The sequence below is a fragment of the Staphylococcus chromogenes genome, from assembly GCF_029024625.1.
Classification (GTDB): domain Bacteria; phylum Bacillota; class Bacilli; order Staphylococcales; family Staphylococcaceae; genus Staphylococcus; species Staphylococcus chromogenes.
Genome location: NZ_CP118953.1, coordinates 1,268,774 through 1,326,444 on the forward strand (window position 1 = coordinate 1,268,774; position 57,671 = coordinate 1,326,444).

Consider the following 57,671-nt stretch of genomic DNA (forward strand, 5'->3'; position numbering starts at 1 on the left):
GATATTCACATTGCTATACTATAACTGTATTTTTGAAGCGAGATTATTTTTAGAAGATATTAACTTTTAAAGAGGAGGGATCACATGCCAAACTCACTTTTAGATCTCAATGAACAAATTTTTCATCGTTTCAACTTGGCAAAAGAAGGGCGAGTTTTTGATTTTCACGATGAAATTGAACCTTTTGTTCATCATGTAGATGAGATGATCCTTTATTTACATGACAAACAATCTCAAATTTGTGCACTCCCTTATTTTAATGACCACAAATTACAACAATTAATTAAACTCATAGAAGAAGTTTCAGTTGAATGCCACTATCTGTCTACAAGCAAAAAATTATTTCTTGAAAAAATGAAAGTCATTCATCACGATTTAACATACATTCAACAAAAGGGTGGACTTCCCCATGTATAAAACAATGTATATTACAGGGTATAAATCCTATGAACTTAATATTTTTAAAGAAGACGTAAAGGAAGTCACTTATCTAAAAAAATTCATCACAAATAAACTTATCAGTTATATCGAAGAAGGGTTAGAGTGGGTGTTAGTCCAAGGTCAATTGGGTATTGAATTATGGGCTGCAGAGTGTGTGATTGAACTAAAATCAAGTTATCCAAATTTAAAACTTGGCGTGATAACGCCTTTTGAAAATCATACTGAAAGATGGAATGAATTAAACCAACTTCGTTATCAAAAAATGGTCAGTGCCGCTGATTACGTCAACAGCGTATACAACAGACCTTACGAAGGACCCCATCAATTTCAAGCTGCGGATCAATTTATGTTAGATCATACCGATTTAACTGTTTTAATCTATGACGAAGAACAGGAGGCGAGCCCTAAGTTTTTCAAACATAAGTTAGTTGATTTTACAGAAAAAACAAACTATACTTGTGATATTGTGACGTTTGACGAAATTACAAGCTTTATCAATGATTTACAATGGACTGAAGAAAATTGAATCTAATGAGGTGGAGAAATCATGTCAGATGTTTCTTTAAAGCTATCTGCGAAAGATATTTATGAAAAAGATTTTGAAAAGACGATGGTGCGTGGGTATCGTCCTGAAGAGGTTGATGCATTTTTAGACGATATTATCGCGGATTATCAAAAAATGGCTGATTTAAACAGCGAAGTTATTAAGTTATCAGAACAAAATAACAAATTAAAAAAAGAAATTGAAGATTTACGGATTCGTGTGGCATCTGGTCGTTCACATGATAACAAAAGCTTTGCAAGTCAAAGTTCAAACCAAAACAGTAACGTAGATATTTTAAAACGTATTTCTAACCTTGAAAAAGCAGTATTTGGCAAATAACAATTGCATTTACAAAACAAAATGATATAATTTTTTGAGTGATATTTTGCGTAATCGCTATAGATAATATAGAGGAAAGTCCATGCTCACACAATCTGAGATGATTGTAGTGTTCGTGCTTGATGAAACCATAAGTCAAGGCAATAGTAATATTGACGGCAATGACCTAACCTAAGTCGTAAGATAAGGTTACAATAGTTTGAAAGTGCCACAGTGACGTAGCTTCTGTTAGAAATAACGAAGGTGGAACGCGGTAAACCCCTCGAGTGAGCAATCCAAATTTGGTAGGAGCACTTGTCTAGCGGAAATGAACGCATAGATGAGAAAAGGTGAAATACACTTTTTAGACAGATGATTACGACCGGCGTACCAGTGTAACTAGTGCACACGATGAGTACAATGGCACAGAACATGGCTTATAGAAATATCACAACTAGTCAGGGGCTGGGACAATTCTTGTTCCAGCCCCATCATTTTTGTGCCATACTTAATAGGAGTAGACACAAATCATTATTAATATAAAATTTCATTTTCCGCTTCTATAGAAAATGATATCTATCATGCTTTACTTCGCCATCAACAATTTAACTGATATTAAAAGCAATTATGAGGAGGTTCAATATGTACCAATTATTAGCAGTCTGTCCTATGGGATTAGAAGGGATTGTTGCAAAAGAAATCCAAGAACTAGGTTATGATACGAGAACAGAAAATGGGCGGATTTATTTCGAAGGGGATGAAAGTGCGATTGTGAAAGCCAACTTATGGCTAAGAACGGCAGACCGTGTCAAAATCGTTGTTGGTCAATTCGAAGCCTATACGTTCGATGAATTATTTGAAAAAACGAAAGCACTTCCGTGGGAAACATTAATTAGTGAGGATGGTAAATTCCCGGTACAAGGGCGGAGTTTAAAATCAAAATTATTTAGCGTCCCGGATGTCCAAGCGATTACTAAAAAAGCCATCGTTGAACGATTAAAAAAAGCCTATCATGTTCCAGGCTGGCTAGAAGAATCCGGCGCCACTTATCCTATCGAAGTCAATATTTTAAAAGATCAAGTTTTACTCACAATTGATACCTCAGGTTCGGGCTTAAACAAACGCGGTTATCGTTTGAAACAAGGCGAAGCACCTATTAAAGAAACATTAGCAGCAGCACTTGTTAAACTTGCAAATTGGACAGGCGATACACCTTTAATTGATCCATTTTGCGGTTCAGGGACTATCGCAATAGAAGCTTGTATGATTGCTCAAAATATCGCCCCAGGATTTAATCGTAGTTTCGTTTCGGAATCATGGGAGTTTATGCCTGATGATTTATACGATACTTTAAGAGCTGAAGCTGATGAAGCCGCAAACTACGATAAAGAAATTGAAATTTATGCTTCAGACATAGATGCCAACATGGTGGAGATCGCTAAAGCCAACGCAGATGAGGTAGGGATGGGGGACATTATTCAATTTAGTGTTAAAGATGTGAATACTTTGACGCTCTCTCATGAAGGGCCTATCGGAATTATTGGCAACCCACCTTATGGAGAACGTATTGGAGATCGTGATGAGGTAGAAGAAATGTACAAATATCTAGGTACTTTATTGCATAAACATCCACAACTCTCATTATATATTATGACGAGTCATAAAGAATTTGAATATCTCGTAAACCGGAAAGCGACAAAACGTCGTAAACTTTTTAACGGTTATATTGAGACAACTTATTATCAATATTGGGCCCCAAAAAATTAAGTTCAGTTTCACACGTCATATAAATATTATTTGAAAGGGCGGTTACTGCTTATGCAAGAAACAAACTTTAAAAAGGGGATTTTATTTGCGTTTTCAGCCTATTTCATGTGGGGAATTTTGCCTCTCTACTGGGCGCTCATTAAAGGCATTGATGCGACAGAAACGCTCATGTTTAGAATCATTCTTTCACTTGTTTTTATGATGATATTATTGCCCTTAATGAAAAAATGGTCTGTATTTAAGAGTGATTTACAGCAACTTGTATCTTCTCCTAAAAAACTATGGATAATTATTATTGCTGGTTATGTGGTGACTTTAAACTGGGGGACGTTTATTTATGCGATAGAAGCAGGGTATGTGTTACAAACGAGCTTAGGTTATTATATCAATCCTCTCATTAGTATTTTACTCGCCATGATCTTCTTTAAGGAACGATTTAACCCCTTAGAGTGGGTAGCTATCCTTTTAGCAGCCATAGGTGTGTTGTATATGACTTTAAAAATAGGAGAATTTCCTTTTGTTTCATTATTACTCGCGTTTTCATTCGGGATTTACGGACTTTTGAAAAAACTCGTGCCTCTTAATGCGATGAGTAGTATTGCGATTGAAACCATTGTCACAGCGCCTATGGCCATTTTATATTTCATCTTTATGTTAACGCAACATAGCTTAAGCATTGGCTTTAACTGGTCATCATTTTGGTTACTTTTCTCAGGCATCGTGACTGCTGTTCCTTTGTTAGCATTTTCTGCTGGGGCCGTTCGTATTCCTCTATCACTCATAGGTTTTATTCAATACATAGGACCCACTTTAATTTTTTTATTAGGGATTTTTATTTTCAAAGAACCTTTTAATACAGACCAATTCATTACTTTTAGCTTTATTTGGTTAGGAATATTGGTTTATATCATTTCTCAAATTATAAAAATAAAGAGACGTCCAAAACCCTTAAAATATCAAGAATAGTGACGTTTCTGATGACGGGACGGCAGTAAGATGTGCCACCCCGTTTTTTTAATTTTTGAGCGTTATTTTTATTGCGTAAGGGAGTTTTTGTTTTTACTTTGTCGGACTTATATTACAATAATATAGAACCATTCAAACAAGGGGAGTCAATCATGCATAATCAAGCACAATTGGATATTCTATATAAACTTAAAAAAGAGGTAGAAAAATCAGACCATGCCTCCTTCGTACATACCATTAATCAAATGATTAAAAAGGTCTATTTAGAACATTATACGATGACATTTGTAGGGCATTTTTCTGCTGGAAAGTCTACTGTGATAAATCGTTTAATCGGTCAAGATATTTTACCAAGTTCTCCCGTACCTACAACAAGTAATACTGCCCTGGTCACGGTTTCTGACGATACAGGTATTACAGCCAATATCGAAGGACAAAAGTATACGCATCTTGAAACCTACGATGAAGTTAAACAGATGAACCAAGAAAATTATCATGTCGAATCGATTGATATTCGTTTTAAGTCTAACGATTATCGTAAAGGGTTTACTTTTCAAGATACTCCAGGTGTAGATTCTAATGTGCAATCTCATAGTATGAGTACAGAAAGCTTTTTATATACGAGTAATATCGTTTTTTATACAGTGGACTACAATCACGTACAATCAGCGTTGAATTTTCAGTTTATGAAACGTCTCAATCATGCAAATATTCCTGTCGTTTTTGTAGTGAATCAAATAGATAAGCATCAAGAGTCTGAAATTACGTTTGAAACGTTTAAGTCCCGCGTTGAAAAATCTATTTCAGAATGGGATATCAACCTTGTCGACACCTTTTACATTACTAAATATGAGCACCCAGAAAATCAGTTCGATGCTTTAAAAGCTTTTATCCATCATCAAGATATGCATCGTGAACCGATTGAAAATTATGTCAGTCGGATGACGCAGTATATCACTGAAACTCAAGCAGCGTATTTAGAACAGCAAATGGAGGACTGTCTCGAACGTTTAGAGGTTGAAGCGGCATCATTTGACACTGCTTATGAAACATACTTGCAAAATGAATCAGTAAACCAAGAATCTCAACTTCTAAGTCACCCTGAAGAACTCAAATCAGATTTATCAACGAAGCGAAAAAATATTATTGATAACGCTTATGTCATGACGCACGATACACGAGAACATATCCGAGATTATTTGGAAAGTATGACCAAAGATTTCAAAGTGGGCGGCTTTTTTCAAAAGCAGAAAAAAATCGACGAAGCCCGTGCCGCACGTCTTCATGCTTTAATGAGTGTCTTACAAACTAAAGTGACTCAAGAAATCGCTAAACCTATGCGAGAAGATATGTCCTATTTAACGCGTTTTATCACAAATGAAGAATTAAATAAACGGATTGTCAATCAAGACTTCCAACTTTCTGAAACAATAGTGACAGATCTTTATCAAGAACAAATACAGATTACTAACCAATACGTGCTTACCTTTGCTGATGATTTATTAAAACGTATACGGCAGTACATCCTTCAATCTTCTGAACCACTTGATCAAGAGATTGTCGCTTCTGTTGAAGTTCCTGAGTCGTCACACACAGCGTTGCCTGAACGTACGGATTATGAGACGTATATCAAGTTACGAGATTTAAAACATTCTTTAGATACAAAAAATTATCGACATTATTATATTCATATTGACGATTCCTTAGATAAACTCATTGACAGAACGCGGATTGAATACACACCTAATCAAAGTGAAACACCTCAGAACAACAAGCAGCTGGAAGCTTCAACAGTCACAACTTCAACGACGTCACGAACGCAAAAGTTTGAAACCGCTCTAAGTGTACTTGAAGATGTGCCTTTATTCCAATCAACCCTTCAAAATATTCGTCGTACATTAGATCGAATGGACCATCAAATCATCAAAATTGGGGTGTTTGGTACATTTAGTGCCGGTAAGAGTAGTCTCATTAATGCATTACTTGGAGGACCGTATTTAGTGAGTTCTCCTAATCCAACGACAGCTGCAACAACAGAGATTTCTTACGGGAATAAGAATACCATTACCTTTAAAACGAAAGAAGCCCTTTTAGAAGAGATTAACCATGTGACAGAACTTGTGGGTTTTCAATTTGATTCTATGAGTTCCTTTTTAGAAGCAGACAAGCAGAAACTTAAAGCCCAAATAGATAAAAATCGTTTAGCGTTTATTCAAGCAGTTGAAAATAACTACGCTTTATATGAATCCTTAACACAACATAGCTATACGATGGAAATTGCTAAAGAAGAGATTAAAAAATGGAGTGCCGAAGATCAATTTGCAACTTTTGTAAATACTGTGCATATTCAGTTACCGTTAGCGTGGCTTAAAGATAAAATTATTGTCGATTCCCTTGGATTACATTCCAATAATCAGCGTCATACTAATGAAACTGAAAAAATATTAACAACGTCAGATTTAATTCTATACGTGAGCTACTTCAATCATTCCTTCACAGACAATGATAAAGCTTTCATACAACATATGAAGGACATGAATCAACTTATGGAAAATCAATCCTTCAAAATGATCGTTAACGCCACTGATTTAGCAGAAAATGAAGCGGATAAAAAAGCAGTACTTGATTATGTGACGCATGCCTTGAACGACGTAGGAATGACGCCAGAAATTTTTGGCGTTTCAAGTCGAAATGCATTATTAGACGGGGATGAAGGCGTTGAGTTATTGAAGAAATCCATCCAACAGTTTAGTGAAGTCGAGTCCAAATCCGTATTAGCATCTAATATCGAACGTCAATTCTATTACATGTATCAGTCTTTCATGACGACAATTCATGACTTTGAAAGCAATGCTTCACGTATTGAAAAACAACATCAACAGTTAAAAGCGCTTTCTACACCTCACGTTTTTGAAGAGAAAGTGATCACCACGACGTCTCAAAAAACTCATAATGAAATCGAAGACCAAATGTACCATTTAGAGCAACGTTTGAATATACAATTGTTGGATGATGTTAAATCTGTATTTAATGGTCATATGACGAACACGGATGATTTTAAAAAAGAAAAAGTCACTGCTTCAAAAATATATTTAGATCAAATTCAACAAAAACTGTATTTGGAACAAACATTACTTGTTGAACGCATAAAAAAATTCTATACGGAGCAATTGAACCACCAACTTGTTCCAACTTTAAAGACACTTCAAGAACATCATGTTCTGATTCAAGATGAGGCATCATTTCAACTTGATCAACTTGAAACAGCCTTTCTTAAAATAGACTTGGAGTCTTTTGTCAACGCTTTACCTAAGCAGTTAACTAAAAAAAGAATTATCCAAATACAATCACAAAAAGAAATTCAAGAGGCAATAAAGGATCAGACGATAGAACAATTGCAACAGCCATTAAACGCTTTAAATACAGCGTTAATGGGATTAATTGAAACATTAAATACACAAGCTAACAACTATATCGCCCATCTTGAAGAATTAGCACAAAAAGAAATTCAAGAAGTTTTATCATTCAAAATTGATAATGCTCTAGTACAACAATTAAAAGTTACTACTCCTAAATTAAAGACCATTTTAGAAATCGAGGAAGACACTTTATGAACAAAAAAATCTTATTAATTGATGGCATGGCACTTTTATTCAGACATTTTTACGCCACAAGTGTGCACAAACAGTATATGAGAAATTCTGAAGGAACACCTACAAATGGGACACAAGGATTTGTACGCCATGTTTATACAGCGATTCAATTAGCACAACCTACACATATCGCAATTTGTTGGGATATGGGGAAATCTACGTTCCGCAATGAACTTTTTGAGGATTATAAAAACAATCGTCCGGAGCCTCCAGAGGAACTTAAACCTCAATTCGATCATGTTAAACAAATTTCAGAAGCACTCGAATTCCACAATATTGGCATTTTGAATTTTGAAGCAGATGATGTCATGGGAACAATGGCTCGTCATTATACGCAAGAAGACGACGCAAAAGTTATTATCATTACAGGTGATCGAGATTTACTTCAATGTGTTTCAGACCAAGTTGAAGTATGGTTGATTAAGAAAGGCTTTACAGAGTACCTCAAATACACGCATGATGTATTTTACAATCAATATCAACTTCAACCCCATCAACTTGTAGACATCAAAGCGTTTATGGGAGATACAGCAGATGGCTACCCAGGGGTAAAAGGCATAGGGGAGAAAACAGCCATTAAATTAATTCAACAGTATGGTTCAGTCGAGCATGTTCTCGAAAATCTATCAGAACTGACACCGGGCCAACAAAAGAAAATTTCTAGTCATATCGAGGATTTAAAACTTTCTAAACAATTGGCCAGAATTGAAGTGAATGTTCCTCTCGATTATGATGAACTTGAACAACATACCCGTTATCATCATGACATTGAAAAAGCGTTACAAATTTGCGCGGCACATGAACTGAAAGTTTCTTACAAATATATAAAATCTTTATATCAATAAAACAACGTTTCACATGAACTTGCCTAATTCATGTGAAACGTTTCTTCTTTTGGATTTTATTTTGTTTTGAATATTGATGTAATTTTGTTTGAGCAAGCATATTAGCTTCTTTATTTTGCTCCCTTGGGACCCATTTTACAAAGCATAGCTCAAATTGTTGAGATATTTCGAGATATTGGTTTAAGTAGTTTTTATATTTTATATTTTTTACAAATTTACGTTGTACCGCATCTTCTATGAGTTTTGAGTCTGTATAAATTAATGCATTCGTTATATTCAGACGAGCCGCTTGGTTTAATGCGACCAATAGGGCTTCCCATTCTGCCTCATGATTTTCTTTTTCGCCAATCACATCGGAATACTGAAATCTTTGCTGTTCGTCAACGATGACTACGCCATATGTACTCATCCCTGGATTTCCTTTTGTCGCAGCATCAAAATAAATTTTGGCCATTTTAAACACCTCTTTGTTATTATAACATGTGATTAAAAATAGCCATTAACATTTATCGGCAAATCAATGTTAATGGCTTTCTAATTTAAAGTGTACGTTATGTCTCAATCTTAATCTACAAAAAAGTTAGCGTGATACTCCATAATTTAATTTATAATATATTAAATTCAAACATATCTTCTTCTGAAATTATCGAGTGTCTTCTTGTAGTATTGATTTAATTTTGCCTTTTCTATAAAGATGTTTTGCCCAATATCCAAAAGGGACATTAAAAATCGTAGAGATTAATTTTAGTACATACGTCGTTACAAAAATTTCAAATACGACATCATTAGGTAAGGGACCCCCAAAAAATGCAATCATCACAAACAGACCTGTATCAATAATCGAACTTAACATTGTGCTCCCATAGGCACGAATGAAAAACGTTTTATCAGAACTGAAAATCCGCTTTATACAGCTAAAAATAAATACGTCTACATATTGACCGATAATATAGGCGATGATAGAGGCTAGCGCAATTCTTGGGACTAAACCAAAAATTGTATCTAAAGCGTGTTGTGAGATATCCGCTTCACTCGGTTGGAATGTTAAAGAAATCTGCATCAAAATGATCATCACTATTGTTGAGAAGAAGCCCATCCATACAGCCCGTTTCGCTATTTTGCGTCCATAAATATCATTTAAGATATCGGTCGCTAAATAAATAGATGCAAACATAACATTTCCTAATGTAGCTGAAATGGACAATAAATCGACTGTTTTTAAAACTTGAATATTCGCAATAATGGTACCAATCGCTACCCAGACTATTAATCCTTGAGGGCCAAATACCCGAAACATTAAGACCATAAGTAAAAAAGTTGTTAAAAATGCGATAAGGCCTAACCATTCGTTAAACATTTCCTACCTCCTAAATTTTGATAAAGCGGGTGTTTAGAAACCGCTTTTTAGATTTTGAATGTCGCTATGTGTGACATGTCAACTTATTTATATTAAGGAAAAATCGTCAAAATTTCAATAGTGTTTGACGTAAATCATAGGTTTATATATGAAAAAGACGTTCTTAAAACCTTTGACTTCATAGAATTGAAATTACATGTTAGGATAATGTTTATTGTATTGCGCTATATTTTTAAAGGAGCGGTGGGTGTGATTACGGAATCCAAAAAAAGAGCCATTTCACAGATTGATCAACTGATGAATCAATATTGTGAGCATTGTATGATTAAAACGCATATTCGTAAATCTCAAAATAAGACCCAAGCACATCATTTCTGTATTAGTGAATGTTCTGTTGGCAAACAAATACAACAATTAGGGAACGAATTACAATAGGAGGCGTATCATGGAAATTGTTAAAGTAGAACCAACACCAAGTCCGAATACAATGAAAATTGTTTTATCGCAAAAACGTGAAGATCAAAAATCTAAAACATATACAGAGGTAAAAGAGGGCCAACCTGCATTTATAAATCAAATTTTAGAAATTGATGAGGTTAAATCAGTTTTTCATGTTCTAGATTTTATTGCTGTTGATAAAATGCCTAAAGCAGATTGGGAAAAAATTTTGCCAAAAGTCACTGAAGTCATTAACGGTGAAAATTCAGAGACATCTACAACACCTGAACCTGATATTCATTTTGGTGAAATTAAAGTAGAATTACTCAAATTTAAAAATATTCCTTATCAAATCAAATTGACCTCAGGACAACAAGAATTACGGCAACAGCTCCCTGATAACTTTATTCAAGCGATGAATACAGCCCAAAAACCAGAGGATAATGTTGTATTTTTGCGTAAATGGGACGCACTCGGAATTCGTTACGGAAACATGGAAGAGGTTATGAAAGAAGTTGAATCAGAAGTTCTCGCTTTATACCCAGATGATGTTTTAGATGAATATGTAAAAGCTGCACAAGCAACAGAAACATTCGTACCTCAAAAAGAATATAAACATGTTACACTAGAGACGTATCAACATACTACAGACTGGAAATCACGGTTACGTATGTTGAAATCATTTCCTACACCTACTCAGGAAGACTATCCACTATTACAAGCGGCATTACACGAAGAAAAGGTACCTTTGAGACGTGAAGCTGTTGTTTTATTAAGTATGATAGAAGATAAAAATACGCTACCTTATCTCTATGAAGGTTTAAATGATAAAAGTCCGGCAGTAAGACGAACTGCAGGAGATGGTCTTAGTGATTTAGGTTTTAAAGAGGCTTTACCTGAGATGGAAAAAGCACTCTCCGATTCACAAAAGATTGTACGTTGGCGTGCTGCGATGTTTATTTTCGATGAAGGTGGCGTTGAACAATTACCAAGTTTAAAAGCACATCAAAATGATGAAGCCTACGAGGTAAAGCTCCAAATTGAAATGGCTATTGCAAGAATCGAGAATGGTGAGGAAGCACTCGGAAGTGTGTGGAAACAAATTGCTAATCGCAATAATAAATAAATTGGGAGATGTTATTTTATGAATGCTTATGATGCATATATGAAAGAACTTGCGACACAAATGCGCTCAGAATTAACAGATAATGGGTTTAAAAGTCTTGAATCCGATCAAGCCGTGGAGGACTATATGAACACTGTCAATGAAGATGAAACGACATTCGTTGTCATTAATTCTACATGTGGCTGTGCTGCTGGTCTTGCTCGCCCTGCGGCTGTTGCCGTTGCGGAACAAAACGAGAAAAAGCCTACGCACAAAGTCACTGTATTTGCAGGCCAAGACAAAGAAGCGACAGCTAAGATGCGTGACTATATTCAACAAGTCCCTTCTAGCCCATCATATGCCTTATTTAAAGGCAACCAATTAGTCCATTTTATCCCTCGTGAACATATCGAAGGCAGAGATATCAATGACATTGCCATGGATATCAAAGATGCGTTTGATACGCATTGTGATGCTTAAGCGCAGATAGCTATTAAAAAAGCACACAAGACACAAAATTGAGTACTTAGATGTGTGCTCAATCAAAATTTCATTGGTTTTACTCTTATAAAGTTTTACTATTTATCAAGAAAAGTGAGTGACGGCATCAAAATCCAAGCCTTATCTCACTTTTTAATTTATAATAAGAACTAAATAATTTATGATTGTTTATAAATGAAAGAGGTGACGACGATGAATCCATTCGATCAAGCATATCATTCTTTATGTGAAGATATTTTAAATGCGGGTCTATCTAAAGATGATCGTACAAAGACTGGCACACTTTCAAAATTTGGGCACCAGTTACGATTTAATTTAAAAGAAGGATTCCCGTTATTAACAACTAAGAAAGTTTCATTCAAATTAATAGCAACTGAATTAATATGGTTTATACGAGGAGATACTAATTTACGCTATTTGCTTCAGTATAACAACAATATTTGGAATGAGTGGGCCTTTGAAAAATATGTACAATCCGAGGACTATACTGGTCCTGATATGACAGATTTCGGACACCGTGCACTAAAAGATTCTAATTTCAACGAAGTCTATCAAGTAGAAATGTCCGAGTTTAAACAAAAAATCTTAAATGACGATGACTTTATGCAAAAATACGGAGATTTAGGGAATGTATATGGTAAGCAATGGAGAAATTGGATTGGCCCCAACGGTCAACGTATTGATCAATTGAAAAATCTTATTGAGGGGATTAAAACAAATCCTAATTCTCGACGACACATTGTAAGTGCATGGAATCCCGCCGAAATTGATTCAATGGCATTACCCCCATGTCACACACTTTTTCAATTTTATGTCCAAGATAATACGTTAAGTTGTCAACTTTACCAAAGAAGTGCAGACATATTTCTAGGTGTTCCTTTTAATATCGCAAGCTATAGCTTACTTACACACTTAATTGCTAAAGAATGTGGCTTAGAGGTTGGGGAATTCATTCATACATTTGGAGATGCACATATTTACAGTAATCATATTAATGCAGTAAAAACGCAATTATCACGTACGAGCTATCAACCGCCAACGTTAAAAATAAACACAGATAAGTCTATATTTGACATTGAATACGAGGATTTAGAAATCATTAATTATCAAAGTCATCCCATGATAAAAGCACCTATTGCTGTATAATCATAATGTAAAAACAAGTTTATTTTAATTAATAAGGAAATAAAGTATAGGAGTGAGGCGTATGACTTTATCAATCCTAGTTGCTCATGATAAACAAAGAGGGATTGGATTTAATAATCAACTCCCATGGCATCTACCTAATGATTTAAAATTTGTTAAAAAACTATCTACTGGCAATACATTAGTGATGGGACGGTCAACTTATGAATCTATCGGAAAACCATTGCCTAATCGCAGAAATGTAGTCCTTACACGAAACAAAGATTTCAAAGCAGAAGGCGTTGATGTCATTCATGACGTAAATGACATTGAAAAATTAGAAGGCCATGTGTTCATTTTTGGTGGTCAATCTTTATTTGAGATGTTTATAGATAAAGTAGATGACATGTACATTACTGTCATTGATGAAACTTTCCAAGCCGACACCTTCTTTCCACCTTATTCATTTGAAGATTGGGAAGTCGAATCTGCTGTCGAAGGCGAAATCGATGAAAAAAATAAATATCCGCATACATTTTTACATTTAATTCGGAAGTAATCTTGGAGGTCACACACATGCAACGTATTATAGTAACTGATTCAACATCAGATTTAGATCAAACATACTTGGCAGAGAATAATATTCATATTGTTCCGCTAAGTGTCACAGTGAATGGAAAATCCTATATCGATCAAGAGGAAATTTCCTCAGAAGAATTTATTCAATTTTTAGATAATGACGAGAATGATTTAAAAACAAGTCAACCCCCATTAGGACAATTTGTTGAAACGTATGAAACGTTGACTAAAGATGGCGCTGAAGTCATTAGTATCCATTTATCTTCTGGACTAAGTGGAACGTACCAAACTGCCGTTCAAGCTAGCGAAATGGTAGACGGCAAAGTGACTGTTATTGACTCAAAATCAATTGCCTATGGCTTAGGCTATCAAATCCAACATATCGTCGAATGGCTAAATGAAGGATTATCGACTGAAGTTATTTTGGATAAAATTCAACAATTGCAAAAGAATATTATGCTTTATGTTGTGATAGGCAAGTTAGATCGTCTTATCAAAGGTGGACGAATTAGCAAAACAAAAGGGATGCTCGGCAATCTCATGAAAATCAAACCAATTGGCGTTTTAAACGATGGTAATTTAGAATTGGTTCACAGTTCGAGAACTCAAGGCGCTTGTGCTAAATATATCGCTAAAGATTTAGCATCCTTTTTAGGAAATGATAAAATAAAATCTGTTGCTATTTCTCATGCGAATGCTGTGGATTTTTTAGACAAAGTTAAAGAAAAATTAGATGAGACTTTTAGTTTTTCGAATTTCCATACAAGTTTCACAACACCTGTGATTTCAACGCATACAGGCACAGGTGCCATTGGACTTGTTGTTTTAAAGGAACAAAATTAATTAAAGCGAGGTAATGTTATGGCAATTGCAACATTCGCTGGAGGATGTTTTTGGTGTCTAGTTAAGCCTTTTGATACTTACGACGGGGTCCACTCTGTGGTTTCAGGGTATAGCGGGGGACATGTTGAAAACCCGACTTATGAACAAGTTTGTTCAGATACAACTGGTCATGTAGAAGCCGTACAAATCGACTTTGACCCTGAAATCATAAGTTATAAAGACTTATTGGATGTTTACTTTAAAACATTTGATCCAACTGACAATGGAGGTCAATTTTTTGATAGAGGTGAACATTACCGTCCGGTTATTTTTTACCATGATGAAGCACAAAAATCTCAAGCGCTTGATAAGATTAAAGCTTTAAATGAAGCCAAAATATTTAATCAACCGGTCATTACACCTGTTGAACCTTATCAAAACTTTTATCCAGCAGAAGAATATCATCAAAATTACTACCGTAAAAACCCAATGCATTATGCACAGTATCAGCTTGGTTCTGGGCGAAAAGCTTTTATAGATCGACATTGGAGTGATCAAAATGATTAAAAAAGATAAAAAAGATTTAACAGATTTAGAATATTTAGTAACCCAACAAGATGGAACCGAACCTCCATTTGAAAATGAATATTGGAATCATTATGATAAGGGTATCTATGTTGATAAAATCTCAGGTAAACCTCTATTTACATCAGAGGATAAATTCGAATCGAATTGCGGATGGCCTAGCTTTTCAAAAGCAATTGATGACGAAGATATTATTGAACTTGTTGATAAATCGTTTGGAATGATTCGTACAGAAGTGCGTTCAGAAACAAGTAATAGTCATCTTGGTCATGTCTTTAATGATGGACCCCGTGAACGTGGGGGATTACGCTATTGTATTAATTCAGCGGCCATCCAATTTATCCCATATGACAAACTTGAAGAACTTGGTTACGGAGATTTAATTCAGCATTTTGAACAATAAAGGAGCGATGAAGGATGTTTAAGAAATTATTTGGAAAAGGTAATGAAGCGAGTAAAGAAGTTGAAGTGTTTACACCGATAAGTGGAGATTACGTCAAAATTGAAGATATTCCCGATCCTGTATTTGCACAAAAGATGATGGGCGAAGGATTCGGTGTAAAACCATCTGAGGGAATTGTTGTTTCACCTATTTCAGGTGTTGTAGACAATGTTTTCCCAACAAAACATGCGATTGGTCTTAAAGCAGACAATGGCATCGAAGTTTTAGTACACATCGGTTTAGATACTGTTCAACTTAATGGTGAAGGATTTAAAACTTTTGTGGAAAGTGGTGACCACGTGAACGTGGGTGATAAATTAGTAGAATTCGATATGAATTATATCGATGAACATGCTAAATCAACAATTTCACCTGTCATTATTACAAATACAGATCAAACAGAGCATCTTGAAATTTTGGATGCGACAACTTTAACAAAAGGTGAAACTAAAGTAATTGACGTAACGGTGAAATAATGAAAGATGCTTCTTTTTATCATTTCCTCCTCACCGTTAGAGGACGACCAAATGACGAAGGTGCCTTTGCTGAAATGGCGTACCAAGATTTAGACTTTCCTAAACATGAAAATGATTTTAATGTCTTATCTGAATATATTGAAACTGAAGGCAATTATACGTTATCCATGTCGATTTTTGATGGTTTGTTTGACGAATATAAAGAATGGCTTCAATTTTAAAATTGCCCTAGAGATGAAGATATATGGATGCCAATTGATATCATTTCAAGTCTAAATTTGAGGAGTGAGACGAAGAAATCAAATCCTTAGATGATTGATTTCACGCTCACTCCTTTTCTTTTACATATAAAATAAAGGGGTGTTTTAATGTTGCCTCCAAAAGAGAAAACACATTCAAAAGAAAAAAAATACGTATCCTTATCCCATTTTATTATGGGAATTGTATTAACTTTTATTTTAACAGCACTACTCATTTTTGGCGGTATTTATTTATGGCATCAAAAGTCTCAAAATCAACAAGTAAGTGCCAATAGCGAAAAATTAAGTAAAGTCTATGAAACGCTCGCCAATGATTATTATCAAACACCAAATAAAGATAAATTATTAGAAAATGCGATTAATGGTATGACAAAAGGGTTAAAAGACCCATATACAGAATACATTTCAAAAGATAAAACAACAGCTTTTAATGAAGACGTCACAGGTGATTTTGTAGGGATTGGTGCAGAGATGCAACAAAAAGGGAATCAAATTATGATTACGAGTCCAATGAAAGCATCACCTGCAGAAAAAGCTGGACTAAAACCTAAAGACATATTAAAAGCAGTGAATGGGAAACCTGTAAAAGGAAAAACTTTAAACGAGATTATTCCTCAAATTCGCGGTAAAAAAGGAACGAAAGTTACCCTTAAGATTCAACGTGGCTCTGAATCAAAAGATTTTACAGTAGAACGTGATACAATTCATGTCAAAAGTGTCGAAGTCGAGAAAAAGGGCAATATCACTGTGTTTAAAGTCAACAAATTCCAAGAAGGAACTTCCGGTGAATTAAAATCAGCCATCCAAAAAGCACAGCAATCTGGCGCAAAAAATATCTTGATAGATTTAAGAAATAATCCTGGAGGCCTATTGGATGAAGCTGTTAAAATGTCCAATATTTTTCTAAAAAAAGATGAACCCGTTCTTTATTTAGAAAAAGGAAAACAAACTGAAGCCGTTAAAACTTCAAATGAACCCTTAAAAAATGTAAATGATTTAAACATTTCTGTATTAGTCAATGAGGGTTCAGCAAGTGCATCTGAAATTTTTACGGGTGCGATGAAAGATCATAAAATTGCTAAAATATATGGAACAAAAACCTTTGGTAAAGGCATTGTACAAACGACACGCGAACTTGAAGATGGGTCAATTTTAAAATTTACTGAAATGAAATGGTTAACACCTAACAAACAATACATCCATGGCAAAGGTATCCAGCCAGACGTCAAAGTCGCTGGCGCTGATTTTGAAAATTTAAATGTCATTCCATCAGATCAAACATTTAAAATGGGTGATACGAACACTCATGTGAAATCTATTAAAATCGGCTTAGATGCTTTAGGTTATTCATCTGGCACACAAAATGAACAATTTGATTCAAGATTACAAGAAACTATTAAAAAATTCCAAAGTACATATGACCTTAATATCACAGGAGAATTTGATAAGCAAACCAATCAAAAATTTACTGAATTATTAGTTGAAAAAGCTTCAAAAGAAGATCCGATGTTAGAAAAAACGATTCAAAAATTAAAGGAGCATAAATGATGATACGACTTGCTACTTACGCTGAAATCGATATTATAGAAACGTTAACTGAAGAAGCCAAAGTTCTCATGTTAGAAGATCAAAACCCACAATGGGATCATCGCTACCCTTTAAAAACACATTTTGAACGTGATATTGAAGCAAATAGTATGTATGTTATTGATGAAGACAAGACAATTAAGGGGTTTATCGTCATCGATCAAAAAGCACCAGATTGGTACAATAGTATTCAATGGCCAAGTGACATTTCAAATGCTTATGTGATTCATCGACTGGTGGCTTCTCCTAAATATAAAGGGAGTGCACAACGTATGATGGATTTTGCTGAAAACTTAGCGCGTCAACATGACGTAGATATATTACTTACAGATACTTTTTCATTAAATGAAAGAGCTCAGAAATTATTCCCAAAAAATGGCTTTATCATGACAGGCGAAATGACCAGTAATGAATTTCCTTTTGATAAAGGTGAACCATTTTATGCTTACTACAAAAATTTGAACGAATAGAGGGTTAATATGGTAAAAATAGCATTTACTGGAGGCGGTACAGTCGGTCACGTCTCAGTTAATTTAAGTCTTATCCCTACAGCTAAAGCTTCTGGATATGAAACATTTTATATAGGTTCAAAAACCGGGATAGAACGAGAAATGATTACATCTCAACTTCCGAATACGCCTTATTTTGCGATATCGAGCGGAAAATTAAGAAGATACCTCTCTTTTGAAAACGCTAAAGATATTTTCAAAGTCCTCAAGGGTATTAACGATGCAAGACGTATTCTCAAAAAGGAAAAACCTGATATCGTCTTCTCTAAAGGAGGCTTTGTATCAGTTCCAGTGGTATTAGCAGCAAAATCTTTAAATATACCTACAATTATTCATGAATCAGATTTAACGCCTGGTTTAGCGAATAAAATAAGTATGAAATTTGCAAAAAAAATGTATGTCACATTTGAAGAAACTTTAAAATATGTGCCTGAAGGACGTGCAGATTTTGTTGGAGCAACTATTCGTGAAGATTTAAAAAATGGTAGCCCTGAACGTGGTTATCAATTAACAGGTTTTGATGCCAATAAAAAAGTACTGCTCGTTATGGGAGGAAGTATGGGGAGCCAAAAGATTAATGAAGCTATACGCGGTCAATTAGAGCGACTCCTTACTACTTACCAAATTGTACATCTCACTGGCAAGAATCTTAAAGATGCTTCAATTCAAAAACCAGGATATGTTCAATTTGAATTTTTAAAAGAAGATTTAACTGACATTTTAGCGATTACAGATACAGTTATTTCACGTGCAGGATCGAATGCAATTTATGAATTTTTAACTTTAAAAATCCCAATGTTGCTTATTCCACTTGGATTAGACCAATCCCGAGGGGACCAAATTGATAATGCAAAATACTTTGAAAAACAAGGCTATGCCTCTATGATCGATGAATCTGAATTAAATGCTGAAACTTTATATCCGGCATTAGAAAAAATTGAAAATACGCGCACGCAAATTATTCACAACATGGATAATTTTAAAGAGAGCCTAACGAAAGAACAATTGCTCAATAAAATCATTCAAGACGCTAAATCATAAGGAGGGATAAATGTATGAACCATTGGAAACGCATCTCATTGCTTATTGTATTTGCATTAATTTTTGCGGTTATCGCAATGTTCCATGAATCAAGGTTAGGAAAGTGGATTGACACAGAAGTATACGAATTTATTTATTCCTCCGAAAGTTTTATCTCTACTTCTATTTTCTTTGGAGCAACACAAATCGGTGAAGTATGGGCAATGATGTGTCTCTCGCTGTTAACAGTCGCGCTATTAATGTTTTATAAATATAAAATCGAAGCGTTATTTTTCGCTTTAACAATGATGGTTTCAGGAGCAACAAATCCAATCCTCAAAAATATATTTGATAGGGAACGTCCAACTATTTTAAGACTGATCGATATATCTGGATTTAGTTTTCCAAGTGGCCATGCGATGGGGTCAACTGCTTTCTTCGGTAGTTTGATTTACGTGAGCCACAGAATTCTGAAAGGTAAATCTAAAGGTGTCGTCATTGCACTTTGTGCTTTAATGATATTGTTAATTTCAACTTCACGTGTCTATTTAGGTGTCCATTATCCAACTGATATCATTGCTGGAATTATTGGGGGCATTTTCTGTATACTCCTTACACAATTAATGTTAAGAAAACCCTTAAAACTATAATACTTTTCGAGACGATGAAGGAACAATCTATTTTAGATGACCTTCATCGTTATTTATATCTTCACGTTTATGGGTTAAATAAGAGTAGATAAAAAAAACTGCCACACCTTCGTGTGACAGTTTTAATTTAACGTTTAATCAAAACGACTATTTTTATACGGGCATATAAAAGGGGATAGTACTTGAAAATGACTCAATCAAAAGAACGAATTGTAGTGGGGGGTCGTTGCGATTGATAATCATTTTCAATTACATTATACCTTACTGAGAATGATTGTCAATTAAAACTGTAAAATTTTTTGAAAAACTTTAATCTCTGTACTTTTTACCCTATGATTAAGAAGAGGTGACATCATGAAAAAAGTATTAATTATTGAAGACGAACAAAATTTAGCTCGTTTCATCGAATTGGAATTAAAACATGAACAGTATGACGTGGACATTACTTATGATGGTCTTTCTGGACTTAATAAAGCATTACAACAATATTATGACATCATTTTACTCGATCTAATGCTTCCAGAAATGGACGGCCTTGAAGTGTGTCAACGTATCAGAACCCAAAAAGATACGCCCATTATCATGATTACAGCAAAAGGGGAAATTTATGATAAAGTCGTCGGCTTGGACAATGGTGCAGATGACTATATTGTTAAACCTTTTGAAATAGAAGAATTATTAGCCAGAATGCGTGCACTTGTACGTAGATATGGTGAAGAAAGCCATTCTAATACAGATATTATTAATATCGATGGTTTAATCATTGATAAACATGCATTCAGTGTCTCGTTTGAGTCTCAAAATATAGAGCTCACAAAAACAGAGTTTGATTTATTACTCGTATTAGCAGAAAACAAAAATCATGTTTTACAACGTGAACAAATTCTAGACCACGTTTGGGGATACGAATCTGCTGTTGAGACAAACGTGGTAGACGTCTATATTCGTTATTTGAGAAATAAATTAAAACCTATAGGCAAGCAAAAACTCATTGAAACTGTACGAGGCGTAGGATATGTGATTAGACAATGAAACAATCCACTTTGAAAACAAAATGGACGCTTGTTACGACGATTATCACTTTTTTAATTATTTTTGTATTTTGTTTATTAATTATTTACGCCATTAGCAGCTTATTAAAGCAACATGAATTAGAAAAAGCTGAACGAAGTGTTGATGATATTTATAACCTTTTAGAAACTAAACCTATTCAACGTATTACAACAATCGAATTTAATTCCGTTACAAATAGTTATCAAAAAGTGATTTTGCATGATAGTTACCATCGAAAAATATTCGAAAACTCTAACACATCAGATATACGTTTTTCACCAGAATTTCATGCTATCAACACGCGAAATATCACTATAATTAAAAATAAAGAAGGCTCATTCATTGTGGTAAGCACACCGGTGGATACTTCTTACTTTAAAGGGTATGTGACAGTAGTCCATTCATTAAAAGTTTATGATGATTTGCTAAGATTTATCACGTATTTAGCATTGATTTTTGGGCTTATCGCGTTGTTCGTTACAGCAATTATTAGCTACATATTTTCTGCACAAATTACAAAGCCTATCAATATTATTACAGAGAAAATGACACAAATTCGACGCGATGGATTTCAAGAAAAACTATCAGTTCCAACAAATTATGAAGAAACCGATGCATTAATAGACACTTTTAATAGCATGATGATTAAACTTGAAGATTCATTTAACCAACAACGTCAATTTGTTGAAGATGCTTCACATGAATTAAGAACACCACTACAAATTATTCAAGGACATCTTAGTTTGATTAAACGATGGGGTAAGAAAGACCCTGAGATATTAGAAGAATCATTATCGATTTCAATAGAAGAAATGAATCGTATTTCAAAACTCGTTGAAGAATTATTGATGCTTACTAAAAATGATATGCGACATGCTGAAAATCAAGTGGAAAAAGTGGACATTAATGAAGAAATTAAAACACGTATTAGAGCAATTACAAAAATTCATGACTCCTACACTTTTACATTCAATACAAATCAAGATTTTATATTTTTAAATATCAATGCCTTTCATTTTGAACAAATTCTTTTAATATTTTTTGATAATGCCATTAAATATGACACACAAAGAAAGAAAATTGATATCACAACAAAGTACATTAATAATCAAGTCATTATTGAAATTACAGATCATGGAATGGGAATTCCTCAAGAAGATATTAATTATATATTTGATCGTTTTTATCGCGTCGACAAATCTCGCTCACGTCATCAAGGAGGAAATGGTTTAGGCCTATCAATAGCTGAAAAAATTGTCAAGTTATATCAAGGTCATATTTCGGTTAAAAGCGAAGTAGGTAAATTTACAACATTCACAATTAGCTTCAATGCAAGTCAGAACTAGAATTTACCCCCTATTTTGCCTTTAAATGTTCACAAATTAATGCTATGATTATCCTGTAAGCGGTTTTATTTATTCTGTGGAGGGTGGATTATGAAGAACGATAAACAGGTGACAGAGGCACCTGTAAACTTCGGAGCGAATCTAGGATTAATGTTAGAACTCTATGATCAGTTTTTAGAAGATCCAAGTTCAGTCACTGAAGATTTACAAGTGCTCTTTAGCACAATCAAAGATGGCGAAGCAACCTTATCAAACACATCACGTCAATCAAGCTCAGGAGATAGCACAATTAAACGTGTTATGCGGTTGATTGATAATATTAGACAATACGGGCATTTACAAGCAGATATTTATCCTGTCAATAAGCCCGAACGTAAACATTTACCTAAACTCACAATTGAGGATTTCGATTTAGACAGGCAGACGCTCGAAGATATATCTGCCGACATCGTTTCTGAACATTTTAAAGATATCTATGACAATGCGTATGAAGCGATTTTAAGAATGGAAAAACGATATAAAGGACCTATCGCCTTTGAATACACACATATAAATAACAATAAAGAACGTGTGTGGCTTAAACGTCGAATTGAAACCCCATATAAAGCAAGCCTGAACACCGAAGAGAAAAAAGCATTGTTCAAACAACTCGCACGTGTAGAGGGATTTGAAAAATATCTCCACAAAAACTTTGTAGGAGCGAAACGTTTCTCAATAGAAGGTGTAGACGCATTAGTGCCTATGCTTTCACACACAATTAAACGTGCATCTGAAGTAAATATTACAAATATCCAAATCGGTATGGCACACAGAGGACGTTTAAATGTACTCACACATATCCTTAAAAAGCCTTATGCTATGATGCTTTCCGAGTTTATGCATACCGACCCAATGAAGTTTTTACCTGAAGATGGAAGTTTAGAACTCACTTCAGGTTGGACAAGCGATGTTAAATATCATCTTGGTGGTGTGAAAACAATTAATGACCACGGTCATGAACAACGAATTGTTTTAGCAAATAACCCGAGCCATCTTGAAGTCGTAGCTCCTGTTGTGACAGGACGTACTCGCGCATCACAAGACCTCACAGATCAAGCAGGTCAAGTTGAGACAAACTTTAATAACGGTATGCCAATCATTATTCATGGGGATGCAGCATATCCTGGCCAAGGGGTTAACTTTGAAACAATGAACCTTGGTAGTTTGAAAGGATATTCTACAGGTGGAACTTTACACATCATTACAAATAACCGTATCGGATTTACAACAGAACCCATTGATGGACGCTCAACAACTTATGCGACTGATGTTGCCAAAGGTTACGATGTGCCTATTATGCACGTAAATGCTGATGATGTTGAAGCAACTATCGAAGCTATTGATATTGCTATGGAATTTAGAAAGACCTTTAATAAAGATGTTGTCATTGATTTAGTAGGTTATCGTCGATTTGGTCATAATGAGATGGATGAGCCGACTTTAACGAATCCATTACCATACAAAAACATAAAAAAACATGACACTGTTGAAATTATTTATGGTAATAAATTGATTGAAGAGGGCATCATTAATAAAGAAGAGATGGATGAAGTTATTTCAAATGTTCAAAAAGAAATGCGTCAAGCGCATGACTCTATCGATAAAAACGATAAAAACGACAACACAGAAATGGAGATACCTGAAGGAATTTCTAAACCTCTTCAAAGTAATGAAAGTGAATTGTCCTTAGAACGTCTCAAAGAAATCAATGAGGCGATGCTCAACTATCCAGAAGGATTTAACGTATTTAAAAAATTAAATCGTATTTTAGAGCAACGTCGCAGTCCTTTTGAAAGTGAAGATGGATTAGTGGACTGGGCGCATGCAGAACAACTTGCATTTGCAACAGTGATGCAAGAAGGTACACCTATCCGTATGACTGGACAAGATAGCGAGCGAGGAACTTTTAGTCATCGTCACGCGGTCCTACACGACCAAGAAAATGGAGATGTTTTCATTCCATTGCAACATGTTCCTCAACAAAAAGCGACATTTGATATTCATAATTCACCGCTTTCAGAAGCTGCTGTCGTTGGCTTTGAATATGGTTATAATGTGGAACATCCAGCTTCATTTAATATTTGGGAGGCACAATTTGGGGACTTCTCGAATATGGCTCAAATTTACTTTGACAATTTTATTTTCTCTGGCAATGCCAAGTGGGGTGAACGTTCAGGTTTAACATTCTTTTTACCTCACGCTTTTGAAGGTCAAGGACCAGAACATTCATCTGCGAGACTCGAGCGCTTTTTACAACTCGCAGCTGAAAATAATATGACGGTTTGTAACTTATCAAGCTCAAGTAACTATTTCCATCTTTTACGCGCTCAAGCAGCAAGTTTAAATACTGAGGCAATGCGACCATTGGTTATCATGTCACCTAAAGGCCTATTACGTAATAAAACAGTTGCTAAACCAATTAGCGAATTTACACAAGGTGGTTTTGAACCAATTTTAGTAGAAGACTACGATGCTTCTAAGGTGAAAAAAGTTATTTTAGCAACAGGTAAAATGTTTATCGACCTTAAAGAACGACTTCAAAAAGAACCTAACTCAGAAATTCTATTAGTCGCTATCGAACGATTATACCCATTCCCAGAAGATGAAATAGCTGAGTTATTGCAATCAATTAAAGGCTTAGAATCCGTGACTTGGGTTCAGGAAGAACCTCAAAACCAAGGGGCATGGCACTATTTATATCCAATCCTTACACGCTTCCTTGGTAAAGATCTTCCACTACATTATGAAGGCCGTAAACATCGTGCAGCGCCTTCAGAGGGTGATGGAGAAATACACAAACTCGTTCAAAATATTATTATTGAAAATAGTTTAAATATTTAGGGGGCATATAAAAATGGCAGAGGTTAAAGTTCCAGAATTAGCTGAATCAATTACAGAAGGTACCATAGCTGAATGGTTAAAAAAAGTTGGCGACACTGTAGAGAAAGGTGAAGCCATTCTCGAATTAGAAACAGACAAAGTCAATGTTGAAGTTGTTTCAGAAGAAGCAGGTACGTTACAAGAATTACTTGCTGAAGAAGGGGACACAGTTGAAGTAGGTCAAGCGATTGCTGTTGTTGGTGAAGGTAGTGGTAATGCAAGTTCAGAACAATCTACATCATCAGACGACGATTCCAAAAAATCTGAAGAGACTGCGTCAAAAGAACAACAAGATAATCAATCAAAAGATCAACCTACTCAAAAAGAGGAAACTTCCTCTAACGACCGTATCAATGCGACACCTTCAGCACGTCGTGCCGCTCGAGAAAAAGGTGTAAGTTTAAATGAAGTTCAAAGTATTGTGCGAAAAGAAGATGTTGAACGCGGCCAACAAGCTAAAAGCGCTTCATCAAACACATCTTCTTCTAATCAAGATACAAAACCACAAAAATCGGCAACACCATCTAAACCTGTCATTCGTGAGAAAATGAGTCGCAGAAAACAAACTGCAGCAAAAAAATTACTCGAAGTAAGTAATAACACTGCAATGTTGACAACGTTCAACGAAGTCGACATGACGAATGTCATGAACTTACGAAAACGTAAAAAAGAAAAATTTATGGAAGATCATAATGGTACTAAATTAGGCTTTATGTCTTTCTTCACTAAAGCCGCTGTAGCAGCATTGAAAAAATATCCAGAAGTCAATGCTGAAATCGACGGTGACTATATGGTTACTAAACAATTTTATGATATTGGTGTGGCAGTTTCGACACCAGGTGGATTATTAGTACCGAATGTACGCGATTGTGATAAGAAAAATTTTGCCGAAATTGAAGAAGAAATTGCGAACTTAGCTGCCAAAGCACGTGATAACAAGCTCTCTTTAGATGATATGATGAACGGTTCGTTTACAATTACAAACGGTGGTATTTTTGGTTCTATGATGTCAACACCAATTATAAATGGTAACCAAGCTGCCATCTTAGGTATGCACTCAATCATCACAAGACCTATTGCTGTTGATGGCGATAAAATTGAAAACCGACCAATGATGTATCTTGCATTAAGCTATGATCACCGTATTATCGACGGTAAAGAAGCTGTTGGTTTCTTAAAAACGATTAAAGAGTTAATCGAGAACCCTGAAGATTTACTATTAGAATCTTAATATCTATTTTTAAATTAGCCTCCACCTAGCGAGCTGTTAGGTGGGGGCTATTTAATATGGGATCTATTTGAGGAGCTATAGTAAATTTTTCTAGCTATCATTTGTTATGGCTAAGCATTCACATATATTATTATATAGATCATTTATATCTCCATTTCTTATAAAAGCGAGTGCTAATTCACAGATAATCGTTTTCTTTATTAAGTTTTAATCTGTAAACTCAACAATCCTCGTTCTTTATGTTAAACTAAAGCATATACTCACTTTAATTAGAGGTCAGTGGAGGTCGTATCATGACGGGTATTCGAAGTATAACTCTAGCAACTCAAAATTTAAATCAAACAATCCAATTATTTCATCAAAAGTTAGGACTACATTTTGAAAAACGCGAAGGAGCCGTTCAATTTGGCGATGCTCTTCTTTCGCCTGGGACACGTATTCAGTTTGTCGAAATACCTGGAGGATTAGCTGAACAATATCAGCATTTTGATGCTATAGGTTTAAGAACACCTTCTGATGAAGGCATACAAACATATACTTCTATCTTGAACGAAGCCAACATCCCAACTTCTCAGCCAAGTCAATTAAATGGTCATGTATATATCGATTTTAAAGATGAAATGCATCAAAAATTTTCTATCTTTTCAAATGAACATAACACAGGTATCGGTCTTGGTGTCCCTGTTGAAAACAGTACCGTTAATCCACTACATCAAATTCAAGGCTTAGGGCCGGTTATTTTAAAAACAAATGAGATGATGATTACTTACTCACTTTTAACAAAAGTGTTTGATTTTGAACCTCTGGGTGAATACACTATAAATGATGGTCAAACGAAGGTCATTGTTCTACATAAAGACAATGGAGGCTTAGGTTCTGAAATTCATCTTTATGAAACTTCTGTACCAATTCAATTTCCTGAAGTAGGGATTGTAGAACAAATCGAGTTCACTGCTAAAGATGCAACGCAATTTGAAAATGCTTTGCAACAACTTGAGATGAATGAACTTCCGTATCAACAATTAAAAAATGAACAAGCGAAAACACGTGCTCTCCGTATCAGTGATGTGAGTGGTATTTCGTTTATTTTAACATTAGATGAATAATTGAAAGGTGATGCGTATGTTACATCAAACATGGAAAAATAATACACCTATTAAACAGGTGAAAGTTGTCCACACGGATGCAAAAAAATTCACAGTCAGTGATATGTTAACTGTTGGAAAAGTATATGATGTGGTTAATGAAACAGAAGAGTATTATCAAATTATAGATAATTCCGGTCTCGTCGGTGGCTACTATAAAGACTATTTTGAAGAAGTAAAATAATGAAAAATCAAAAGCGGGAGTACATTTGTACTCACGTCTTTTTTCTTGTAAGGAAAGGTGAATGAAAGTGACACAACAATTTAAGGGATATATAAACTCAGACGAAAACATTTTTGGGGACGCTGCTAAATTATTTGAATTAAACAAAAATATTTTACTAAAAGGGCCTACAGGTTCTGGCAAAACAAAACTTGCCGAAACTTTAAGTCAAACTTTGAATATACCTATGCATCAAGTGAACTGTTCCGTTGATTTGGATGCCGAAAGTCTGCTTGGATTTAAAACAATAAAAACAAGTGAAAACGGGCATCAGGAAATTGTTTTTATAGATGGACCCGTCATTAAAGCAATGAAAGAAGGTCATATTTTATACATTGATGAAATCAATATGGCTAAACCAGAAACACTCCCTATTTTAAATGGCGTTTTAGATTATAGACGTCAATTGACAAATCCATTTACTGGAGAGGTTATCCATGCTGCTGAAGGCTTTAAAGTCATTGCAGCAATCAATGAAGGTTACGTTGGAACATTGCCGATGAATGAAGCATTAAAGAACCGTTTTGTTGTGATTAACGTGGATTATATTGATGGAGAGACATTGCACGATGTTATTCGTGAGCAAAGTTTACTTAAAGATTCTCAATTGATACATCAAATTATCAAATTTAATGAAGACTTGAGAACGATGACTAAACAAGGACAATTGTCAGAAGAAGCAGCAAGTATTCGTGCATTATTAGACTTGAGTGACCTTGCAACTGTAATTCCAATTGAAAGGGCGATTCAAAGAACAATCGTTGATAAATTGGAAGATGAAAGAGAACAACAAGCTGTTCAAAATGCCGTAGAATTAAACTTTTAGAAGGTGATTACATGAGTGATCGTTTTATCTTATTTAATGATGAACAGTTAGATGCTATGAAAGTCATGATGCTACAAGATTTATCCCGTTTATTATTAAAAAATTCAGCTACACAAGTAAAAATTCATAAATTTCCATACTATGATGCACTTCAAAATGAAGTGATCTGTAGTTCATTTTGGTCTCATCGACCTGAACACATTGAAAAAACAGGATTAAAAACAGATGTCTTACTTGCAACATATAGTTACTTTAATATGTCGCCTCAAATCGTCAATGAAATCCTTAACAATGATGAAGGTTTCGAACACCCAAAATTCTACCGACAATTATTCAAACTCATTGAAGAAATGCGTATTTTAAATATTATTGAAAACCAAAGACCACGCACCTCTAAAATGATTAAAATGCGACGTGAAATTCGTCTTCAATATTGTCAGACACAAATTAATGTTTATCGTACAAAAACGATGTATACAGATCTTCTTTTTTTAAATTTAGAACAGGCTTTTTTAAACGAAAACTTTTATGATGTGCCTTTTGTTCACGATGATTTATCAGGGATTTTGGAACATATGTATCAGTACTTGCCTGACTTTTTTAATCTTCAGAGTAGTGAAGATGCGATGTATCTTACGCAACGGATTATGTTTCAAGTTGATCAATGGCTCAATGAGGATATGCTAAATGAATATTATCATATCCCTCGAAAAGTGTATGAAGTCCTTAGTGATTATACGTTGGACGATATTAAACGCATGGATGCTGCTAATGTTGATGGAGGTACTGATGAGTCTGACGAAGTAGAAACAGAATCTGTTGAAACTAAATCAGCTGATAGTGAAACTTCTGGTGGCGCTTATTTAGAAATGGAGTTACATGAAGGTCAAAATAGCGACGTATTAAATGATAACGAGACTGCAAGAGAAGGGGACAGTACAGACGACATGACAAATGTGTCTTCCAAAAAAGGCCAAGGTTCAAACGATGTACTTGATAGCGAAGAAGGCGGTTCACAGTATGGTCGATATCCATTATTAGCACTAAACGGCATTAATCAGTATGTCGATATACGTTGGCATCAGCCAGAGATACAACCCGAACATTTTGATGCCTATAAGCAAGTCCAACAATCCGTCCAATATGAAACACGTGATTTAATCGAAATCATTAAAAAAACAATTGACCGTGAATATCAAGATAAACGTGTTAACTTAATGAAAGGGCGCTTGCAAAAAAGCTTAATTAATTGGTTTGTTGATGATCAATACAAAGTCTTTTATAAAAAGGCAGATTTAAGTCAAAGTTTTGATGCGACATTTACGCTATTGATAGATGCTTCAGCAAGTATGTACGATAAAATGGATGAAACAATTAAAGGTGTTGTCTTATTCCATGAAACATTGAAAGCATTGAACGTTCGCCACGAAATACTCGCTTTTAACGAAGATGCTTTTGATGCTGATGAAACGCATCAACCAAATATCATCGATGAAATCATACAGTATCATCAATCCATTTATCCTAGCGAAGCCCCGCGTATTATGACTTTACGTCCACAAGACGATAATCGTGATGGTGTCGCAATCAGAATTGCAAGCGAAAGATTGTTATCGCGCTCTGAAAAGCAGAAGTTTTTAATTGTTTTTTCAGATGGTGAACCTTCTGCCTTTAATTATAGTCAAGATGGTATTTTAGATACCTATGAGGCAGTTGAGAACAGTCGTAAGCTAGGGATAGAAATATTTAATGTCTTTTTGAGCCAAGACCCTATCACTGAAGCAACTGAGCAAACCATTCATAATATATATGGCGCTTTTGCAATATTTGTAGAAGGGGTAGAAAACTTACCAAGTTTACTGTCTCCATTGCTTAAAAAACTATTACTGAAATCATTTTAGCGCATTAAAGCTCAAAATGGCGAAAATATTTTCTAATTTTCAGAATTTTTATAGACGCTATAATTTTTATGTGATAGAATGAAGCATAAATTTCAAAAGTTGGATTGAAGGAGCAGCAATATGAACAAAAATACACTTGTCATTGGGTTTATGTTATTCGCCATTTTCTTTGGAGCGGGTAACTTAATTTTTCCACCAAATTTAGGTCTTTCGAGTGGTCAATACTTTTGGCCCTCCATTATAGCATTTGTTTTAACTGGAATAGGATTACCACTATTAGGTATTGTAGTTGGGGCAATTGATAAACAAGGTTATATAGGTGCAATCAACAAAATACACCCTGCATTCTCAGTGATTTTCTTAGTCGCTATATATTTGACGATTGGACCGCTTTTTGCGATTCCTCGTACAGCATCAACATCATTTGAGATGACAATTACACCGATTATTGGGACGAGTAATCCAATTGCTTTATTTATTTTTACAGTTATCTATTTTGCACTTGTACTTTACTTGTGTTTAAACCCAGGTAAAATTGTAGATCGTATCGGTGCAATTCTCACACCATTATTACTGATTACAATTTTAGCAATGATTGTAAAAGGATTCATCGATTTCGGGGGCGGCCCTCAAAATCAGGCAGATCCAAAAATTTATTCATCAAATTTAGCAGGTTTTTCTAAAGGGTTTACTGAAGGCTATTTAACGATGGATGCCATTGCGGCCATCGCATTCTCGATGATTGTGATTAATGCGATAAAAGCTACAGGGGTTAAACATGCCAACCAAATTTTTAAACAAACTGCACTTGCTGGCTTAATCGCTGCTTTTGCATTAGCCATCATTTATATTTCATTAGGATTTATCGGTAACCATATTATTTTATCTGAAGCAACAATGAATAAATTGGTAGCCAACAATCAAAATATTGGTGCACATTTACTTGTCACAATGGCCAATACTGGTTATGGCGCATTTGGTAAATATTTACTAGGTATTATTGTGGCATTGGCTTGTTTAACAACAGCTTGTGGATTAGTCGTTTCCGTAAGTGAATATTTCCATAGTTTATTCCCTAAAGTTTCATATAAAATTTTCGTGATTATTTTTATATTAATTAGCTTATTCTTATCAAATCTAGGACTCAATGCAGTGATTCAATTATCTGTCCCTGTTCTTTCAATTGTGTATCCAGTCGCTATTACTACAGTTTTGCTTATATTAATCGCGCGTTTTATTCCAACACGTCGTATTACACAGCAAATCACTGTAGTCATTGTATCAATTGAATCTATTTTAAGTGTGATGCATACTAATGGATGGGCAAACTTTGGTTTTATCAGCAAATTGCCATTACACCAATTTGCACTTGAATGGTTTCCAATCATGATTGTTACATTAATTATTGCTTATGTTATTGGTGCTTTTGTCAAAAAATCAAAAGTCATCGTCTACGAAAAAGAATAGATACAAAAATCCCCATTTCGTTGGAAAATGGGGATTTTTATTCTCTATAAAAAACATTAAAGTAGGGCGTAAAACATTCAATTTCAAACCATTGATGCTATTTTCCGCTAATTAGAAACTCAATCTCTAAAATGCTCTATCTATATAAGTCCGTTTGGTTACGCTGATGCTCTGCATCACTTAAACGGCGACGAAGATTTGATTCCAATTGTTGCAAGTCTTTTTCAGCTTGCATTCGTTTTTGTCGACCTTCTGCTTGAATTTGTAAAGTTTCTTCAATCGTTTGAATAATATTATCTTGTGTTGTTTTTAGTGTTTCAATGTCGACAATGCCACGTTCATTTTCTTCTGCTGTCATTCTTGCATTTTGACGAAGCATTTCAGAATTTCGAATTAAAATTTCATTTGTGGTATCTGTCACCTGTTTTTGAGCGATAGCCGCTTTATTTTGTCGTTGCAATGTGAGGGCAATCGCCATTTGATTTTTCCATAGTGGAATACTCGTTAAAATCGAACTTTGGATTTTTTCGGCAAGCGCTTGATTGATATTTTGGATCATACGAATTTGTGGTGCAGATTGAAGTGTGATTTGACGAGATAACTGTAAATCATAAATTCGTTTTTCAAGACGATCCACAAATTGTTCCATGTCTGCAACATCTTGAACAGCCATTTGGTTGTCCTCTTGTTGAACCTTCGTGCGCATTTCAGGCAATACTTTAGTTTCTATTTCTTGTTTCTTTTGTTCTGCTGCTGCAATATAAAGGTTGAGGACATCGTAGTAATCTTTATTTTGTGTATAGAGTTGATCTAGCAATTTAATATCTTTAACAAGTAATGATTTATTTTTATCAAGTTCAACCGAGATTCTATCCACTTGTGCACTGACGGACTGCATCCGCGAAAAAAGCTGTTGCATAGAATTTTTAGAACGTTTAAATAATTTCTTTAACATGCCATCGTTTTTTTGAGATAGCTCTTCTGGATTCACTTCTTTTAACTTCTTCATTAAACTTTCTAACGTATCTCCAATAGGCCCAACGTCCTTAGATTGAATTTCGTTTAACATTTGATGAGAAAATTGCGAAAGATGTGATTGCGCATTGGCTCCGAAATGTAATAAGCTATCATGATCTAAGGGCTTAATTTGATTAGATAAACTTGTAATTTTCTCTTGATCTTGCTTTGAGAATTTAGGTTGACTAGATTGCGCAAGTCCCGTAGTTTCTTTTTGAGAATGATGCGGTGACAATGTATCATTTTCAAAACTGTTAAAGTATGAATCTAGGGGATGATTTTGCTCTGAGTTTGATAAATCATTTTCTCTCATTTTTCATGCTCCATTTCTTTCCGATTTTGATAAATCTTATTTAGCCTCATCTCTGTATCAAGTTGTTCATAGTCTTGTGCATTGACCTGTTTCAAATCAGCCACTAACGTACGTCTAACTTCTTCCAAAGTAATTCTTGTTTGTTGTAACATCTGACGCTCATCTTGAGATTTAACTGGCATCTTAGCTAAACGCGTGTAACTTTCAATTAAATTGAGCGCATTATCGATATGAGTATAATAAAAGCTTTCTACATTGAAGAATTGATTAGGGCGTTGACGTACAGTCATATTCACCGTTTTTGAAATACGATAAATATCATTCACTAATTTGAAATCATTGATTGAACGAACTTTTATAAACGTCTTAAATATGCGCTTTATTTTACTTTGTGCTGTGTTTACTTGATGATTAATATATCTGTAATCTTTTCTAGATAATTTTAACTCTTTCAAATAGCTTTTCGATGTTAATCTTTGAGTAGGGATATAACCTAATACAAATCCTGCCGAACCGATTAACATGTCATAAATAAAAGATATATCAAAAGTTAAAATACTTGTAAAAAAAGCAATAACTGCTACAGGAATCCCTACAAGTCCTCCGAAAAGTCTTGAAAATTGATATCTCATAGTCATCTTCCTTTTATATTCATTCAGTTTTAAATGTCGTTAAATGCTTGTTAATTTCACGCTCTTCAATAGTATAATCATTGACTTCTGATGCAGGAGACGCCCCGTGAGTCACCTCTTGAGTAAATGAAGATAAATCCTCAATTTCTCCTTGAGCATCTATTTCCACATGATCTTGAACATTTTTAACATAGCCTGTAATGTTGTATTTTTGTGCTAATTTTTGTGTAAAATAGCGAAAACCTACGCCTTGGACACGGCCATATACTTTTATGAATTGATGTTTCATATTAACCACCTCTTACTTCTAATTATACGGATTTCTTCGTTAAAAAACTAATAATTAGCCGGCGTTAAACGACTTCCTCATTTGAATAAAAACAAAACTTAATTGACTAACGATTAAAAATTTCATTACGGAAAAAGCGTCGAGTATTGCATAAGTGGCTATTGTTTTAATTCCTCAAGCGTTTCATTGGAAGTTGTGCTATTTTAGCGTGATAATAGGGCAATAGACAATCATTTACACTTAGCGTTATGATATTCATACATATTCACTTGCATTCTGGTAAAAAAAAGATTATTTTGAGAATTGCTATATTAGAATTATTGGAGGCTTTACATATGTGGACAGTAACAAAAATACGTACTGATTATGAGGGCTGGTGGTTATTTGAAGATTGGAAAAATCATATTATTGAAACTTATTGCTTTGACACATATGACTCATTTCTAAAAAATTATGAAAAACTTATCAAAGAGGCTAAAGCGAATTATGACAATTGTATAGTAGGGAAATATAACATGTATGCTTTTTACAATAATTGCGATATGAATTACTGTGAACATTGTGATGAAGATTTGCAAATATTTGATAGCTTTATCATTTTGAACAATGAAAAAATTTATTATAATTTACCTTTAATTGACTAAACTAAAAATTTTCATTTCGTTATTGCAAATCGTGTAGTGTTAACGTATAATAGTTTTTAAGCAATTGCATTATTCCATATTGCAAAGAATATTTTATCTGTTTACATTGTAAAAATAGTATTTTTTGTAATATGCGAATAGCGCATATTGAATTTTAGTCTTGGAGGTTTCACAGATTATGAAACAAGGTACAGTAAAATGGTTTAACGCTGAAAAAGGTTTTGGATTTATCGAAGTTGAAGGAGAAAACGACGTATTCGTACACTTCTCAGCTATCAACCAAGAAGGTTACAAATCATTAGAAGAAGGTCAATCAGTTGAATTTGAAGTAGTTGAAGGCGACCGCGGTCCACAAGCTGCAAACGTTGTAAAACTATAATAAATAGATGCAATATTGACTTATACAAAACAGTGAGGACTGCTTCACTGTTTTTTTATTTTTTTTAAATACTTTTCTTTTTAAAAGCATCTACAGTTTCTTTGAAGTCTATTTGAAATTATAACCTCTTTTAGAGTAGGGGAGCACACCTAAGCAATGTACGAATTTTATTTCAAAAAAGCATATAAGCCCGTTATAGTAAAATGTTAAGGGGCTTATATGCTTTTGGACAACGATGAAGTATTCTATTGTATTATTTAATGTCGTTAATAATTAGTTGGCGAAGGGATTGACGTTTAATCACTTCACGGGCTTTGCCGTTAGAAACAAAAAATACGGCTGGCTTTTGTATTTGATTATAATTTGATGCCATACTATAGTGGTATGCACCTGTTGATAAAACAGCTAAATAATCTCCACGTTTTACACTTTGCGGAAGCTGTGCTTCATGAATGAGAATATCTCCCGATTCACAGAGTTTTCCAGCTATTGTCACCGTTTCATTAGCTTCTTCATTTCTATTCACGAGTTTTACTTGATATTTTGCATCATAAAGTGCCGTTCTAATATGATCACTCATTCCGCCATCAACAGATACATATTTGTTAACGTTTGGAATCTCTTTGATAGATCCTACTTCATATAAAGTAACTGCTGCTTCTGCCACAATCGAACGGCCAGGTTCAATACTAATTGTTGGAACAGGGTAAGATAATGAAGTACAAGTTGACTTTATATTCTCCACAATTTCAGGAATACCTTCTTCAATATTGAAAGCGCGATCTCCATCGACATAATGAACACTAAATCCGCCGCCAATATTTAACAGGTCAATGTTTAAATCAATTTCTTTTAGCCATGTCAAAACGATTTTCGCCGTTTCTTTCATGCCTGTGGTTTCTTCAATTTGCGATCCAATATGAAAGTGAATACCTTTAAGATTTAAATGTTCACTCTTCTGAATTTGTTGTACGGCTTTATCTGCTAGTCCATGTTTTATCGAAAGACCAAATTTACTTTTTTCTTGGCCTGTCTGGATAAATTCATGGGTATGTGCCTCAACTCCAGGGTTTACACGAATGAGCACATCTACAGTTGAAGTAGCCAGTTCATCAATCAATTCTATTTCATCTAACGCATCAATAACAAAGTAGCCAATGCCACTTTCTAATGCGTACTGTATTTCTTCTTTAGTTTTGTTATTACCGTGAAAATGAATGCGTTCAGGTGCATATCCTGCTTCTAGAGCAGTATAAAGTTCACCTATAGAAACAACATCTAAATCGAATTTTTCTTCTTCAGCTAATTTAACCATTTGTATACATGTAAATGCTTTAGAGGCATAGGATAATATATAATCGACACCCGTTGTACTAAATGCCGTATGGTAGCGCCGCATTTGATGTCTTATCTGTTCTTCATCATAAACAATGGTAGGTGTGCCAAAGCTTTGCGCTAGTGTTTTTAAATTGGTATTCCCGAGTGTTAACTCTCCATTTTGATTATATTGTATCGTCATGATTGATACTCCTTTATTAAAGAATCTATGTTTAATGCACTTAATTGTTCCGAATTAGCTCCAACGCCTTTAAATGTATAATCATCTATGCGTAGTTCTGGACTGTATATCACAACTTCATCATTTGCCATCACGTCATCGTCAACTTCAACAAACATATGACTCATCATAAGGGCGCGAATAGGGTAACGCTTACCATGAATAAGTACTTCATGTTGCGCTCTTGTACGTAAAATGCCATCACCATACCCTACGTCGACAACAGCCAGCTGTGTCTTTTTTGGCGCAGTATAAGCAAAGCTGTACCCACAATGATCTCCTTCATTCACTGTTCGTACTTGAATAACATTGGCTTTGACGGTTAACGCTTGTTGTATATGTTCACGAGGCATTTGAGAAAAAGGACGAGAACCGTATAATGCAATACCTACGCGTGCATGCGTATGATGAGGGAAAAGTTGTTTTTCGCGCATATAACTTGCACTATTTTGCGCATGTATAAATTCAAATTGATAACCTTCTTGAGTGAGCACACTCACAATATTGAGCCATGCTTCTTTTTCTATTTCATAATCATTTACATCAAATTCATCTGCATAACCAAAATGAGTCCAAAGGCCTGTGATTTTCATTTTTTCATCTTGGTTTTTTTCGTGATCACGCAAAACATCTTGTATTTCTTCTAAGTTTTTCAATCCAGAACGATGTAATAAATTCTCAAATTCTAAGTGAACTTGAATATCATAAAGTTCATTTTTATATTGAAAGTAAAATTCCTTTGATGGTAATGTCATATGAATATTATGCTTACGTAGTAAATCAAACTCTCGACTCACATTCATTAGAAAAATAGTGGCGTGGGGGGCAATTTCTCTAATACGAATCGCTTCTGAAAGTGACGTCGTACTGAAAGTATGAATACCTTCATCTAAAAATGTACGCACTGCAAAAGTTAAACCATAATTATAAGCATTATTTTTAACTACCGCCATTACAGTGTTATCCTGAACAACATTTCTCACATTTTGTCGAAAAACTTGTTCATTTAATTGCCAAACTGCTGTCATAGTCACACCTCATTATAATTAAATAAAAGTCGTTCGTAATAATTAGCAATACGAATTAAAATATGTTCATCAAAGTTAAGATGTGGCGTATGTAAACCACTCACATATTGTTTTAATTCGTTTTTAGTCCCTACAAACACAAAATAGCTAGGCGCAATTTGGCCGTAAAAACTAAAGTCTTCTCCAAATAAATAAGGCGTTTCGTTTTCAATGACGGTGTTCCCATTGTATTCAATGCTTTCAACCACATATTTTTTTAATGACGGATCATTCATCGTAGGGGGATAGCCTTCTGCAAAATCTACTTTGCATTTGACCCCAAACAAACTATGAACGCTATCTACAATCTTTTGCATTTGCGTTTTTATAATACTTAAATCATCCATGCTATAAGTTCTGATTGTCCCTTCTAGGTAGCCATTTGATGGGACAGTATTGATGGCTTCTCCAGCATTAAAATGACCAATATGAACGATATTTCGCTGTAAACCATTTAAATGATACTGTTGAATTTGTGATAATTGCGTTATGACGTGATGTAAAGCTTCTCCAGCTGAACGTCCTTGTTCTTTATTGGCCACATGGCTCGATTGACCTTCTAAGTAAAAGCGATACTCTGTTGCGCTTGCCGTAATTTCGTCGTCTCTTATAGCAATTGCTCCTTCCTCTACAAATGGCATAACATGGACGCCGTAAATAGCATTGATTTGATAACGCGCAAGGGCATTGGCCTTTATAAGAAGGTTCGCACCTCCACCTGATTCTTCGGCAGGTTGAAAAATAAATACAACATTATGGGGGAGTTCGCCTTTATCGAAAAGGGCTTTGCAACGTTTGGCAAATAACATTAGTGCTGTTGTATGCCCGTCGTGCCCACACGCATGCATTTTATTATCGTATTTGCTTCGGTAATCCACCTCATTTTGCTCATGGATGGGTAGGGCATCAATGTCTGCACGAAAGGCCAAAGTTTCGTCACTTTCACCTTCTAAATATCCAATAATTCCAGTTTCTAATGGCCGTTCGTAAGGAATTTGAAGGGATGATAAAAAGCGTTCTAAATAAGCTGTTGTTTCATATTCTTCTAAACTTAGTTCCGGATGTTGATGTAGATGTCGACGATGTTCTGTTACAAATTGAAGTTCATCCATTGAATTTCACCTCTTTGTTCATGTAAAAAGGGGGAGAGGAATGCTCTGTCAAACACGGTCTTTAGACAGTAGCTTCTACTCATCCCCATCAATGTGCTTTATCTTATTCTATTTACCACTTTTCTTATCACTCACTTCATACATATCTGAAGTAAGTAGAACCTTGGAATGGTTTTCTTTGTTTCGCTTTAGTCATCTAATTTTCGCAATGCAGATACAATCTCACGTTTTGAGTCGGCAACTTCGTGAGTTTGTTTAATCACTTTAGCAGGAGTTCCCGCTACAACGGCTCCAGCAGGTACGTCTTGTGTAACAATAGCACCGGCTGCTACAATAGCACCTTCACCTACACGAACACCTTCTAAAATCACCGCATTCGCACCAATTAATACGTTATCTTCTATCACTACAGGTTCAGCACTTGGTGGTTCAATAACTCCAGCTAACACTGCGCCCGCACCAACGTGCACATTTTTACCAGTAGTGGCACGACCCCCAAGTGTGGCATTCATATCTACCATAGTACCTTCGCCAACCACTGCACCAATATTGACAGTTGCGCCCATCATAATGACAGCACCATCGCCAATCACAGCATGTTCACGAATAAAAGCACCCGGTTCAATGCGTGCATTAGTATTTGTTAAATCTTTTAAGGGGATAGCTGAATTTCTGCGATCCATTTCGATTTCTAGATCTTCGATGAGCATATGATTTTGTTCATAAAATGTTTTCCAGTCATCCGCTTCACAAAAAATGACTTTAGAGTTTTCCGAACCAAAAATATTGAATTGGTCTGGAAAAGTGATTTCACTAAATTCACCGTTAATGTAAACTTTTATCGGCGTCGACTTTTTAGCATCACTAATATATTGAATGATTTCTTCAGCTGTGAAATTTTTTACCATATTTTGATTCTCTCCCTTTATAAGTTATCAAATGTATAATACCCATTTTCTTTATGAATTAATTGTGTTGCCGCTTCTAGCGCTCCATTTGCAAATATATCTTTCGATTGCGCCCGATGCGTTAATGTAATGGTTTCGTCAATTCCAGCAAATAATACATCGTGTTCGCCAACGATTGTGCCTCCACGAATGGCATGAACACCTATTTCATCAGCATCACGTTTTTCTTGCTTTTCATCACGGTGATAGACAGGATAGCTTTTTTCACGTAATGATTTAATGACATCATATAATTTCACAAGCGTTCCACTCGGGGCATCAACTTTCTTATTATGATGTGCTTCCGTCAGCTCAATATCATAATCTTTAAGAAGGGGGACAGCCACTTCTAAAAGTTTTGTAAGAACATGAACGCCATAACTCATATTTGCGCTAAAAAAGACAGGCATCCGTTCACTTAGTTGTTGTAATTTGTCAGTAATTTGTTCTTTTTCACCAGTAGTCGCAATCACTAGAGGTAATTGGAAATTATCTTCTAACACTGGTAACAATAAGTCTGGATGCGAGAAATCAATAGCGACATCCGCCGAGTCTACTTCACTAATTTTAGTGAAAATAGGGTAGGGAAGGTCTTGGTTTTGTTGGCGCGCAATCACACCGACGATTTCGTGTCCTTTTTCTTCTGCTAATCGTGCAACACGTTGGTTCATTGCACCATAACCTATGAGTAAAATTTTCAAGATTGAACACCTACTTTGAATTGTTGATAAGCTTCTTTTAATTGTTGCTGTTCTGACTCATTTAATGGAACTAGAGGTAAGCGCAATTCATATTTGCCAAATCCTTCAAGTGAGGCTAAATATTTAATAGGTATTGGATTAATATCGATAGCCAATGCCTCTAAAAGTTCTGAGATAGGACGGAAACGAGATTCACGTTGATTAGCATTTGTATAGATCTCTTGAAATGCTTTTGGAATGACGTTTGCTACGACGGAAATAACGCCGTGACCTCCTTGTGCATAATAATTAACAATGTTATCGTCATTGCCACTATAAAGTGCAAATGTATTCGTATCGATTTTACTTTGAATTTCAGCCAAGTAGTCAAAATCGTTTGTTGCATCTTTAAGTGCGACAATATAAGGATTTTTACTCAAATGAACTAGCGTCTCGACTTCGATCGTTGAGTTTGTTCGAGAAGGGACATTATACAAAATTACTGGTAATTCTACCGCATTAGCAATCGATTCAAAATGCGCAATTAAGCCACGTTGACTTGTTTTCAAATAATAAGGGGTAATGAGCATTATTGCGTCAGCTCCGAGCGCTTTTGCGCGTAAAGATGCTTGTATTGACTTGTCAGTATTATTTGTGCCAGTGCCTACAATAATTGGCACACGTGATGCGTTAGTTTCTATCACTGTTTTCAAAATTTGATCTTTTTCATCATCAGTCAGTGTTGGATTTTCAGCCGTTGTGCCATTCACCACAATGGATTGTATGTCATTATCTATTAAAAAGTTTACTTGATTTTTAATCGCTTCATAATCCACTTTACCATTTGAAAAAGGGGTAATTAATGCCACGCCCGTTCCTTCAAAAATATGTGTCATAATATCCGACTCCCTTCAAAATTACGCTCTAAGTTTTAATACTTGTTCTAACACTTGTACAGCGTTTAGAGCTGCACCTTTTAATAGATTGTCTGACGTGCACCAAATATGAAATGTATTTTCTAAAGAGTCATCTTTACGTATACGCCCCACAAACACTTCATCTTTGCCAGTAGAGTGAATCGCTAATGGATACCCATTGCTTGATGGATCATCCACTAAAACCACGCGATCGTCTTTTTCAAACAAGTCGCGAATTTGGTCTACTGTCGTAGGTTGATCTAGCGTTACATTAATATGCACACTATGACTATCTTGAACAGGGACGCGAACGCAAGTTGCTGTCACTTTTAAATCAGGTGAGTTTAAAATTTTACGTGTTTCATCAATCATTTTTTGTTCTTCTTTAGTGTAGTCATTTTCTAAAAAAACATCGATGTGAGGTAACACATTATTATAAATTGGATGTGGGTATGCTTTAGGTTCAGCGCCATGTGCGCCATCTTCTAAATCTTTCTTTCCTTGCATTCCTGAACCTGATACCGCTTGATACGTTGTATAAGCGACCCGTTTTAAACCGAATGTATCTTGAAGGGGTTTTAATGGCACGACTGATTGTATTGTTGAACAATTAGGGTTGGCAATGATACCACGTTTAAACGTCGGCTCATTGACTTCAGGAACAATGAGGTCAATATCTTTAGTCATTCGCCATTGACTTGAGTTATCAATCACAAGCGCACCATGTTTTTCAAAAAGAGGGGCGAATTTTTCACTTGTACCACCACCAGCGCTCATTAACACGTAATCAAATTCGCCGTCAGTCGCTTCTTCTGTCAATTCTTGAACAGTGTAGGTTTTACCTTTAAAAGACACTTGTTGACCTGCTGAACGTTTTGAAGAAAATAAAATCAATTCATCAAAAGGGATTTCTTTACGTTCAATTGTTTCTAATATTTTTGTTCCAACTAATCCTGTTGCACCTACAACTGCTAATTTTGTCATATCATTCACTCCATTTAATTTAATGTTTAATTGATGAGAAACATGTCACTCATGCATGATTGATACTCTTGAATATACAAAAAAACAAGTTCGGTGTGCGAACTTGTTAGTCTTTATATACAAGTGATGCACTCCATTATCCGCAAATAATGACAGATTCTCAGCTCTTAACCATAGAATCCAACAAACAGTCCCTGCAAATTCTGTTTATTTCGGCATCTCACCCTTTCGACATATCTTGCTTGCAGACAAAAACGATATGGCTACTCATGATTAATGCGCCTCATCAATAATGATTTAATTGTTATGAGTCTCATTATACATAGCGCAACTCTTCATGTAAACAGAAAAGGGGGATTTTTTGAAATTTACTGAAAATTGAAAGGTAAAAAAATGTTATCCCATACGAAAGTACGAGATAACATTTTTCTCTTAACCATTAAATTCATAATGGGGTTATTTTGTTTTTAATAAGCCTTTTTCTTCTAAATAACGTTCATATGAAATTTCTTTTGACAGTCCGCCTTTTTCATCTAAATCTATCACTCGATTTGCAATCGTATTTATAAACTCAAAATCATGTGAAGTAAAGATGATGGAACCTTTGAAAGATTTTAATCCTTCATTGACTGAAGTAATACTTTCTAAATCTAAATGGTTCGTCGGCTCATCTAATAATAAGACATTTGCACTTGAAAGCATCATTTTACTTAACATACAACGTACTTTTTCTCCACCTGAAAGTACACTTGCTTTTTTCTTAACTTCTTCGCCACTAAATAACATACGGCCTAGGAAACCACGTAAAAATGTTTCCGTTTGCTCATCCTCAGGTGCATATTGACGTAACCATTCAACTAAGTCCATATTTACATTATCAAAGTATTCAGAGTTATCTTTAGGGAAGTAACTTTGTGATGTTGTTACACCCCATTTAACAGAACCTTCATCTGGTTCCATTTCACCGGCTAAAATTTTAAGAAGTGTTGTTTTAGCAATCTCACTTTGACCCATTAATACGGCTTTATCATTTGGATTCATTGTAAATGATATATTATCTAACACTTTTTCTCCATCAATTGTTTTTGAGACATTTTGAACAAATAATAAATCATTTCCAATTTCACGTTCAGGTGTGAATTTCACGAATGGATAGCGACGAGATGAAGGTTGAATATCATCAAGTTCTATTTTTTCTAATTGTTTTTTACGACTAGTTGCTTGTTTAGATTTTGAAGCATTTGCTGAAAATCGCGCAATGAAGTCTTGCAATTCTTTAATTTTTTCTTCTTTTTTCTTATTTTGTTCTTGAGCCATTTTTTGAGCCAACTGACTTGATTGATACCAAAAATCATAGTTACCGACATAAATTTTTATTTTGCCAAAATCTAAGTCTGCAATATGCGTACATACATTGTTTAAGAAATGTCGGTCATGCGAAACAACAATAACTGTATTCTCAAAATTAATTAAAAAGTCTTCCAACCAACTGATAGCTTGGATGTCAAGACCATTGGTAGGCTCATCCAGTAACAGAACATCCGGTTCACCAAATAAACTTTGGGCAAGGAGTACTTTTACTTTTTGATTATTTTCAAGTTCTGACATTTTTTTATCATGCAAGTCTGTTGAAATACCAAGACCTGATAAAAGGGTAGCTGCATCAGATTCTGCATTCCAACCATTCATTTCAGCAAATTCGCCTTCTAATTCAGCCGCACGTATACCATCTTCATCACTAAAATCAGGTTTCATGTAAATGGCATCCTTTTCTTGCATTACTTCAAATAAGCGCTCATGTCCTTTAATTACCACATCTAACATACGTTCATCTTCATAGGCAAAGTGGTCCTGTTTTAATACGGCTAAACGTTCGTCTTTTCCTAAAGAGACGTGGCCTGTTTGTGAATCAATCTCTCCAGAAAGAATTTTTAAAAAAGTAGATTTTCCTGCACCATTTGCACCAATTAGTCCATAACAGTTGCCAGGAGTGAATTTTATATTAACATCTTCGAATAATTTACGATCACCAAAACGTAAACTTACATCAGTAACTTGTAGCATGCATTTTCTCCTTTTTACATTAATAGTAACGGAAGCATTATACCATATAATTTATAGCGTTTCGATAGAAGGATTTGAATCGTACCATTGAACACTTAATGATTATAGGTTCTAGTCATGATATAATAGAACCATTAAACATTAGAGGAGTAAATTATGTCTTTTAAAGAAAATGAAATCGCTGGGACAATAGACTTTTTAGAAGTAAAATCCCAAGAAGGATCTACTTATATTTTAGAGGGACCAAATAAAGAAAAGGTAAAATTGAATCCGTCTGAAATCAATGACGACGATGAATTAGAAATAGGGGAATCCTACAGTTTCTTTATTTTCCCAAACCGTTCAGGCGAACTATTCGCCACGCAAAATATGCCAGATATCACTGTAGGCCGTTATGATTTTGTCAAAGTCATCAGTACTGATCGTGATGGGGCACGTGTCGACGTTGGCTTACCTCGTGAAGTACTTATCCCTTGGGAAGACTTACCGAAAATCAAGACTTTATGGCCACAAAAAGGGGATGAAGTCCTTTGTACATTACGTATTGACCGTGAACGTCAAATGTTTGCACGTTTAGCTTCTGAGACCACTGTACAAAACATGTTCACTCCTGTGCATAATGATGAATATCAAAATAAAACCATCAAGGCGAGACCTTATCGCTTACTCCGTGTCGGCACCTTTTTATTATCCGAAAAAGGACACAAAATTTTCGTGCATGAATCCGAACGTAAAGAAGAACCGAGACTTGGAGAATTAATAGAAGTACGTATCATTGGTCATAATGAAAAAGGAGAGCTTAATGGGTCATTTCTACCTTTAGCTCATGAACGTTTAGATGACGATGGCGAAAAGATTATTAGCCTTTTAGTAGAATACGATGGGGAACTTCCATTTTGGGATAAGTCTAGCCCTGAAGCCATCAAAGAAGTCTTTCATATGAGTAAAGGTGCTTTCAAACGTGCAATTGGTCACCTTTATAAAAAACGTCTCATTAATATAGAAACAGGTAAAATTGTGCTCACTAAAAAGGGGTGGGCGCACAGTGAAAATCATGCATAAATAAACAGAGAGGCCGGGACTATGTCCCAGGCCTCTCCGTTTGTATAAGTAAGTTTTTATAAAGCCACTACTGAAATTTTTGGCAACAAATTTTCAAAATCTTGAACGTCCACGTGACCTGTTTCATGTTGTAAAGCATTCGCCATACCTGCTGCCATCGCATATTGCGTTGCTTTTTGAATGTCGTTCGTTTGTATAAGCCCTAAACAAAAGCCCGCAATAGAACTGTCACCTGAACCTACGGCATTCACTGCATCAATACTTGGAATAATCACTTGATAAAATTGATTTTTATGTTTTAATAACGCTCCGTTTTTACCTAAAGTGACAAACACATTGGGTAAATGATCAAAAATAGGTTGCTTTAACGCATCTTTTAATGCATCTATAGACGCAAGATGAGACGCGCCCGTTAGTTCTGCTATTTCTTCTTCATTCGGTTTAATCAAGTCTGGTTTAACAGAAGCATCCATTTGTAAAACAGAGGCGAGGGTCTTCCCATTAACATCTAAAATGACAAATTTATCTTGTTTTTTCGCAATTTGAATTAACTCATGATAAATTTCTGTTTGTAAACCAGGGGGAATACTGCCAGAAATAGCAACGATGTCATAATCCTGAATAAGCGTTTCATAAAAATTAATAAATTGTGCCTGTATAGATGCATCTAAAGGAAGTCCACTTTCTAAAATTTCCGTTTGCGCCTCTTCCGTAATCATGGCTATACAAAATCTAGACTCTAATCCACTATCTAAAAACTGATGAGGAATATGTAATCGATCTAATTGTTGTTTAATAAATAAGCCTGATGTACCACCAACTATGCCACTTGCTGTAACGTCTAAGCCTAGCTGATGACCTACGCGTGTCACATTTAAACCTTTGCCTCCAGCAGTTTTTGAAACATTGGAGACACGATTAGTTGTATTGATTTTTAAATTAGGTAAATGATATGAAATGTCAATTGATGCATTTAAGGTAATAGTTAGCACTTTTTTCATTTTGATCATCCTTTATTGTACGTGTTCGTTTTTGTTTGATTGTGTTGTTTACATGTTAAATATATAATGATTATATGTTTAAGTCAAACACAAATAGCACCAATGCGCCTAGACACATTGAGTGCTTCTTTAATTATATCTTTTTAATTACTTTCAATAATTTGTGTTAATCGTTCAATTTCATCTACCATTTGGCCAATATATCGAATTGTATCTCTTAAGGGTTGATCGATAGACATATCGATACCAGCTTGTTTAATCAATTCAAGAGGGGACATATTGCCACCTGATTTTAAAACATTGAGCCAATCTTGAACAGCTGCATCTCCTTCATTTTCAATACGTTGTGCCATCAACGTCCCAATGGTTAAACCTGCTGAATAGGTATAAGGGTATAATCCCATATAATAGTGAGGTTGGCGCATCCATGTTAACTCTGCACCTGAAGTTAATTCAACATCATCTCCCCAAAAAGTAGCAATGACTTGTTTTTTTAGTGCATTTAACTTTTCAGCAGTTAAGTGTTCACCGCGGTCTACACAATAATAAACTTCACGCTGATAGGCCGCCTCAAGTAAATGCGTCACCATATTATGATAATACGTACGTGAAATCATTGAACTTAACACCCAACGTTTAAAACGTGCGTTATTAGGACTGGTCTTTAACAAGTAATGCGCCATTAACATTTCATTCATCGTAGAAGGGGCTTCCACAAAATACATGGAGGCTTCAGATTGTAATATGTTTTGATGTTTTTGCGCTAAATGAAAATGACCGGCATGTCCCAATTCATGCGCAAGTACGAACACTTCGTTCATCTTACCCGTCCAAGAGATAAAAATATAACTATGTGTAAAATATGGGCTTGCACAATAAGCACCCGTTTCTTTTCCTTTGTTTTGTGGAAAATCAATCCAACGCTCACGATACGCTTTTTCTGTCATCGCTAAATAATCTTTACCTAATACACCTAAGGCGTTATAAATATATTTCTGAGACTCTTGGATAGAAATCTCTGGTTCATATTCAGGATCAATTGAAATTTTTAAATCTTCATATCTCAAAACATCTAAATGGTGAGCTTTCTTTAAGAGACGCGCGTAACGTCGCATAATAGGGGCGAGCTCCGTCATAATGATATCAATTTGTCTATGATACATTTCAGGAGTTACATCTTGTTCTTCTAATAAAAAGTCAATTACAGACGCATATCCTCTTAAGTTAGCCTCAAGTTTTTCATTTTGAACGTGTGCATTATAAGCAGCCGCTATAGTATGTTGATATTCTCTTAATTTACGGCTAAAATGCGCAAAACTTTGATGTCTTAATTCTTTATCTGTACTGTCCTCATAAATCCCTTCAAATGTTGTATAATCCATATTATAGACTTGTCCATTGGCTTCAAACTGGCCAAAATCAATATCCAACATTTTTGTCACTTCATAAATTTCTGAAGGTACATTCATCGCATGAGCCATATGAGCAAGTGTTTTTTCAGCTTCAGGATGTAATTGATAAGGTTGTTTTTTCAACAATCTTGTTAAATAATAAGGATATTTTGTCGTCTTAATCGCGTCTTTTATGATTTGTGGGTCAAGTTGCAATAGTTCTGATTCTATAAAAGTTAAACAACTGCTTATTTCACCATAATTTTGACTAAACAGGGCACTTAGACGTTGTTTTTCAGCATCTGTAGTATCAACGCTATATTGTAACTGTGCATAATTTCCTACACGATCAATCTCGATAAGTAAGTCACAATATTCATCCAAGACTGTTTCAATAGACTGTTTATCAGTTAAAGTATTTGTAAAGTGATTTTGAAAATTTTTTGCACGTGTAACAAGGCTTTTGATAGCATTTTCATAGGCTTCATCACTTTCAAAGATATCTGTTAAGTCCCAAGTTTCTAAAGGTTGTACGTCATCTCGGGAAACAAGTTTTTGTGTCATCAAAATTCCTCCTTTTATGGCTCGTTTAATCTATTATACATTATAATATAAGAAAACTATTGTTTACACATGCACACACGTACCTTGAAGTCATGTATAATGAAAAAATGATGGTAAGGAGGGTCAAACAATGTCCATTTTAGATATGCCAAATTACCTATGGATTTCCTTAGCGTTTATGATTGTGCTTACAGTTTTTTGTACCTTGGTCTTAAATAAATGGTTTTTCACAGCAATCTTAAGTTTTATTATTCTAGGAAGTCTAGCTTTTGTTTTGCCTAATTTTTATGATATTACGTATGAGCCATTATTAGGATTTGCTGCATTCGTAGCTGTACTAAGTTTAATCATTAGTTTAATACTTTGGTATTTAACACGCTCTTGGCGCAAACAACGCCAAAAGAAAAAATATGAAAAAGAACTATCACGTGTCGAACAAAAATACAAACCATAACAAAATTCAAAAGCCTCGCTAGCATGTGTACATTGCATTGCTAACGGGGCTTTAATTAGGGAGAAGATTTCAAAGTAAGTCGCTATAGTTAACTTCCTATAATATATATTATGTAAACTAATTTGTTTTTTCGAAATTACACATACACTTTATATACTAATTTGCTTTTTACTAATGAACCAAAAATTATGCGTCATTTATGTGTACTAAACTCATATATATACCTATATTCTACATATACTACGGTTTTTATGCTGCCTTGTTTGCTTTTATTTATAAGTTTCCGAGTCTCAAACCATTCTCGCTTAACTTTTTTATTTAATACTTGCTAAAGAAATAGTATAAGACTATTAGGTTTACATAACATAAATATGTTCAAGTTTTTGATTTTTAAATTCCTATTGATTTAGATCTTCATTTTCATTACTGTACATTTTCTATCTCTATTCCTGCTTAAATTACGTTTTTTTGAAAAAACGGTCAGTGACTTATTTCACTAACCGTTAAATAATCTCTAAAGCTATTTTTTTATTTTAGTGCGTATCTTGTTTAAAGTATTAAACAGAATATACTTCGGTTTATTAATCGGTTTATAGAAATCTCCAATTAATTCTTCAATTTGAACGTTAAATCCACGTTTAAAGCGATAAACACCATAATCCTCACTATTTTCAGTGAAGTCTCCGGATAAGCCATAAAAATTATAACGTTCATAACCGTGTTCAAAGCAATAATTAATCATATACCAGTGCATTGCATAAGGTCCCATAAAGTGATTATACTTTTCACTGGAGCCTCCTGAAAAATAATTGATTTCGTAAGCGTTCGCAAAATACACACCTGAGGCAAGATTTAAAATTTGACCATCTGTTTTGCGAAGCTCACTTACTTTTAGCATTTCACTTTTATCATGATCGATTTGCTTGTCGAGTTCAGCAATTTTTTTCAATTGCTTATCTGACTTGTTTTCATTCGCCATCATTTGATCACGACGATTTTCTTTATCATTTAAGCTTTCTTGCAACGTCGTAATATACTCGTCCAAATCAATGTAAGCTAAAGGTACAAGCGCCTTGCTACCATAATTTTGAATGAAATTTCTAAAGTACTCATCCGTTTTAGACACAAATCCTGCACGCGCTTCAGTTTCACGATAAAGTTCTAAAAATTGATCAAATTCATTTTCTTGTAAAAATTTAACACGAATACCATAATTAATCGCTTTATTCACATTGCGCTTGCGTTGACTATCAAATTTCTTTTTAATCGTTGAGGGCGTCTGATCTTTTAAATTTAAAACTCCCATCCAACGCACTTGACTTGAAGTGTCATAGCTTGTAGTGAAACCATGATGTTCATAACCATGTGATTTAAATAATTGAACCAATTTTTCATTAGATTCTTGTCCTGATAAAGGCTTAATGTCTTTATCATAAACTTGATACAACCAATATGGATCCATTTTTACATAAAGACATTTATTTTTTTGCAAATAAGTTTCGAGCTCTTTCAAATAAAAATCAACGAGACCTAAATCAGAATAATCCATCACTGGACCTCGATTAGAATAATAAACATAGCTTCCCATTGTAGGGATTTTTGAAAATAGACTTGCTGCTAGAATTTGATTGTTTTCACCTTTAATACCGAGTAATACGACTTGAAACCCGTCTGCTTCACGTGTTCCAATATTTTCTTTAACTTGGAAATAATGGCTTTCTAAAGCAGGATTTTGAACAAATTGGTCATATTCTTCAACTGTTAGTTCTGTAAATTTCATACCAATGAATCCCCTTCTTTTACATTACTTTCTATCTTTTATTTTCTTGAGTTGTGTATAAATGCGATACATAGGTTGATTTATTGGTTTAATAAAATCTCCTACGTATTCAATGACGTCCGCATTAAAACCTTTTTTGAATTTTACTACGCCAGCATCTTCAGCGTTTTCCGAGAAATCTCCGCTGACACCATAAAAATTATAACGTGGGATGCCATGGTCAATCGCATAATTAATCATTTCCCATTGTATTGCATAGCTACCTGCAAAATGGCGAAACTCATTTGACGTTCCACCAGCATAATAAACAACTTCGAATGGGTTGATGATGAAATAAGCTGCTGAAATCGGTAATTCATTCCCATGTTCAGCTTGTAAACGCTTTGCTTCCTCGATTTTAGACAAGTGTGTCTCAAGTTGTTGCTCAAGATTTTGTTTTTTATTCACTGCTTTTTTGTTTTCAGGACGTTTTTCTATATCTTTTTCTGCTTTTCCAATTTCTTTTCTTAATACGGCTTCTTCTTGGTTCAGTTCTTCAATATATTCATTGAAGTCAATATAAGCTAATGGAACAAGCACACGTTCTTTATAGTGTTTGTAACGATTATAATAAAAATCGTCTTCACGGTCTAAAAAGTCTTTTGCTTCAGAAGTATCTTCCATAAAAGATCTAAAAATATGTAGCTCATCTTCTTTTAAAAATCGGACTTTTACACCATTTTTTTGAACTTTTTTAGTATTTCTTTTACGTAAACTGTCCATATTATTGAGCACATCTTTTGCCGTTTTACCTTCTAAATCTAAGACTGAATGAAAACGAATTTGTTTTATAGGGTCGAAACCAACTGAAAAACCGTCGTGTTCGTAACCTAATTCCGCCATTTTATCAAATATCCAATCATTGTTAAAACGCTCAATCACTTCTCCATCATGGTTACGTTTTAACATCGGTAAATAAGGGTCAACACGCAAATATAATGCATTGTATTTTTTTACATATGATGCGAGTTCATTGTAGAAAAAGTGGACTAATTCTTTATTTTCATAATCTATAATTGGTCCGCGGTTACTATAGAAATATTTAAAAAATTTCATAACAGGTGTAGCAGTTAATAAACATGCGGCGAGGATATTGTTTTGATTATCCTTAATCCCCACGAGGTGTGTCTCTACACCTTCTGCTACTTTAAGTTCGTAATTCCCTACCATTTGAGTAAAATGGCTATACGGCATCGAATCGGCAAATGCGCCAAATTCTGCCGTCGTCAAGTTTGTAAATTTCATTTTTTAACTCCTATTTCTCTGAAATCTTTTTTTATTGTTATTTATAAAGGAGAGGATTGCTTTTATTCATTTCTGCTATCTTGGTGTTAAAAAACTGTACATGTTGCTCTATGCTCGTCAGATAGTCCTAACCTAATAAATAGCATTTCACCTAAATATAAAGATGTCTATTATTTTTAGACATGATTATTTTTATGCTTTTTATCTCATTTTATTTTAACGTATTCCGCGATAATAAGCCAATATCGGAGTAGACTTCACCCTCATTTTTTATTATTGTACTTTAAACATTTTGTATGTCTATATGAAATCACTTACTATTTTTGATGAAATTTGAGATATTGTTTTTGTATTAATCTCACTTTTCATGCATGGTTTTTTAGGAATTGTTCACTTATAATTCGTTATTTATCTGTTTTTTTAACGCTTGTCTGATTATTTCTACATCTTCTATTGCAATTAAACGCTTTAAAATGTTAAAATATCTGAATATTATTACAATAGGTGGTGCATTATGACGAATATATTTTTTGTAGGTTTAGGACTCATCGGAGGAAGTTTAGCAAGCAACTTTAAATATTTTTATGAAGATATCCATATCACTGCTTATGATGCCAATCACCATCAATTACAACGTGCGATTTCTATGGGAATTGTTGATACGATTACTACTGATTATACATATGGGCTTTCTCAAGCAGATATCGTTATTTTCGCCACACCTGTTCATACAACGACGTCATATCTTGCATCGATGTCTCAATATAACACACGTCCTGGCTTAATTGTCACAGATACAGGAAGTACTAAATCTACTATTCAAGCTTTTGAAAGTGAATTGCTTCAACAAGATATTCATCTCATAGGCGGACATCCCATGGCTGGGAGCCATAAAAGTGGCGTACTTAATGCCAAAAAACATCTTTTTGAAAATGCATATTATGTTCTTGTTCATGATATGCCTGAAAATGATGTCGCGCATGAACGAATTAAGAATCTTTTACAACATACACGTGCGCATATTATTTCGATGACGGCTGATGAACACGATCACGTTACCGGTATTGTTAGTCATGTCCCCCACTTTGTGGCCTCTAGCCTCGTCAATTTAAATGCTTACTATGCACCGGAGTCAGAGTGGATTAAACAACTTGCCGCTGGTGGTTTTAGAGATATTACACGCATCGCAAGCAGTAATCCAGAAATGTGGAGAGATATCTCTATTGAAAATAGAACACATATTTTATCTGTAATGAAGCATCTTCATTCTGATTTTAGTAAAATTATCGACCTTCTTGAGCGTCAAGATTCTGACGGGCTCTATGATTTTTTCAATAATGCTAAGCAATATCGTGATGCCCTCCCTATTCGCAGCCAAGGTGCAATGAACAGTTCATTCGATTTATATGTTGATATTCCGGATAAACCTGGTACAATTTCGCAAGTTTTAGATATTTTAAGCCACGAACGTATTTCTATTAGTAATGTGAGAATTTTAGAAGTTCGTGAAGATATTTATGGCGCCTTGCGTGTCAGTTTTAAAACTGCCTCAGATCGTGATGCTGGACGACTTGCCCTTTCGCATCAATTCGATACGTATATTAACTAACATAAAAAGAAGTAGCGCTCCTCCCTTAGCTACTTCTTTTTATATTTCATATTCTCCCATAATAGTTTACATAATATAATTATGGTTTTTAAACTTTTATAATGAAGGGCTCTTAAGCTATTTGCTTTTTAGCTACATTTTGTGACCTGCCATTAACCCTAACCGTGTGTGTTTCGTCCCCGCTTCAGTAAAAGAGACTGCCTTCGAAACGCTCCCTTTGCCATATTTTTGATGTAAGGCATCAATAGTTTTGGCTAACGCTTCTTCTCTTCTACGTTGGTACTCATCGATAAATAAGTTAAGCTGTCGATCATTGTCCGATACAAAATGCGTCAAAGAAACACTCAGTGTACGATATAATTGGGAGGTGTCACAGTGGTCGTCAGCTAAACGCAACACAGTTTGAAGAATGTCTCTGTCTAAATTTGTCGCATCTTGTAATGTATACTGTTTGGAAACGCCTCCGCCTTCTTTATATCCAAAAGAGAAATGAATCGTTTTTGCAAATTGCTTACGCGCACGCAAACGACTGGCCACATCTTCAATTAACTCACGCATAACGACTTTCGTTTCTTCGTAAGTATAATCCCTCATTAAAATCTGACTTTTACAAATAGAAGGATTGATAACACGATAACTATCACTAATGTGACTTTGATCAATGCCATTTGCATGCAGATGTAAATCCACGCCTATAATCCCAAAATCTCTTTTTAAATATTGATATGGATATTGTGCCAGTTGCCCAATATTAAAAATCCCCCGTTGATTAAGTTTCTTTTCTGTTCGTGTGCTAATCCCCCAAAAATCACGCAAGGGTTCTATTTTCCAGAGTTTTGTTGGGACATCTTCATAACGCCATTCAGCGATATGGTTCTCATTGTGTTTCGCCTCATTATCAAGTGCCACTTTACTCAGCAACATATTAGGGCCAATCCCTATCGCGCAATGAATGTGCGTCTCATCTAAAATCTCTTTGATGAGTCTTTCGCAAAATGATAAAAGTGTCGTATTAAAGCGATAATAACTTTTCGTCACATCCATAAAAAACTCATCGATACTATATTGATGTAAATCCTCTGCTGGCACATAACGTAAAGCAATTTGAGAAATTTTTAGAGAGACCTCAAGATACTTTCTCATACTCGGATTAATAATATAAATGTCATTACGATGAGGAATTTCAAATAATCGCGAACCTGTTTTAATTCCTAATGCTTTGAGTGCCGGCGTCGACGCAAGTACAACGGATCCTTGACGTTTTGTATCAGCCACCACAGCCAGTTTTGTCGTAAGTGGATCTAGTCCTTTTTCAATACAGGAAACACTTGCAAAAAAGCTCTTTTGGTCTATACATAAAATATCTCTATTTTCTAATAAATGATAATCATACATCTTACCGCCCCCCAATTTTTATCATTTGAGATATTTCTATTATATACGAACATATGTTCTATTTTCAAGGAAAAGAGAAAATCCGTTCGCTTATAATCATAAAAAAGCACAACACCTTTTTAATAAGATGTTGTGTCTGTTATAACTATAATATTTAAGCTTTGTTATAAGGAATCAACTCTTCTACTTCTTCATCTATACCTAAATCAATATAGACATGCGCTTGTAAATAAACCCGACTCTCTTTACATTGGAAATTCAAGTCTTCTGGTTTGAACTCAAATGTGACTTGTTGTGGGTTCGCTTTATCTACTGTGAAACGCTCTTCTAACACAAAGCGATCTAATTCATTTTCAAGTTGCGAAAACTCGCTTGTTTCATCCTTATTTTCATACTTTTCAATGAGTTTGACTTCTGTATGTGTGACAGTTTGTATACTGTCTCCCGCTTTAAAGTAAATACATCCTGTAATCGCATCTGAAACCTCATACGTTTTTTGGTCCAAACGAATATAGACATGCATCCCATTAATTCCTAATGATGTTAAAATATTTTCAAAACCCATAAAGTACCTCCTGAAACACTTTCTTTATCATATCTTTTATAGAATTCACTTTGCAACTCATATGTAAAATTTAAAAAATGATTAAGAAGATACGCACATTCTGTTAAGATAATACTATACTGAGATAAAGGAGGCGACACACATGCCTATCGTAACTGTTCAACTACTTGAAGGTCGTACTGATGAACAATTAAAAGCACTTGTTGCTGAAGTCACTGATGCTGTTGAAAAAACTACTCATGCCCAACGCGATGCCATTTCTGTGATTGTCGAAGAAATGAAACCTCAACACTACGGTGTGGGAGGAACACGTAAATCAGACGTATAACATTGAAAACGGGGTAGGAAAAATCCTACCCCGTTTTGTTTATTCTTCATTTAAGAACTGCTGTATTTTCTTCTTATTAGCTTCTTTATCAATACCTAAAGCACTTCCACCGTCACTCGTCGTAACGTTTTCATAAGTCCCTTTCGCTGGGACACTTAACGTTTTAATATTTTTATCACCACGTACGATAAAGCTCATTCCTGTTTGATAAATGGCAGAGTCTGGCATGTCCGTAGCTACATACCCACGCATAATCCCTGCAAGTTTCGGTAGTTTAAATACGGATGACGGTTGCACCAATTCTTGTTTAAGTGCATTCATCACTTGTTGTTGACGTCTTACGCGACCAAAATCGCCCTCTTCATCATGTCGAAAACGCGCATAGCCTAACAATTCTTTACCATTTAAACGATGCTCACCTTTTTTCAATGAGACCCCAATTTTAGCAGACATATCTTTTTCTACGTTAATAGGGACACCTTGAGGGCTTAATTCATCAATCATGGCTTCAAACCCTTTAAAATCTAAAGTGGCATAATATTCCGGTTCGATGCCTAAATTCTCTTTGAGCGTTTGACGTAATAATTCAGGTCCACCTAGGGAATAGGCTGTATTGATTTTATAACGATTGTATCCTGGAATATCGGCGTAGATATCACGCATGACAGAAACAATTTTCATATCTTTATGTAGGAAATCATATTGCGCAATCATAATGGAATCTGTTCGGGAGACACCACCATCTTCTCGGTCAGATCCTAAAATTAATACCGTGGCTTTGCCATCGTTTTTAGAGACACCATTAAATTTATGTAACTTTGGTGCTTGTTTATGTTCTTTGGCTACATCTAAGCCAGCACGATAACTCGAAATAGTAAAAGCAATAGCGATAATCAAAAGCAATATTAGCGCTAAACTAACAAAAGGTAGTTTGCGAATGCGTCTCTTTTTACGTCGTCTGACTTGCTGTTTTGGATTTCTGTGTTCATAATTATTTTCACTCATCTTATCAACCTTATACCTTCAAAATTGGGATAGTCTGTACTATAATTAATACATATTAACGTTATATAAAATTATTTTAAAAATCAAGCAAAAACTTTAAAAATCATACTAAGGTCTAAAAATTATGGGGAAAGGGTGTCGACATGAATATCAATGTGGCTTATTTTGCGGGAGGATGTTTTTGGTGTATGGTACAACCGTTCGATACAAATGAAGGTATAGAAAAAGTCACTTCAGGTTATATGGGCGGTCATACCAAACATCCTACATACGAGGAAGTAAAAACAGGAGAGACAGGGCACTATGAGGCTGTGCGCATTGAATATGATGTGGCACTCTTTTCATACAATAAACTATTAGAAATTTTCTTTTCCGTCATTGATCCTACCGATGCCGGTGGACAGTTCCAAGATAGAGGGCCTCAATACCAAACAGCAATATTTTATACGAATGAAGACCAAAAAGCGCTTGCCGAAGCGTATATTGAGTCACTTCAACATACCATAAATCATGATAAAGCTATTGCGAC

At 34.9% G+C, this 57,671-nt stretch carries 57 protein-coding genes, 1 other RNA gene and 1 riboswitch (1 of these 59 cut by a window edge); of the genes, 38 read left to right on the forward strand and 20 right to left on the reverse strand.

All coding sequences use genetic code 11. The annotated features are described in order from the left end of the window. Positions 1 to 84: 84 nt before the first annotated feature. The 8 genes from PYW36_RS06240 (at position 85) to PYW36_RS06275 (ending at position 8,534) form a co-directional block, all read left to right on the forward strand. Entirely contained in the window at positions 85 to 417 is a 333-nt protein-coding gene (locus tag PYW36_RS06240) for a DUF1798 family protein (RefSeq protein ID WP_037573709.1), read from the forward strand. After that, on the forward strand, positions 410 to 967 hold the full coding sequence (locus PYW36_RS06245) for an SLOG family protein (RefSeq protein ID WP_037573706.1): 558 nt from the start codon (positions 410 to 412) through the stop codon (positions 965 to 967). The genes PYW36_RS06240 and PYW36_RS06245 overlap by 8 nt, the downstream gene beginning before the upstream one ends. Before the next feature lie 21 nt (positions 968 to 988). Beyond that, positions 989 to 1,324: a cell division regulator GpsB gene (gene gpsB, locus PYW36_RS06250; RefSeq protein WP_037573703.1), complete on the forward strand. Its 336-nt coding sequence runs from the start codon at positions 989 to 991 to the stop codon at positions 1,322 to 1,324. A gap of 42 nt (positions 1,325 to 1,366) precedes the next feature. Further along, positions 1,367 to 1,748: RNase P RNA component class B (rnpB, locus tag PYW36_RS06255), an RNA gene on the forward strand. A gap of 197 nt (positions 1,749 to 1,945) precedes the next feature. Continuing rightward, positions 1,946 to 3,070 (forward strand): THUMP domain-containing class I SAM-dependent RNA methyltransferase, encoded by a 1,125-nt coding sequence (locus PYW36_RS06260; protein ID WP_037573700.1) that lies wholly within the window; start codon positions 1,946 to 1,948, stop codon positions 3,068 to 3,070. A gap of 51 nt (positions 3,071 to 3,121) precedes the next feature. Continuing rightward, the gene (gene rarD, locus PYW36_RS06265; protein ID WP_037573697.1) at positions 3,122 to 4,036 is read left to right on the forward strand and encodes an EamA family transporter RarD; all 915 of its coding nucleotides are present in this window, start codon (positions 3,122 to 3,124) and stop codon (positions 4,034 to 4,036) included. A 152-nt stretch (positions 4,037 to 4,188) separates the two neighbouring features. Next, on the forward strand, positions 4,189 to 7,650 hold the full coding sequence (locus PYW36_RS06270; protein ID WP_037573694.1) for a dynamin family protein: 3,462 nt from the start codon (positions 4,189 to 4,191) through the stop codon (positions 7,648 to 7,650). Next, positions 7,647 to 8,534: a 5'-3' exonuclease gene (locus PYW36_RS06275; RefSeq protein ID WP_103159450.1), complete on the forward strand. Its 888-nt coding sequence runs from the start codon at positions 7,647 to 7,649 to the stop codon at positions 8,532 to 8,534. Before PYW36_RS06270 ends, PYW36_RS06275 begins: the two co-directional genes overlap by 4 nt. A gap of 28 nt (positions 8,535 to 8,562) precedes the next feature. On the opposite strand, the gene PYW36_RS06280 is transcribed toward PYW36_RS06275, so the two are convergent. Together PYW36_RS06280 and PYW36_RS06285 are read right to left on the reverse strand one after the other, a co-directional pair. Then, on the reverse strand, positions 8,563 to 8,988 hold the full coding sequence (locus PYW36_RS06280; protein ID WP_103159449.1) for a ribonuclease HI family protein: 426 nt from the start codon (positions 8,986 to 8,988) through the stop codon (positions 8,563 to 8,565). Between the two features lie 189 nt (positions 8,989 to 9,177). Continuing rightward, positions 9,178 to 9,891: a queuosine precursor transporter gene (locus PYW36_RS06285; protein WP_103159448.1), complete on the reverse strand. Its 714-nt coding sequence runs from the start codon at positions 9,889 to 9,891 to the stop codon at positions 9,178 to 9,180. 249 nt (positions 9,892 to 10,140) lie between these two features. On the opposite strand from PYW36_RS06285, the gene PYW36_RS06290 reads away from it, so the two are divergent. The 23 genes from PYW36_RS06290 (at position 10,141) to brnQ3 (ending at position 32,101) form a co-directional block, all read left to right on the forward strand. Beyond that, complete coding sequence (locus PYW36_RS06290) at positions 10,141 to 10,326, forward strand: zinc-finger domain-containing protein (RefSeq protein WP_037573683.1); 186 nt, start codon at positions 10,141 to 10,143, stop codon at positions 10,324 to 10,326. Positions 10,327 to 10,336: 10 nt separating this feature from the next. Next, complete coding sequence (locus PYW36_RS06295) at positions 10,337 to 11,455, forward strand: virulence factor (RefSeq protein WP_037573680.1); 1,119 nt, start codon at positions 10,337 to 10,339, stop codon at positions 11,453 to 11,455. Positions 11,456 to 11,473: 18 nt separating this feature from the next. Beyond that, positions 11,474 to 11,914, forward strand: a complete 441-nt coding sequence (gene brxA / locus PYW36_RS06300) for a bacilliredoxin BrxA (protein ID WP_037573677.1) — start codon at positions 11,474 to 11,476, stop codon at positions 11,912 to 11,914. Positions 11,915 to 12,127: 213 nt separating this feature from the next. Next, positions 12,128 to 13,081 carry a thymidylate synthase gene (locus tag PYW36_RS06305; RefSeq protein ID WP_103159447.1) on the forward strand — a complete coding sequence of 318 codons (954 nt, stop codon included), beginning with the start codon at positions 12,128 to 12,130 and terminating at the stop codon, positions 13,079 to 13,081. A 61-nt stretch (positions 13,082 to 13,142) separates the two neighbouring features. Further along, positions 13,143 to 13,619, forward strand: coding sequence for a dihydrofolate reductase (locus tag PYW36_RS06310; RefSeq protein WP_103159580.1), 477 nt, complete (start codon positions 13,143 to 13,145; stop codon positions 13,617 to 13,619). A 17-nt stretch (positions 13,620 to 13,636) separates the two neighbouring features. Further along, a complete protein-coding gene (locus tag PYW36_RS06315; RefSeq protein ID WP_037573668.1) occupies positions 13,637 to 14,482 on the forward strand; it encodes a DegV family protein in 846 nt (281 codons plus the stop codon). Between the two features lie 18 nt (positions 14,483 to 14,500). Continuing rightward, positions 14,501 to 15,028, forward strand: coding sequence for a peptide-methionine (S)-S-oxide reductase MsrA (gene msrA, locus PYW36_RS06320; RefSeq protein WP_037573665.1), 528 nt, complete (start codon positions 14,501 to 14,503; stop codon positions 15,026 to 15,028). After that, the gene (gene msrB / locus PYW36_RS06325; RefSeq protein WP_037573662.1) at positions 15,021 to 15,449 is read left to right on the forward strand and encodes a peptide-methionine (R)-S-oxide reductase MsrB; all 429 of its coding nucleotides are present in this window, start codon (positions 15,021 to 15,023) and stop codon (positions 15,447 to 15,449) included. The genes msrA (PYW36_RS06320) and msrB overlap by 8 nt, the downstream gene beginning before the upstream one ends. Positions 15,450 to 15,463: 14 nt before the next feature. Beyond that, positions 15,464 to 15,964: a PTS sugar transporter subunit IIA gene (locus PYW36_RS06330; protein ID WP_103159581.1), complete on the forward strand. Its 501-nt coding sequence runs from the start codon at positions 15,464 to 15,466 to the stop codon at positions 15,962 to 15,964. Beyond that, a complete protein-coding gene (locus PYW36_RS06335; RefSeq protein WP_103159582.1) occupies positions 15,964 to 16,185 on the forward strand; it encodes a YozE family protein in 222 nt (73 codons plus the stop codon). Before PYW36_RS06330 ends, PYW36_RS06335 begins: the two co-directional genes overlap by 1 nt. Before the next feature lie 147 nt (positions 16,186 to 16,332). Next, a complete protein-coding gene (locus PYW36_RS06340; RefSeq protein ID WP_103159583.1) occupies positions 16,333 to 17,772 on the forward strand; it encodes a S41 family peptidase in 1,440 nt (479 codons plus the stop codon). Beyond that, positions 17,772 to 18,281: a GNAT family N-acetyltransferase gene (locus tag PYW36_RS06345; protein ID WP_103159584.1), complete on the forward strand. Its 510-nt coding sequence runs from the start codon at positions 17,772 to 17,774 to the stop codon at positions 18,279 to 18,281. The genes PYW36_RS06340 and PYW36_RS06345 overlap by 1 nt, the downstream gene beginning before the upstream one ends. Positions 18,282 to 18,290: 9 nt before the next feature. Next, the gene (locus PYW36_RS06350) at positions 18,291 to 19,361 is read left to right on the forward strand and encodes an undecaprenyldiphospho-muramoylpentapeptide beta-N-acetylglucosaminyltransferase (RefSeq protein WP_103159585.1); all 1,071 of its coding nucleotides are present in this window, start codon (positions 18,291 to 18,293) and stop codon (positions 19,359 to 19,361) included. A 14-nt stretch (positions 19,362 to 19,375) separates the two neighbouring features. Further along, positions 19,376 to 19,990 carry a phosphatase PAP2 family protein gene (locus PYW36_RS06355; RefSeq protein WP_037573648.1) on the forward strand — a complete coding sequence of 205 codons (615 nt, stop codon included), beginning with the start codon at positions 19,376 to 19,378 and terminating at the stop codon, positions 19,988 to 19,990. A gap of 354 nt (positions 19,991 to 20,344) precedes the next feature. Continuing rightward, the gene (locus PYW36_RS06360; RefSeq protein ID WP_037573645.1) at positions 20,345 to 21,022 is read left to right on the forward strand and encodes a response regulator transcription factor; all 678 of its coding nucleotides are present in this window, start codon (positions 20,345 to 20,347) and stop codon (positions 21,020 to 21,022) included. Further along, complete coding sequence (locus PYW36_RS06365; protein WP_103159586.1) at positions 21,019 to 22,389, forward strand: HAMP domain-containing sensor histidine kinase; 1,371 nt, start codon at positions 21,019 to 21,021, stop codon at positions 22,387 to 22,389. Before PYW36_RS06360 ends, PYW36_RS06365 begins: the two co-directional genes overlap by 4 nt. 90 nt (positions 22,390 to 22,479) lie before the next feature. Continuing rightward, positions 22,480 to 25,269 carry a 2-oxoglutarate dehydrogenase E1 component gene (locus PYW36_RS06370; protein WP_037573639.1) on the forward strand — a complete coding sequence of 930 codons (2,790 nt, stop codon included), beginning with the start codon at positions 22,480 to 22,482 and terminating at the stop codon, positions 25,267 to 25,269. A 13-nt stretch (positions 25,270 to 25,282) separates the two neighbouring features. After that, positions 25,283 to 26,539, forward strand: a complete 1,257-nt coding sequence (gene sucB / locus PYW36_RS06375; protein WP_037573635.1) for a dihydrolipoyllysine-residue succinyltransferase — start codon at positions 25,283 to 25,285, stop codon at positions 26,537 to 26,539. 293 nt (positions 26,540 to 26,832) lie between these two features. Beyond that, a complete protein-coding gene (locus tag PYW36_RS06380) occupies positions 26,833 to 27,645 on the forward strand; it encodes a VOC family protein (protein WP_103159597.1) in 813 nt (270 codons plus the stop codon). A gap of 16 nt (positions 27,646 to 27,661) precedes the next feature. After that, positions 27,662 to 27,868 carry a DUF6501 family protein gene (locus tag PYW36_RS06385; RefSeq protein ID WP_037573629.1) on the forward strand — a complete coding sequence of 69 codons (207 nt, stop codon included), beginning with the start codon at positions 27,662 to 27,664 and terminating at the stop codon, positions 27,866 to 27,868. A gap of 67 nt (positions 27,869 to 27,935) precedes the next feature. After that, positions 27,936 to 28,733 carry an ATP-binding protein gene (locus tag PYW36_RS06390; RefSeq protein WP_229717277.1) on the forward strand — a complete coding sequence of 266 codons (798 nt, stop codon included), beginning with the start codon at positions 27,936 to 27,938 and terminating at the stop codon, positions 28,731 to 28,733. Positions 28,734 to 28,744: 11 nt separating this feature from the next. Next, entirely contained in the window at positions 28,745 to 30,634 is a 1,890-nt protein-coding gene (locus PYW36_RS06395; RefSeq protein ID WP_103159596.1) for a vWA domain-containing protein, read from the forward strand. A 120-nt stretch (positions 30,635 to 30,754) separates the two neighbouring features. Continuing rightward, the gene (brnQ3, locus tag PYW36_RS06400; protein ID WP_037573621.1) at positions 30,755 to 32,101 is read left to right on the forward strand and encodes a branched-chain amino acid-like transporter carrier protein BrnQ3; all 1,347 of its coding nucleotides are present in this window, start codon (positions 30,755 to 30,757) and stop codon (positions 32,099 to 32,101) included. A 136-nt stretch (positions 32,102 to 32,237) separates the two neighbouring features. Here the strand turns inward: brnQ3 and PYW36_RS06405 are convergent, their stop codons facing one another. From PYW36_RS06405 to PYW36_RS06415, 3 genes are read right to left on the reverse strand one after another with little or no spacing between them, the layout of a single operon-like run. Continuing rightward, positions 32,238 to 33,431, reverse strand: coding sequence for a toxic anion resistance protein (locus tag PYW36_RS06405; protein ID WP_037573619.1), 1,194 nt, complete (start codon positions 33,429 to 33,431; stop codon positions 32,238 to 32,240). Then, the gene (locus PYW36_RS06410; protein ID WP_037573617.1) at positions 33,428 to 34,063 is read right to left on the reverse strand and encodes a 5-bromo-4-chloroindolyl phosphate hydrolysis family protein; all 636 of its coding nucleotides are present in this window, start codon (positions 34,061 to 34,063) and stop codon (positions 33,428 to 33,430) included. The genes PYW36_RS06405 and PYW36_RS06410 overlap by 4 nt, the downstream gene beginning before the upstream one ends. A 19-nt stretch (positions 34,064 to 34,082) precedes the next feature. Continuing rightward, entirely contained in the window at positions 34,083 to 34,352 is a 270-nt protein-coding gene (locus PYW36_RS06415) for an acylphosphatase (RefSeq protein ID WP_037573614.1), read from the reverse strand. A gap of 335 nt (positions 34,353 to 34,687) precedes the next feature. Here PYW36_RS06415 and msaA point away from each other — a divergent pair, with 335 nt between their 5' ends. Next, entirely contained in the window at positions 34,688 to 34,996 is a 309-nt protein-coding gene (gene msaA, locus PYW36_RS06420) for a regulatory protein MsaA (RefSeq protein WP_037573611.1), read from the forward strand. 178 nt (positions 34,997 to 35,174) lie between these two features. Next, entirely contained in the window at positions 35,175 to 35,375 is a 201-nt protein-coding gene (cspA, locus tag PYW36_RS06425; protein WP_001831260.1) for a cold shock protein CspA, read from the forward strand. Between the two features lie 253 nt (positions 35,376 to 35,628). On the opposite strand, the gene lysA is transcribed toward cspA, so the two are convergent. The 8 genes from lysA to PYW36_RS06465 all read right to left on the reverse strand — a co-directional run bounded on the left by lysA (position 35,629) and on the right by PYW36_RS06465 (position 44,704). Further along, the gene (gene lysA / locus PYW36_RS06430) at positions 35,629 to 36,894 is read right to left on the reverse strand and encodes a diaminopimelate decarboxylase (RefSeq protein WP_103158857.1); all 1,266 of its coding nucleotides are present in this window, start codon (positions 36,892 to 36,894) and stop codon (positions 35,629 to 35,631) included. Beyond that, the gene (gene alr / locus PYW36_RS06435; RefSeq protein ID WP_103158858.1) at positions 36,891 to 37,961 is read right to left on the reverse strand and encodes an alanine racemase; all 1,071 of its coding nucleotides are present in this window, start codon (positions 37,959 to 37,961) and stop codon (positions 36,891 to 36,893) included. Before alr ends, lysA begins: the two co-directional genes overlap by 4 nt. A gap of 2 nt (positions 37,962 to 37,963) precedes the next feature. Further along, positions 37,964 to 39,112: a M20 metallopeptidase family protein gene (locus tag PYW36_RS06440; RefSeq protein ID WP_103158859.1), complete on the reverse strand. Its 1,149-nt coding sequence runs from the start codon at positions 39,110 to 39,112 to the stop codon at positions 37,964 to 37,966. Between the two features lie 188 nt (positions 39,113 to 39,300). Further along, positions 39,301 to 40,020: a 2,3,4,5-tetrahydropyridine-2,6-dicarboxylate N-acetyltransferase gene (dapD, locus tag PYW36_RS06445; protein ID WP_103158860.1), complete on the reverse strand. Its 720-nt coding sequence runs from the start codon at positions 40,018 to 40,020 to the stop codon at positions 39,301 to 39,303. A gap of 17 nt (positions 40,021 to 40,037) precedes the next feature. Further along, a complete protein-coding gene (gene dapB, locus PYW36_RS06450; protein ID WP_103158861.1) occupies positions 40,038 to 40,760 on the reverse strand; it encodes a 4-hydroxy-tetrahydrodipicolinate reductase in 723 nt (240 codons plus the stop codon). Continuing rightward, the gene (gene dapA, locus PYW36_RS06455; RefSeq protein ID WP_037573597.1) at positions 40,757 to 41,635 is read right to left on the reverse strand and encodes a 4-hydroxy-tetrahydrodipicolinate synthase; all 879 of its coding nucleotides are present in this window, start codon (positions 41,633 to 41,635) and stop codon (positions 40,757 to 40,759) included. The genes dapB and dapA overlap by 4 nt, the downstream gene beginning before the upstream one ends. 21 nt (positions 41,636 to 41,656) lie before the next feature. Further along, positions 41,657 to 42,640 (reverse strand): aspartate-semialdehyde dehydrogenase, encoded by a 984-nt coding sequence (locus PYW36_RS06460; RefSeq protein WP_103158862.1) that lies wholly within the window; start codon positions 42,638 to 42,640, stop codon positions 41,657 to 41,659. Positions 42,641 to 42,758: 118 nt separating this feature from the next. Then, positions 42,759 to 42,935, reverse strand: a riboswitch (Lysine riboswitch). A 161-nt stretch (positions 42,936 to 43,096) separates the two neighbouring features. Beyond that, positions 43,097 to 44,704 carry an ABC-F family ATP-binding cassette domain-containing protein gene (locus PYW36_RS06465; RefSeq protein ID WP_103158863.1) on the reverse strand — a complete coding sequence of 536 codons (1,608 nt, stop codon included), beginning with the start codon at positions 44,702 to 44,704 and terminating at the stop codon, positions 43,097 to 43,099. Positions 44,705 to 44,860: 156 nt separating this feature from the next. Between PYW36_RS06465 and PYW36_RS06470 the strand changes: the two genes are divergently transcribed. Further along, positions 44,861 to 45,766, forward strand: coding sequence for a CvfB family protein (locus PYW36_RS06470; protein WP_103158864.1), 906 nt, complete (start codon positions 44,861 to 44,863; stop codon positions 45,764 to 45,766). Between the two features lie 56 nt (positions 45,767 to 45,822). Here the strand turns inward: PYW36_RS06470 and PYW36_RS06475 are convergent, their stop codons facing one another. Together PYW36_RS06475 and pepF are read right to left on the reverse strand one after the other, a co-directional pair. Continuing rightward, entirely contained in the window at positions 45,823 to 46,767 is a 945-nt protein-coding gene (locus PYW36_RS06475; protein ID WP_157946076.1) for a 1-phosphofructokinase family hexose kinase, read from the reverse strand. 143 nt (positions 46,768 to 46,910) lie between these two features. After that, positions 46,911 to 48,722 carry an oligoendopeptidase F gene (gene pepF / locus PYW36_RS06480; RefSeq protein ID WP_103158866.1) on the reverse strand — a complete coding sequence of 604 codons (1,812 nt, stop codon included), beginning with the start codon at positions 48,720 to 48,722 and terminating at the stop codon, positions 46,911 to 46,913. Positions 48,723 to 48,852: 130 nt separating this feature from the next. Between pepF and PYW36_RS06485 the strand changes: the two genes are divergently transcribed. Further along, positions 48,853 to 49,176, forward strand: coding sequence for a hypothetical protein (locus PYW36_RS06485; RefSeq protein WP_103158867.1), 324 nt, complete (start codon positions 48,853 to 48,855; stop codon positions 49,174 to 49,176). 520 nt (positions 49,177 to 49,696) lie between these two features. On the opposite strand, the gene PYW36_RS06490 is transcribed toward PYW36_RS06485, so the two are convergent. Both PYW36_RS06490 and PYW36_RS06495 read right to left on the reverse strand, forming a co-directional pair. Further along, a complete protein-coding gene (locus PYW36_RS06490; RefSeq protein WP_103158868.1) occupies positions 49,697 to 50,956 on the reverse strand; it encodes an aminoacyltransferase in 1,260 nt (419 codons plus the stop codon). A 24-nt stretch (positions 50,957 to 50,980) separates the two neighbouring features. Then, positions 50,981 to 52,240, reverse strand: coding sequence for an aminoacyltransferase (locus tag PYW36_RS06495; protein ID WP_103158869.1), 1,260 nt, complete (start codon positions 52,238 to 52,240; stop codon positions 50,981 to 50,983). 514 nt (positions 52,241 to 52,754) lie between these two features. Here PYW36_RS06495 and PYW36_RS06500 point away from each other — a divergent pair. Continuing rightward, positions 52,755 to 53,849, forward strand: a complete 1,095-nt coding sequence (locus PYW36_RS06500; protein ID WP_103158870.1) for a prephenate dehydrogenase — start codon at positions 52,755 to 52,757, stop codon at positions 53,847 to 53,849. Positions 53,850 to 53,981: 132 nt separating this feature from the next. Here PYW36_RS06500 and PYW36_RS06505 read toward each other — a convergent pair whose 3' ends face one another. Beyond that, positions 53,982 to 55,244, reverse strand: coding sequence for a Y-family DNA polymerase (locus PYW36_RS06505; RefSeq protein ID WP_103158871.1), 1,263 nt, complete (start codon positions 55,242 to 55,244; stop codon positions 53,982 to 53,984). Between the two features lie 154 nt (positions 55,245 to 55,398). Then, positions 55,399 to 55,809 carry a sporulation protein gene (locus tag PYW36_RS06510; protein WP_037573563.1) on the reverse strand — a complete coding sequence of 137 codons (411 nt, stop codon included), beginning with the start codon at positions 55,807 to 55,809 and terminating at the stop codon, positions 55,399 to 55,401. Positions 55,810 to 55,951: 142 nt separating this feature from the next. Between PYW36_RS06510 and PYW36_RS06515 the strand changes: the two genes are divergently transcribed. Beyond that, complete coding sequence (locus tag PYW36_RS06515) at positions 55,952 to 56,137, forward strand: 2-hydroxymuconate tautomerase (protein ID WP_103158872.1); 186 nt, start codon at positions 55,952 to 55,954, stop codon at positions 56,135 to 56,137. 39 nt (positions 56,138 to 56,176) lie between these two features. Here PYW36_RS06515 and PYW36_RS06520 read toward each other — a convergent pair whose 3' ends face one another. Beyond that, positions 56,177 to 57,142, reverse strand: coding sequence for an LCP family protein (locus PYW36_RS06520; protein WP_103158873.1), 966 nt, complete (start codon positions 57,140 to 57,142; stop codon positions 56,177 to 56,179). Between the two features lie 143 nt (positions 57,143 to 57,285). Between PYW36_RS06520 and msrA (PYW36_RS06525) the strand changes: the two genes are divergently transcribed. Next, positions 57,286 to 57,671, forward strand: partial view of a peptide-methionine (S)-S-oxide reductase MsrA gene (gene msrA / locus PYW36_RS06525; RefSeq protein WP_103158874.1) — the 5' portion only. The gene runs 130 nt beyond the window's last position; only the first 386 of its 516 coding nucleotides appear in the window; the start codon lies at positions 57,286 to 57,288; the stop codon falls past the right edge of the window.

Coding starts and splice junctions, on each gene's coding strand:
- PYW36_RS06240 (WP_037573709.1), top strand. CDS start 85: ATGCCAAACTCACTTTTAGATCTCAATGAACAAATTTTTCATCGTTTC.
- PYW36_RS06245 (WP_037573706.1), top strand. CDS start 410: ATGTATAAAACAATGTATATTACAGGGTATAAATCCTATGAACTTAAT.
- gpsB (WP_037573703.1), top strand. CDS start 989: ATGTCAGATGTTTCTTTAAAGCTATCTGCGAAAGATATTTATGAAAAA.
- PYW36_RS06260 (WP_037573700.1), top strand. CDS start 1,946: ATGTACCAATTATTAGCAGTCTGTCCTATGGGATTAGAAGGGATTGTT.
- rarD (WP_037573697.1), top strand. CDS start 3,122: ATGCAAGAAACAAACTTTAAAAAGGGGATTTTATTTGCGTTTTCAGCC.
- PYW36_RS06270 (WP_037573694.1), top strand. CDS start 4,189: ATGCATAATCAAGCACAATTGGATATTCTATATAAACTTAAAAAAGAG.
- PYW36_RS06275 (WP_103159450.1), top strand. CDS start 7,647: ATGAACAAAAAAATCTTATTAATTGATGGCATGGCACTTTTATTCAGA.
- PYW36_RS06280 (WP_103159449.1), bottom strand. CDS start 8,988: ATGGCCAAAATTTATTTTGATGCTGCGACAAAAGGAAATCCAGGGATG.
- PYW36_RS06285 (WP_103159448.1), bottom strand. CDS start 9,891: ATGTTTAACGAATGGTTAGGCCTTATCGCATTTTTAACAACTTTTTTA.
- PYW36_RS06295 (WP_037573680.1), top strand. CDS start 10,337: ATGGAAATTGTTAAAGTAGAACCAACACCAAGTCCGAATACAATGAAA.
- brxA (WP_037573677.1), top strand. CDS start 11,474: ATGAATGCTTATGATGCATATATGAAAGAACTTGCGACACAAATGCGC.
- PYW36_RS06305 (WP_103159447.1), top strand. CDS start 12,128: ATGAATCCATTCGATCAAGCATATCATTCTTTATGTGAAGATATTTTA.
- PYW36_RS06310 (WP_103159580.1), top strand. CDS start 13,143: ATGACTTTATCAATCCTAGTTGCTCATGATAAACAAAGAGGGATTGGA.
- PYW36_RS06315 (WP_037573668.1), top strand. CDS start 13,637: ATGCAACGTATTATAGTAACTGATTCAACATCAGATTTAGATCAAACA.
- msrA (WP_037573665.1), top strand. CDS start 14,501: ATGGCAATTGCAACATTCGCTGGAGGATGTTTTTGGTGTCTAGTTAAG.
- msrB (WP_037573662.1), top strand. CDS start 15,021: ATGATTAAAAAAGATAAAAAAGATTTAACAGATTTAGAATATTTAGTA.
- PYW36_RS06330 (WP_103159581.1), top strand. CDS start 15,464: ATGTTTAAGAAATTATTTGGAAAAGGTAATGAAGCGAGTAAAGAAGTT.
- PYW36_RS06335 (WP_103159582.1), top strand. CDS start 15,964: ATGAAAGATGCTTCTTTTTATCATTTCCTCCTCACCGTTAGAGGACGA.
- PYW36_RS06340 (WP_103159583.1), top strand. CDS start 16,333: ATGTTGCCTCCAAAAGAGAAAACACATTCAAAAGAAAAAAAATACGTA.
- PYW36_RS06345 (WP_103159584.1), top strand. CDS start 17,772: ATGATACGACTTGCTACTTACGCTGAAATCGATATTATAGAAACGTTA.
- PYW36_RS06350 (WP_103159585.1), top strand. CDS start 18,291: ATGGTAAAAATAGCATTTACTGGAGGCGGTACAGTCGGTCACGTCTCA.
- PYW36_RS06355 (WP_037573648.1), top strand. CDS start 19,376: ATGAACCATTGGAAACGCATCTCATTGCTTATTGTATTTGCATTAATT.
- PYW36_RS06360 (WP_037573645.1), top strand. CDS start 20,345: ATGAAAAAAGTATTAATTATTGAAGACGAACAAAATTTAGCTCGTTTC.
- PYW36_RS06365 (WP_103159586.1), top strand. CDS start 21,019: ATGAAACAATCCACTTTGAAAACAAAATGGACGCTTGTTACGACGATT.
- PYW36_RS06370 (WP_037573639.1), top strand. CDS start 22,480: ATGAAGAACGATAAACAGGTGACAGAGGCACCTGTAAACTTCGGAGCG.
- sucB (WP_037573635.1), top strand. CDS start 25,283: ATGGCAGAGGTTAAAGTTCCAGAATTAGCTGAATCAATTACAGAAGGT.
- PYW36_RS06380 (WP_103159597.1), top strand. CDS start 26,833: ATGACGGGTATTCGAAGTATAACTCTAGCAACTCAAAATTTAAATCAA.
- PYW36_RS06385 (WP_037573629.1), top strand. CDS start 27,662: ATGTTACATCAAACATGGAAAAATAATACACCTATTAAACAGGTGAAA.
- PYW36_RS06395 (WP_103159596.1), top strand. CDS start 28,745: ATGAGTGATCGTTTTATCTTATTTAATGATGAACAGTTAGATGCTATG.
- brnQ3 (WP_037573621.1), top strand. CDS start 30,755: ATGAACAAAAATACACTTGTCATTGGGTTTATGTTATTCGCCATTTTC.
- PYW36_RS06405 (WP_037573619.1), bottom strand. CDS start 33,431: ATGAGAGAAAATGATTTATCAAACTCAGAGCAAAATCATCCCCTAGAT.
- PYW36_RS06410 (WP_037573617.1), bottom strand. CDS start 34,063: ATGAGATATCAATTTTCAAGACTTTTCGGAGGACTTGTAGGGATTCCT.
- PYW36_RS06415 (WP_037573614.1), bottom strand. CDS start 34,352: ATGAAACATCAATTCATAAAAGTATATGGCCGTGTCCAAGGCGTAGGT.
- msaA (WP_037573611.1), top strand. CDS start 34,688: ATGTGGACAGTAACAAAAATACGTACTGATTATGAGGGCTGGTGGTTA.
- cspA (WP_001831260.1), top strand. CDS start 35,175: ATGAAACAAGGTACAGTAAAATGGTTTAACGCTGAAAAAGGTTTTGGA.
- lysA (WP_103158857.1), bottom strand. CDS start 36,894: ATGACGATACAATATAATCAAAATGGAGAGTTAACACTCGGGAATACC.
- alr (WP_103158858.1), bottom strand. CDS start 37,961: ATGACAGCAGTTTGGCAATTAAATGAACAAGTTTTTCGACAAAATGTG.
- PYW36_RS06440 (WP_103158859.1), bottom strand. CDS start 39,112: ATGGATGAACTTCAATTTGTAACAGAACATCGTCGACATCTACATCAA.
- dapD (WP_103158860.1), bottom strand. CDS start 40,020: ATGGTAAAAAATTTCACAGCTGAAGAAATCATTCAATATATTAGTGAT.
- dapA (WP_037573597.1), bottom strand. CDS start 41,635: ATGACACATATTTTTGAAGGAACGGGCGTGGCATTAATTACCCCTTTT.
- PYW36_RS06460 (WP_103158862.1), bottom strand. CDS start 42,640: ATGACAAAATTAGCAGTTGTAGGTGCAACAGGATTAGTTGGAACAAAA.
- PYW36_RS06465 (WP_103158863.1), bottom strand. CDS start 44,704: ATGCTACAAGTTACTGATGTAAGTTTACGTTTTGGTGATCGTAAATTA.
- PYW36_RS06470 (WP_103158864.1), top strand. CDS start 44,861: ATGTCTTTTAAAGAAAATGAAATCGCTGGGACAATAGACTTTTTAGAA.
- PYW36_RS06475 (WP_157946076.1), bottom strand. CDS start 46,767: ATGAAAAAAGTGCTAACTATTACCTTAAATGCATCAATTGACATTTCA.
- pepF (WP_103158866.1), bottom strand. CDS start 48,722: ATGACACAAAAACTTGTTTCCCGAGATGACGTACAACCTTTAGAAACT.
- PYW36_RS06485 (WP_103158867.1), top strand. CDS start 48,853: ATGTCCATTTTAGATATGCCAAATTACCTATGGATTTCCTTAGCGTTT.
- PYW36_RS06490 (WP_103158868.1), bottom strand. CDS start 50,956: ATGAAATTTACAGAACTAACAGTTGAAGAATATGACCAATTTGTTCAA.
- PYW36_RS06495 (WP_103158869.1), bottom strand. CDS start 52,240: ATGAAATTTACAAACTTGACGACGGCAGAATTTGGCGCATTTGCCGAT.
- PYW36_RS06500 (WP_103158870.1), top strand. CDS start 52,755: ATGACGAATATATTTTTTGTAGGTTTAGGACTCATCGGAGGAAGTTTA.
- PYW36_RS06505 (WP_103158871.1), bottom strand. CDS start 55,244: ATGTATGATTATCATTTATTAGAAAATAGAGATATTTTATGTATAGAC.
- PYW36_RS06510 (WP_037573563.1), bottom strand. CDS start 55,809: ATGGGTTTTGAAAATATTTTAACATCATTAGGAATTAATGGGATGCAT.
- PYW36_RS06515 (WP_103158872.1), top strand. CDS start 55,952: ATGCCTATCGTAACTGTTCAACTACTTGAAGGTCGTACTGATGAACAA.
- PYW36_RS06520 (WP_103158873.1), bottom strand. CDS start 57,142: ATGAGTGAAAATAATTATGAACACAGAAATCCAAAACAGCAAGTCAGA.